The following is a 55,704-nucleotide window of genomic DNA, read 5'->3' as shown; positions in this document are numbered from 1 at the left end:
TCACCGTGAGGCGGTGCCCGTTTGTAGCGTCACGCCCATGCGCGTACTCGTCACAGGCGGAGCCGGTTTCGTCGGCTCGCACATCGTCACATCGCTCCTGCTGTCCGGCCACGAGCCGGTGGTCATGGACGCACTGCTGCCCAGCGCCCACCCCTCCGCTCCGGACCCGCAGGGCGTCGAGTTCCTGCGCGCGGACGTGCGGGAGCCCGCGAGCGTACACGCGACGCTACGCGGGGTCGACGCGGTCTGCCACCAGGCCGCCATGGTCGGCCTGGGAAAGGACTTCGCGGACGCCCCCGCGTACGTCGGCTGCAACGACCTCGGCACCGCCGTCCTGCTGGCCGGGATGGCGGAGGCGGGCGTGCGGCGGCTCCTCCTCGCCGGGTCGATGGTCGTGTACGGGGAGGGGCGGTACGAGTGTCTCCGGCACGGACGCGTCCGGCCGGGCCCGCGCTGCCCCGAGGACCTCGCGGCGGGGCGTTTCGAGCCGCGCTGTCCCGCGTGCGGCTGCGCGCTCGCGCCCGGTCTGGTGGGTGAGGACACGCCTGCCGACCCCCGCAACGTGTACGCGGCGACCAAGCTCGCGCAGGAGCACCTGGCCGCGGCCTGGGCTCGTGCCGTGGGCGGAACGGCGGTCTCGCTGCGCTACCACAACGTGTACGGGCCCGGCATGCCCCGTGACACCCCCTACGCCGGTGTGGCGTCCCTGTTCCGGTCGGCGCTCGCCCGCGGCGAAGCGCCCCGCGTCTTCGAGGACGGCGGGCAGCGGCGGGACTTCGTCCACGTCAGGGACGTGGCGGCGGCCAACGTCCTCGCGCTGGAGGCCTCCGACAGTCGTCCGAGCGGCGCTCTCACCACGTACAACACCGGCAGCGGTGACCCCCACACGGTCGGTGAGATGGCGGCGGCGCTGGCCCGGGCGCACGGCGGGCCCCCGCCGGTGGTGACGGGCGAGTTCCGGCTCGGCGACGTCCGCCACATCACGGCGGACTCGTCCCGACTGCGGCGGGACCTGGGCTGGTGCCCGCGGGTCGGCTTCGCCGAAGGGATGGCGGAGTTCGCTCACGCCGGGCAACGCGCCTCGGCGGCCGTCGGGGGGTGACCCGGCCGACTCTCGACGGCGCCGCACCCTCAGCCGGCGGCTGTCGGCAGGCTGACCTCGAAGCGGCACCCGCCGGGCACGTTCCGCACCTCGGCGCGGCCTGCATGGGCCTCGACGATGCCGCGGACGATGGCGAGGCCGAGCCCGGCACCGGCGGGCGGGGTGCGGGCCTCGGCGCCGCGCCAGCCGGTGTCGAAGACGCGCGGCAGATCCTCCGCCGGGATGCCTCCGCAGCCGTCGGTGACGGACACGACGACGGCCCCTTCGCGGCGTTCGGCCGCGACCGCGACGGTGCCGTCCGCGGGTGTGTGGCGGATGGCGTTGACGAGGAGGTTGGCGAGGACGCGGGTCATCTCCTTGCCGTCGACCTCGACGGGTACGGCCGCGACGTCCTCCCCCACCAGACGGACCCCGTGCTCGCGGGCGAGCGGGTCCGCGCCGCTCAGGGCGTCGCCGACCAGGTCGTACACCGACATCCGGCTGGGGCTGAGGGTCAGTGCACCGGCGTGGATGCGGGAGAGCTCGAAGAGGTCGGTGACCATGCCGGTGAGCCGGTCGACCTCGGTACGGATCTGGCGGTGGTAGCGGCCGGGGTCGGCGGCCATGCCGTCCTCCAGGGCCTCCGCCATCGCACGCAGACCGGCCAGCGGGGTGCGCAGATCGTGCGAGATCCAGGCGACGAGCTCTCGTCGGGACGCTTCCAGGGCGCGCTCCCGGCGCCGGGAGGCATCCAGTCTCGCGCTGGTCGACGCCAGTTCGCGGGTGAGGGCGGCGAGTTCGGCGGTGACGGTGCCCGCGGGGGCGCAGAAACCGCCCCCTTCGCCGAAGTCCCGCGCCGCCCGTGTCAGCGCCCGGCTGCGGGCCACCACCCACCGGCCCAGCACGAGTGCGGTGGCCATGGAGACGAGCGCGGCCATCGCGACGACGACGGTCACCACCCACAGGTCGTGCGCGGACAGGAACATCGCCTGGGCGACCGCGAGCGTCCCGGCGAGCATCGCCGTCACGGTCACGGCCGCGACGACGGCCAGCGAGACCGCGACCGAGCGGTGCCGTACCAGTCGGAGCACGACCGCCCCGGCGAGCCCGGCACCGGCGGCGCCCACGAGCGCGAACACGGCGATGAGCAGGACGTCGTTCATGCGGAGGTGTCCTTCGCGAGGGTCGGTTCGAAGCGGTAGCCGACGCCCCACACCGTCTGGATCAGCGCGGGCGTGGCCGGGTCGTCCTCGATCTTGGCGCGGAGGCGGCGGATGTGCACGGTGACGGTGGACAGGTCGCCGAAGTCCCAACCCCACACGTGCCGCATCAGCTCCTCCCTGCTGTGCGCCGTGCCGGGATGCTCCATGAGATACGCCAGGAGATCGAACTCCCGGAGGGTGAGGGGGAGTTCGTTGTCGGCGCGGTGGGCCCTGCGGGTGGCCGGGTCGACCGTCAGGTCCCCGGCTCGGAGTACGGCCCGAGGGGCGCCGGGGGCCACGGCACGGGAGCGCCGGAGCACGGACCCGACGCGCAGCACGAGTTCGCGCGGGCTGAACGGTTTGGTGACGTAGTCGTCGGCGCCTTCCTCCAGCCCCGTGATCCGGTCCTCCTCGTCACCGCGGGCGGTGAGCATGACGACCGGCACCGGGCCCGCGGCCCGCAGCCGCCTGCAGACCTCGAGTCCGTCCAGGCCCGGCAGCATCAGGTCGAGCACGACGAGGTCGGGCCGGCGTTCGCCCGTCCGCCGCAGGGCGTCGAGGCCGTCGGCCGCGTGTTCCACGTCGAAACCCGCCCGCTCCAGGTAGCCGGTGACGACCTCGGCGACCGTCGGGTCGTCGTCCACCACCAGGATCCGGCCCCGGTGCGCGGGGACGCTGCGCTCGTTCATGCCGCACAGCCTCGCACCCGCTCCCGCACTCCGGCCACGGCCACCCGGGCAGACGTCGCACGGCGTCCGCGTTTCGTAAGGACTTCCGGGCCCCCGGAACGCTCTGTGATTCCTACGGTGAGAGGTGTGACCCCGATGACCGTAGATGTCGTTCTTCCCTGTCTCGACGAGGCCGAGGCCCTGCCCTGGGTCCTGGCCCGCATCCCTCCCGGCTGGCGGGCGATCGTCGTGGACAACGGCTCCACCGACGGTTCCGCCGCGCTCGCGGCCGAACTCGGCGCCACCGTCGTCCACGAGCCCCGACGCGGCTTCGGCGCCGCCTGCCACGCCGGGCTGCTCGCTTCAGAAGCCGAGTTCGTCTGCTTCTGCGACTGCGACGCCTCGCTCGACCCGGGCCTGCTGCCCGGTCTGGTGCGTCGCGTCGCCGACGGCTCCGCCGACCTCGTCCTGGGCCGCCGCCGCCCGACCGGCGCGGGCGCCTGGCCGGCGCACGCACGGGCCGGGAACCTCGCTCTGTCCTGGCTGTTGCGCCGCCGTACCGGACTGCGGCTGCGTGACCTCGGGCCCCTGCGCGCCGCCCGGCGCGAGGAGCTCCTCGCCCTCGGCCTGTCCGACCGGCGCAGCGGCTATCCGCTCCAGATGGTCGTCCGGGCCGCCGACGCGGGCTGGCGCGTCGAGGAGGCCGACGTGCCCTACCGGCCCCGGACGGGCCGGTCCAAGGTCACCGGCACCTGGAAGGGCACGTGGCAGGCCGTGCACGACATGCGCAGAGTGCTCGACGAACCGGCGCCGGTAGGCGGTGGCCGGCCGTGACCACGCTTCTCGTCATCGCCAAGCAGCCGCTGCCGGGCAGGGTGAAGACCCGGCTCACTCCCCCGTTCTCCCCCGGCGAGGCCGCCGCCCTCGCCGGGGCGGCACTCACCGACACCCTCACCGCCGCCGCACTCGTCCCCGCGGACAGACACGTGCTGGTCCTCGACGGAGAGCCGGGCCCCTGGCTCCCGTCGGGCTACGAGGTCGTCCCCCAGGTGACGGGCGGGCTCGACGTCCGGCTCGCGGCCGCGTTCTCCGCCTGCGACGGTCCGGCACTGCTCATCGGCATGGACACCCCGCAGGTGACCCCGGGGCTGCTCACGCCCGCGCTGTGCTGGGACACGTACGACGCCTGGTTCGGAGCGGCCGCGGACGGCGGGTTCTGGGCCCTGGGCCTCGCCGTCCCCGACCCCGTGCTCCTGCTCGGCGTCCCGATGTCGCGACCCGACACCGGTGCCGTTCAGCACGGGCGACTGCGCGCGGCCGGGCTGCGGATCGGCACCCTGCCCGTACTGCGGGACGTGGACGACGCCGACGACGCCCGGCAGGTGGCCCGCCAGGCTCCCGGCACGCGCTTCGCCGCCCTGCACGCCGCTCTCACCGGCACGCCGGCGGGAGCACGCGCATGACCTCGACGACGACCTGGCGCGCCGACCCGTACACCGACGCCCTGCGGACCGGACGAGGACCGCTGTTCCTGCGCCGCGACGATGGCTGGCTCCTGCCGCTGGAGGTCGAGCGCTGGTGCCGGGCACCCGACCTCGCCGACCGCTCCGTCCTGGCGCGGTGCCGGGGCGCGGTCCTGGACGTCGGCTGCGGCCCGGGGCGCCTCGTCGCCGCGCTGGCCGCGGAAGGACACCGGGTGCTGGGCGTCGACATCAGCCCGGAAGCGGTCGTGCACACCGTTCGGCTCGGCGGGTCGGCACTGTGCCGCTCCGTCTTCGAGCCCCTGCCGAGCGAAGGCCGCTGGGGTACGGCCCTGCTGATCGACGGCAACATCGGCATCGGCGGCGACCCCACCGCGCTGCTCCGCAGGCTGCGGCCGGTCGTGTCCCCCGGCGGCCGGGTCATCGTCGAATGCGTGCCTACGGACGTCGACGAGCGGTGCGAGGTGCGGGTCGACGACGGCCGCGGCGGGCAGGGCGAGCTCTTCCCCTGGGCCCGCGTCGGCATGCGTGCGCTGGCCGAGCAGGCGGCTGCGGCCGGCTGGACGCTGTCCGAACGGTGGAGCCTGACAGGTCGCCACTTCGCCGTACTGACCTCTCAGTACGCCGTCCTGACCGGTCAGTCGCAGCCTTGACCTCTCAGTCGCCGTGCTGACCCCTCAGTCGTCGTCCGAGCCCCGCTGAGGGCGGGCCCGCCACCGCCGTACGAGGATCGCCGCCGCCGCCACCGTCGCCACGACAGCGAGGACGATGACGAGGTTCCGTCCGTACGGCAAAGGCAGGGCCGACGGGTTCGGCGGCGCTCCCGGGCGGACCAGCAGCGGCAGCGTGACCAGGGTCAGACTGCCCGCCACGATCAACGCGCCGCGTAGTACGCCCCGTTCGGCCCGCCCGACGAGCAGCAGACCGACGGCGAGGACGAGCGGGGCGATGATCCCGTCGTGCAGGACGACCGCGCCCGCCAGCCACACCACCACGCCCACCGGGTCCGCTTGGACCGCCACTCTCCAGGCCCCGATGCCGATCAGGGCGATTCCCAGCCCGCCGACCCCGTATCGGAGCACGCTCGCGTTCCTCACAGAACCTCCAGTCGGTGCACCCACTTGGTCTGCAGCACCCCGGGCCGGTTCGGAGCGATGATCCGGGCCGGGAATCCGTGGTCGAGTGAGAGGGGCCGGCCGTTGAGGCCGAGCGCGAGAAGGGTGAGCGGGTCCTCCACGTACTCCGCGCCCATGTCCATCACCCGATAGGAGCCGCTCACCTCCAGGGAGGTGACGCGTACGGCGTCCCGTCCCGGCCGTCCGCCCGCCCGCTCCACCAGGTCCCGTACCCGTACGCCTGCCCAGTCCGCGGCGACGCTCCAGCCCTCGACGCAGGCGATCGGCAGGCGCACCGCGCTGCGGGGCATCGCCAGCAGATCGTCGAGGGTGAGAGCGTACGGGCGGGGTCCGGCGACCTCGAGACGCCAGGTCCGGAGTCCCCGCTCCGATACACCGGCCGCGGCGGCGGTCCGGTTCACCGGCAGCCCTTGCGGACCGTGGTCCGGGTGCCGGGGCGCGAGCAGGTCGAACGTCTTCAGCGGCGTGAAGGACTGCCCGACCGTCGTCAGCGTGACCACGCCGACGGCCGCGCCCGTACCGAGGAGGAGGGAGCGCCGGTCGACGGCCGATTCGGCGGGCAGTACGAGCGTCCCCGGCGAGCGCCGCCCCCAATGCGCCGCGATCTCGGGGGCCTTGACCGCGATGTGCAGGAGGATCGAGCCGGCCACGATCCAGGCCACGGCGAAGTGCACCGGCACGAACGAGAACGGCCACGGATACCACTCGACGATGTTGAGCAGCCCGGTCAGCAGCTGGAACACCGCCGAGGCCACCAGGAGCGCGACGGACAGCCGCTCCAGCGCGTGCCGGACGGACCGCACCGGCGGCCACACGAACAACCTCGGGTACACGGCCCACAGCTTGACCAGGAGCAGCACGATCGCCGCGAGCCCCGTGGCGACGTGGAGTCCCTGCGTCAGCCGGTAGCCCCACGAGGGCCGGGCGGGCAGGTGGTCGGCGAGCCAGTCGGGCGGGTGCTGGAGGTAGTGGCTGACGAGTCCGGTCGCGAAGCAGACCGCGAAGGCCACGCCGAGCCAGCGCCCGACGGCCGTCGCCGTTCGCGCGTCGTGCAGACCCACGGTGAAGGTGGGCGGCCGGATGCCGGACCGGGCGGGACGCGGGTGCCTGGGAAGGCGAAAGGTCATGACGTCCATGACACCGCCGCGGGTGGCGGTACGGACGGTTCGACACCTTACGAAACCCGAACGCCTCGACGGGTCGCCCGTCGCACGGACGCGAGCGCTGCCAGGCTGCGCCCATGTCTCGCGCCCGTCCGCTCGCCGTCACCGTGCTCCTGCTCGCGGCCCTCACCGTCGCCCTGGCCCTGCTGCTGCGCGGCGACGCGCTCGGGGTGGGCCTCCTGGCGGGGTACGCGGGATGCTGGGCGCTGTTCGCCGCAGCCGCGGTGTCCCTGCGCCGGGTCCCGGCGCGCGCAGTGGTCCCCCTGATTCTGGCGGGGGCGGTGGCGGTGACCGCCACCGGACTCGTGGCGGCGCCCCGTACGAGTACGGACTCCTACCGGTACGCGTGGGACGGCCGGGTGCAGGCGGCCGGCATCTCCCCGTACGACCACGCACCCGCCGATGCGGCCCTGGCCCAGCTTCGCGACGAGTGGCTCTTCCCGGACCCCGTCGCCTGCGCGCACGGCCGCGACCTCTTCCCCCTGGCCCACGACGCCTGCACCCGCATCAACCGGCCGACCGTGCACACGATCTACCCGCCCGTCGCCGAGGGCTGGTTCCTCCTGGTCCACGCGGTCGGGCCGGCCGACGCCCGCCACAAGGCACTCCAGACCGGCGCCGCGGCCCTCTCCCTCGCGGTGACCTGCCTGCTCGTCGCCTTCCTGCGCCGACGGGGCGATCCGCGGCGCGCCGCCCTCTGGGCCTGGTGCCCGGCCGTTCCCGTCGAAGCCGTCAACAACGCCCACGCCGACGTCCTCGCCGTCCTGTTCTCGGTCGCCGCCCTCGCCGTCGCCTCGCGTCGGCGCGTCACCGGGGGCGTCCTGCTCGGGCTCGCGATCGCCACGAAGCTGCTGCCCGCCGTCCTGCTCCCGGGCGCGCTCTCCGGAGCGCGCCGGCCAGGGACGATTCTGGCGGTCGTGGGTCCGGCACTGGCGGTCGTCGGGGTGCTCTACCTCCCGTACGTCCTGCTCTCCGACGGCTCCGTCCTCGGCTACCTGGGCGGCTACGCGCAGGAGGAGGGGTACGACGACGCGGGGGCCGGCGGCCGGTACGCCCTGCTGCGCCTCGTGCTGCCCGACGCGTGGGCCCTCCCCGCCGTCCTGCTCGTCATGACGGCGGTGTCGCTGGCGGTCTGGTGGCACGGTGACGCCGAACGCCCGTGGCGGGGAGCCCTGTTCACCACCGGGACGGCCTTCCTCCTCATGACTCCCGGCTACTCCTGGTACGCACTCCTGCTGGTCGCCCTCGTCGCGCTGGACGGCCGGTGGGAATGGCTGGGGATCGCCCTGGCCGGGGCGGTCGCCTATGTCGCGGGACCGGTGATCGGCGCCGGGTGGGTGACCGGAGCGTACGGAGCCTCAGCTCTGGCGGCGGGCGCGGGGTGGTGGGCACGACGGAGAGGGGGCCGGCCGGCGGTCGAGTGGGACGACGGCGGAGACGATCGCCCGCTCAGCACCTCACGCCGGGCAGTCGACCCCGAAGGATCCCTCCGTCACGGGTCTTAATCGAACGCGCTGTGAGGACAACGCCACTAGGGTGCTGCGGAGTTGACCAACGGAGGAGATCACTGTGCGAGCGACGCACCGGCACGTCACGCAGCTGGCTCTCGTGGCCGTGCTGACCGGATTGGCGGGCTGTTCCGGTAGCGCGTCGGGGTCGGACACGGACGCCGGGGCCCCGGGTGCGGCCTCCGGCGCCAAGGCTCCGGCCGCGGCGAAGCCGAAGGCGTTCGATCCTCCGGCGACGTTCGGCAAGGAGATCGCGCTGCCCGTGGACGAGGACGTCAAGGACTGGGGGTTCGCCCTGCGCGGACCCAGGCTGTACCACCGGACCTCCGAGGCCCTCGACGCCTACGACACCCACTCCGGACAGAAGCTCTGGTCGTCCCCCCTCGGCTGTAAGAACTGGTACACCGGCAAGGAGGGCCAGCCGAGCGACGACCAGAGCATCCCACCGGTCTTCGCCCAGCAGGACGGCCACACGGGCGTCCTGTTCGCGTACGCCGACTACACGAAGGGCTCGGGCACCGAGCGCGACCGGACCGACGTCTACCTGCGTTCCGTCGACGCGGACAGCGGCAAGGTGTCCTGGACGGTCCGGCTGCCCGCGCCGAAGGGGGCGACCGTCGGCGACCTGGAGCCGGCGGTGATCGGCGCCGAGGACGGAACGGCGGCGGTCAGGGTCCTCACCAGCACGGACGATTCCGATTCCGGCAGTGACGGCGGCCAGAGTGCCACCACCTATGCCGTCGACCTGACGAGCCACCAGGTGACGTGGCAGAAGGACGGCTTCGCGGGCGGCGTGCTGGACGGCGGCGTCGTCATCGGCGCCCGGCTCGGCGAGGAAGCGACCTTCCAGGCGATCGACGGCTGGCACTCCCCGTCGGAGGACCTCGCCCTCACGGGCCTCGCCCTCACGGACGGCTCCCCGCGCTGGGAGCAGGGCGGCCGCACCGGCGTGGAGGTCGAGCAGGTGGGAGGCGGCTTCTTCGTCGCGGGCTCGCTGCGCGACAGCCGTACGGGCGAGCCCGTCGCCGGCTCTCCGAACGGCAGCTTCAGCCACTGCTTCCACGACCGGCGGTCCGTGGTCGTCTGCGACACCAAGGAGACCGCACGGGGCATCGACGCGCAGAGCCGCAAGGTGCTCTGGACGATCTCCGAGGACGACCCCGCGCGGAAGAAGCCCGAGGTCCACAACGCCTTCCACGGTGCCGTCTACGCCACCGCCGACGCCGACGGCGTCATCCTCGACGCCCGCACGGGCAAGGACCGCGGCCTCTACGACGGCGCGAGCACGTACGCGATCAACGAGTACGCCGCGGTGGGCATCGACATGAACGTGTACCCCGCGACCGGGTGACGTGCGGCCGCGGTCGAACTGCGGCCACGGTCGCCCGTCGAGCTGTGGCCACGGTCGAACGGCGGCCACGTCGAACTGCGGCCGACGCGCCCATCTGTCTCATTTTCGCGTCCGTATGGTGGACAGCGGCTCGCGGTCGGGCAATCCGGCACCCTAGTCTGGCCGCGCAGCTGGTTCGCCCCGTCCGCCAGGCGGGATGCGTCGTAAGAGGGAACCCGGTGGGAATCCGGGACTGCCCCGCAGCGGTGAGCGGGAACGACCGCCGTCATACGCACTGGGACCGGACAACGGTCCTGGGAAGCGACGGCCAGTAGGTGCCCTCCGGTCATGCCCGGAGAGCGTGCCCGCGAGTCCGAAGACCTGCCCGTTGCCCGCACGCGGACGATTCCGCGCGCGGACATTCCGGTGACCTCGTGGGCGGGTCGGCGTACACAGCGAGCGGCATGCGCGGAGTTCTCCCGTCACATGATCCGCGCGTTCTGTCGTTCCCTTCGCGTCCGCGTCCCGTCGTCCGGGATGTTTCTGGACACATCTCGCGAAGGAGAGTTCCGTGACAGCGAAGCCCGCGGCCGCGGCAGCACGAGCCACCGTGTACGGCTACCCCCGACAGGGTCGGAACCGCGAACTGAAGAAGGCCGTCGAGGGCTACTGGAAGGGCCGTGTCACCGCCGACGCCCTCCGGAGCACCGCCGCCGACCTGCGTCGTGCGAACTGGCGGCAGCTGGCCGACGCCGGCATCGACGAGGTGCCGACGGGTGACTTCTCGTACTACGACCACGTCCTGGACACCAGTGTCATGGTCGGCGCGGTCCCCGCGCGCCACCGCGCCGCCGTCGAGGCGGACGCGCTCGACGGGTACTTCGCGATGGCCCGCGGCACTCAGGACGTCGCACCGCTCGAGATGACCAAGTGGTTCGACACCAACTACCACTACCTGGTGCCCGAACTGGGACCCGACACCGTCTTCGGCGCCGACTCCGCCAAGCAGGTCGCCGAGCTGAGGGAAGCCCTCGCCCTGGGTCTGACCGCCCGCCCGGTCCTCGTCGGCCCCGTCACCTACCTCCTCCTCGCCAAGCCCGCCCCCGGCGTGGCCGCCGACTTCGACCCGCTGACCCTCCTCGACCGGCTGCTCCCGGTCTACGCCGAGGTCCTCGCCGACCTGCGCGCGGCGGGCGCCGAGTGGGTCCAGCTGGACGAGCCCGCCCTCGTCCAGGACCGCACCCCGGCCGACCTGAACGCCGCCGCCCGCGCCTACCGCGATCTCGGAGCGCTCTCCGACCGGCCCAGGCTGCTCGTCGCCTCCTACTTCGACCGGCTCGGCGACGCCCTCCAGGTGCTCGCCTCGGCCCCCGTGGACGGCCTCGCCCTCGACTTCACCGAGCGCGCCGCCGCCAACCTCGACGACCTCGCCGCGGTCGGCGGACTGCCCGGCAAGCGCCTGGTCGCGGGCGTCGTCAACGGCCGCAACATCTGGATCAACGACTACCAGAAGTCCCTGGCCACCCTCGCCACCCTGCTCGGTCTCGCCGACCGGGTCGACGTGGCCGCGTCCTGCTCGCTCCTGCACGTCCCGCTGGACGCGGCCGCCGAGGGCGACATCGACCCGCAGGTCCGGCGCTGGCTCGCCTTCGCGCGGCAGAAGACCGCCGAGGTCGTCACCCTCGCCAAGGGTCTGGCGAACGGCACCGACGCGATCAGCGCCGAACTGGCCGCCAACCGGGCCGACCTCGCCTCCCGCGCGAGCTCCGCCCTCACCCGCGACCCGGCCGTACGCGCCCGCACCGCCGCGATCACCGACGCTGACGGCCGCCGCTCCCAGCCGTACCCCGAGCGGGCCGCCGCCCAGCGCGCGCACCTCGGTCTGCCGCTGCTGCCGACGACCACGATCGGCTCGTTCCCGCAGACCGACGAACTCCGGGTGGCCCGCGCCGATCTGCGCGCCGGCCGCATCGACACGGCCGGCTACGAGGAGCGGATCAGGGACGAGATCCGCGAGGTCCTCTCCTTCCAGGAGCAGACCGGCGTCGACGTGCTCGTGCACGGCGAACCCGAACGCAACGACATGGTGCAGTACTTCGCCGAGCAGCTCACGGGCTACGTCGCCACGCAGCACGGCTGGGTCCAGTCGTACGGAACGCGCTACGTCCGGCCCCCGGTCCTGGCCGGGGACATCTCGCGCCCCGAACCGATGACGGTGCGCTGGACCACGTACGCGCAGGCGCAGACCAGCAAGCCGGTCAAGGGCATGCTCACCGGTCCGGTCACCATGCTCGCGTGGTCGTTCGTCCGCGACGACCAGCCGCTCGGCGACACGGCCCGCCAGGTGGCGCTGGCTCTGCGCGACGAGGTGAACGACCTGGAGGCGGCGGGCACCTCGGTCATCCAGGTCGACGAGCCCGCGCTCCGGGAGACCCTCCCGCTGCGCGCCGCGGACCACGCCGCCTACCTCGACTGGGCGACGGAGTCCTTCCGGCTCTCCACCAGCGGCGTCCGGCCCGACACCCAGATCCACACGCACATGTGCTACGCCGAGTTCGGCGACATCGTCCAGGCCATCGACGACCTCGACGCCGACGTCATCAGCCTGGAAGCCGCCCGTTCCCACATGCAGGTCGCCGGTGAACTCGCCGAGCACGGCTACCCGCGCGAGGCCGGTCCGGGTGTCTGGGACATCCACTCCCCCCGCGTCCCCAGCACGCAGGAGGCCGCCGCGCTGCTGCGCAAGGGCCTGGAGGCCATCCCCGCCGAGCGGCTCTGGGTCAACCCCGACTGCGGCCTCAAGACCCGCGGCTGGACCGAGACCCGGGCCTCCCTGGAGAACCTCGTCTCCGCCGCGCGCGAGGTCAGGGCGGGACTGACCGCCGACAACGGCTGACGCCCGCGGGCCCGGGCCGGACGCCTCGCCGTCCGGCCCGGGCGACCACGACCGGACAGCGGCATGGCCCGTTCCGGACACCTACCGCCACCATCTGATCTGCCAGGGGGAGAACTCGGGGTGAATCCGTTTCAGGCCCGTACGGGAGGACCACGGCCGTACGTCGACGAGGGCGTGGGCATCGTCGCCGGACTGCCCCACTGGGATCGGTGCGCGGTCATGGGGGTGGTGAACGTGACCCCCGACTCCTTCTCCGACGGCGGCCGCTGGTTCGATCCGACAGCGGCGGTGAAGCACGGTCTGGATCTCGTCGCGGAGGGCGCCGACCTGGTCGACGTCGGTGGCGAGTCGACCCGGCCCGGCGCCTCCCGGGTCGACGAGGACGAGGAACTGCGGCGCGTCATACCCGTCGTGCGCGCGCTCACGGCCGAAGGGGCGCTCGTGTCCGTCGACACCATGCGCGCATCGGTCGCCGCACGGGCGATCGACGCCGACGCGGTCCTCGTCAACGACGTCAGCGGGGGTCTGGCAGACCCCGGAATGGTCCCCGCCGTCGCGGCCGGCGGCGTCCCCTTCGTCGTCATGCACTGGCGCGGCTTCAGCCACGACATGAACCGACGAGCGGTGTACGGGGACGTGGTGCGCGAGGTCGTCGGGGAGATCGCCGCCCGGGTGGAGGCCGTGGTGGCCGCGGGCGTTCCCCGGGAGCGGCTCGTGGTGGACCCGGGGCTGGGATTCGCCAAGCGGCCGGAGCACGATCTCCGGCTGGTCGCCGGACTGGCCGAGCTGCGCGCGCTGGGCCGCCCCGTCCTGGTCGGCGGCTCGCGCAAGAGGTTCCTGGGCCACGTCCTGGCCGACGCGGACGGCACACCCCCCGACGCCACCGGCCGGGACGCCGCGACGGCCGCCCTCTCCGCGATCGTCGCCCACCGGGGCGCGTGGGCCGTCCGGGTCCATGACGTGCGCGCCACGGCGGACGCGGTCAGGGTCGCGCACGCCCTCGCGTCCGCTTCCTGACGGGCGGCCACGTCCGCCCGGGGGGCCGCTTCCTCTCCGCGCCGCGAGGAAGCTGAAGCCCCGCACCCTGGACGACGTCCTTGACTGCCTGGTCACGGTCGGCGGGCTCCTGGGCGTACGGGAGCGGGCCGAGCGGCGGCGCGAGGAGCTGCGCGACCGGCTGACCACGGTACGCGGGCTCACGGCGGGCCGCGCCCGGCCCCCGGATGGTGGCCGTCGAGTGGCTCGATCCGCTGTGGCCCGCGGGGCACCGGGTGCCCGAACAGATCACCTGCGCCGGCGGCGAACCGCTCCTCGCCGCTCCCGGTGAGCACACGAAGCCGATGTCGTGGGAGGCCGTCCGGGCCGCCCGCCCCGACGTCCTCCTGGTCCTGCCGTGCGGCTTCCCGCCCGAACGGACCGTGCGCGAGCGCGAGGTGCTCACCTCCCTCCCCGGTTGGGACGAGCTGCCGGCGGTACGGTCGGGCGCGGTGTGGGTGCTGGACGGGCCCTCGTACTTCAACCGGCCGTGCCCCCGGGTGGTGCGCGGCGCGGAGGTTCTGGCGCACGTCCTCCACGGGGTCGAGGCCGGAGAACCCGTGTCGACGGCCGAGGCCTTCCTGTTGCGCTGATCGTCGGGTCGGGCCGAAGGGTGGGCGACGGGTACGGGTACGGGACGAAAGCTCCGGGGACCAAGATCGGCCTGTGGTAGTTTGCCCGGGCCAGTCGCACCTCTGTACGTATCCATACGGTATGTGCACGGGTCAGGGAATCCGGTGGGAATCCGGAGCTGACGCGCAGCGGTGAGGGTGACGGGCGGAGCAACGACCACTGGGCCTCAAAGGGCCTGGGAAGGCGCGCCGTCCGGACGACCCCGAGTCCGAAGACCTGCTGGCAGCCCGGACGGCGACTGCCGACGTCCGGGACGCACCGTACGACAGGCTCCGCGCATGAGCCGTGACGCAGAGGACTCCTCACCGTGCCCTTCGCACATCCCGTCCGTTCCGCCGTGCTGCTCGTGGCCGGTTCCCTTCTCCTGGCCGGCTGCGGCGACGGCGGCCCGGCGGCCCCACCCGCGGCCAAGGGGTCCGGACCGGGCTTCCCGGTCGCCCTCGACAACTGCGGGCAGCGCGTCGAGGTCGACCACGCACCCCGCAGGGCCGTCGCCCTCGACCAGGGATCCGCCGAGATCCTGCTCTCGCTCGGGCTGGCGGACCGGATGGTGGGCACCGCCACCTGGACGGATCCGGTCCTGAAGGGACTCGAGAAGGCCAACGCGAAGGTCCCGCGGCTCGCGGACCGCTACCCGTCCTTCGAGAAGGTCCTCGACACCGAGCCCGACTTCGTCACCGCCTCCTTCCTGTACACCCTGGGCAAGGGCGGCGTGGCCCCACGGGAGCAGTTCGCCAAGCTCGGCGTCCCGGCCTACCTCTCCCCCACGGACTGCGTCGGCAAGGACAACAGCGGCGACGGCGACGGCGTACGGACCCGGCCGCTGACCATGGACACGGTGTACGGCGAGATCCGCGACCTGGCGAGGGTCTTCGACGTCCCGGAGAAGGGCGAGAAGCTCGTCGGAGAGCTCCGCGCCCGGGTGGAGAAGGCCAAGGCCGGCGCCGACTTCGGCGACGCGTCCGTCCTCTACTGGTTCTCCGACTCCCAGGGGCCGTACATGGCCGGCTGCTGCGGCGCGCCCGGCATCGTCAGCGGGACGCTCGGCGTGAAGAACGTCTTCGACGACACCAAGGAGGAGTGGCCGCAGATCAACTGGGAGACCGTCGCCGACCGCGACCCCGACGTGCTCGTGATCGCCGATCTGACCCGCAAGGCCCAGTCGGCCGAGAGCGCCGCGAAGAAGATCGAGTTCCTGGAATCCCATCCGGTCACCCGGAACATGACGGCCGTGCGGAAGCAGCGCTACGTGATCCTCAGCGGCCAGGCCATGAACCCCACGATCCGCACCGTCGAGGGCATCGAGAAGGTGGCCGCCGCCCTGCGGACGTACGGACTCGCGAAGTGACGCGGTCGGGTAAGGAAAGCGGGACGGCGGAGAGCACGAGCGGGACGGGTGGGACGAGCGGGGCGAGTGGGGCGGGCAGGACGAGTGGGCCTCTCCCCGGGCGGCACCTCCCCACCCCCTCCCGGATCCTCTCCCCCGTCGCCGGAGCAGCCGGTGTCCTCCTCCTCTGCGCCTCGATCGCCCTCGCGCTCACCCTCGGCCCGGCCGACATCCGCGTCGCGGACGCCTGGGCGGTGGTCGCCTCCCACCTCGGGGGAAGCCCGTCCGGCCTGAGCGCGATCCGGGACGGCATCGTCTGGGATCTGCGGCTGCCCCGTACCCTCCTCGCGGCCGTGTGCGGAGCCGGACTCGCCGTCTGCGGCGCGGTGATGCAGTCACTGCTGCGCAATCCGCTCGCCGACCCCTTCGTCCTCGGCGTCTCCTCCGGCGCCTCGACCGGGGCGGTCGCGGTCGTCGTCCTCGGAGCGGGCGGGGGCCTCGTGTCCCTCACCGGAGGCGCCTTTCTGGGCGCGCTCTGCTCCTTCGCCCTGGTCCTGCTGCTGAGCCACACGCTGGGCGGGTCGACCGACAAGGTCGTCCTGGCCGGAGTGGCGGCGATGCAGCTGTTCTCCGCGCTGACCTCGTTCGTCGTGATGACCGCCGCCGACGCCGAGACCACCCGGGGCGTCCTCTTCTGGCTGCTCGGCTCGCTCAGCGGCGCGGGCTGGTCGGACGTCGGCTGGTGCGCGGCCGTCCTCGCCGTCGCACTGCTGGTCTGCGGCGGACACGCCCGCACCCTCGACGCCTTCGCGTTCGGCGAGGAGGCGGCGGCGACGCTCGGCGTGGCCGTGGGCCGGACGCGGCTGGTCCTCCTCACGGTCACCGCCCTGCTCACGGCCGTCCTGGTCTCCTCGGCGGGCGCGATCGGCTTCGTCGGCCTGGTCCTGCCGCACGCGGTCCGCGCGCTCGCCGGCCCCGGCCACGCCCGGCTGCTGCCCCTTTCCGCGCTGGCCGGGGCGATCTTCCTCGTGTGGGCCGACACGCTCGCCCGTACCGTCCTCGACCCGCAGGAGGTTCCGGTCGGGGTGGTGACGTCGCTGATCGGCGTCCCCGCGTTCGTCCTCGTCCTGTACCGCACCAGGAGCACGCGATGACCGACATCTCGACCGGCGTCTCGACCGACGCATCGGCCGACGTCACGGGGCTCCGGGCCGACGGCGTGTCCCGTACGGCCGGCGGGGCGCTCGTCCTGGACGACGTGACGCTCGCACCGCGCCCCGGCACACTCACCGGACTTCTGGGCCCGAACGGTTCGGGGAAATCGACCCTGCTGCGTGTCCTGGCCGGAGTCCTCGCGCCGGACAGCGGAGTGGTGACGCTGGACGGCGACCGGCTGAGCACGGTCCCCCGCCGCACGGTCGCCGGACGGGTCGCCGTCGTCGAGCAGCACGCGGACACCCAGGTGGACCTGACGGTGGCCGACGCGGTACGGCTCGGCCGCGTCCCGCACCGCCGGGCCTGGTCCCCGTCGACGGCGGCGGACGAGGAGGCGGTACGGTCCGCGCTCGCCCGCACCGGGCTGACCGACCTCGCCGCACGCTCGTGGCGCACGTTGTCCGGCGGGGAGCGTCAGCGCGTCCAGATCGCCCGCGCCCTCGCCCAGGAACCGCGCGAGCTGCTGCTGGACGAGCCGACGAACCACCTCGACATCCAGCATCAACTGGACCTCATGGCCTTGGTCGCGGGGTTGCGCCTCACCTGTGTCATTGCCCTGCACGACCTCAACCTGGCGGCCATGTTCTGCGACCACGTGGTGGTGCTGCACGAGGGCAGGACGATGGCGGCCGGCCCCGTGGAAGAGGTCCTCACGGAGCGGCTGATCGCCGATGTCTACCGCGTCCGCGCCTCCGTGACCCGAGAAGGCCCGGACGGCCGCCCCCACATCCGCTTCCTCGGCCCGGCACAGGCACCGGCACCGGCACCGGCACCCGGCGGCTGAACGGACCCGCCAGAGGTCTAGCCGCGCGCCGTGGCCTGTGTCGAGCTGACGCACAGCTCGAACAGAGCCCAGTGGGCCTGAGCCTCGTGCAGGTATCGGTTGCCCGACAGCACGTCGCCGGCGGCGAAGGCCTGCGCCGCACGGGAGGCGTAGAACGAGGCGGCTCGCGCGTACTGCAGGCAGCGATCGTCGCGTTCGAGCTCTGACGGCAGTCCGCCCGGGCGGGCCGGCAGGCCCCTCTCCGTGGCGAGCTCCTGGAGTTCGTTCAGGCGGCCCGGCAGATCGGTGAGTGCCAGAGGGGAGTCAGTGACGTCGTCGCCCGGGGTCGCCCCGGCGACCGTCGGGTCCCGAGCCTCGACGGTGGAGCACAGGAGCGCCAACCGTCGAAAGCCGTCACCGACCGATATGTAGAAGTCCCCTGCCTTGTCATCGCCCGCCGTGTAGGCCACTTGCGCCTGCTCGTAGAAGGCCTGGGCGGCTTCCCAGTACGCCGTGCAGTCGACGGCGATGTCCGCCGTCTCCGGCTGTGGCGCATCGGGTGGCCGCTGCAGCAGCGCGGCGGCCCTTGCTGCCCGCGCGGTGCTCTCACCTGAGGACTCTCGGCCGGTCGTCATCGCTGCTTCTTCAGTGGTCGTAGTAGGAGTTGAAACCGGGTATCGCGAGAAACGGGAACACCTCGGTGGTGTCCACTTGCGCCGCGAACTTCTCCACGAAGTTGGTGCTTCGGTGGGTGTAGGTGAACACGGTGGTGATCACGGTTCGCACACTTGAGAGTGGCGAGGGAAAGGCTTCCACATTCGTCAGCGAAGAGTTTCGGGCATGTTGTCTGGCCGTCTCCGCGTAAATCTCCGGGTAGCGCATGGTCAGGTAGTTGAGGGCGCGGTGCTCGTCAGAGTTTCCGGCATTGTCCGCCAGCTGGGTGACCCTGGCGAACAGCTCACCCGCAATCTCCTGGAACGCGCCCGCGTCGACTCCGTCGGGAGAAGGGATCTGAGCGATGAAGGACTCCGTGTCGAAGGAGTAGATCTGGTCGAAGACGACCATGGGGACGACGAGACCGCCGCACTTCTCGGACGGCGCCAAGGGGCCGAGTGTGCCGATCGCCACGTCGGTGTCCGACCGGGAGGGTGAAGGACGAAGGGCCCCCAGGAGCAGATCGAGGTCCGTCTCGTCATGGGGGACGAGCAGATAGGTGTCCATGCCCTCTATCGTGAGCACCCAGCAGATCCTGCGGGCGAGGTAGCGGTTCGCCGGATCCGACAGCACGCTCTGGGCGGCCTGACTGTTGGTCAGGCTCGCGGTCTCCGCGCGGCCGGTGGCCTGGGAGAACTCCTTCTCGATGCTCAGGCTGGGAAAGCGCGCGTCGATCCGCCCGATCGCGTACACGAACTGCCGGGCCCTCTCCGGCGGTGCCGCCGTGTCGAGCGGCACATGCGGGGCTGACACCTCGGTCGGCTCGGCGGTCGTCATGCTGAGCGGACTGTCCTCCGCCGCCGCAGGTGTGACCGTCGGCTCGTGGGAAGCGGCGCCTGTGTCGAGGTCCATCAGTTCTCCCATAGGGGTGATGAGGGGGGATTGACTAGCGAGACGTGAAGCGCACCCAGCGATTGAGAGCGGCCGCCCTTTCGCGGCAGCTGCCACAAGGTGTGATCCCTGCCGACGCCGTCGCCCTCTTGATGGCGTCGCCGAGGCCGACGTCCTCCTCGATGACGAAGCCCGGTAGGCGCACCCGGAAGCGGGGGCCCCGCGCCTCGGCATCGGATGTCGAGGGAGAGGCCTGAGGCTCGCGCCCTGCCGGCTTCGGCGATCCGTCTGCGTTCATGGCAACGGCTCCGGAACTGTCGACGACGCGGCCCGGACAAGGGTGACCGCGTTCAGCAACGGCGGGACGATCCGCCGTCTGGCGGACGGGGGACCTGACAATGCCCGCAGGAGGAGGGCGGCCGGCGCCGCGGGGGCGGCCGACCACGCCAGAGCCAGCGCGCCGGTCACGAGCACGGTCGACAGGCTGGTACCGCTCAGCCGCAGCACGCCGCCCCCCGGCGCGAGTGTCTCCACCGCCACTCCCGGGGCACGTACTCCACGGCGCCCGGCGGAGGCGCACAAGTTGCCGTTCGGGAGCGGCCTCCCTGCTCCGTCGCATGAGGTGACCGGAACGACGTGGGGGTGGGAGACGAGGGACGAGCCACTGACCCGGCCCTGGTTCCCAGCCGCCACGACCACGATGACTCCCCGCTGCGCGGCGAGGTCGAGGGCGTGCCCGAGGACCTCGACGGGGAAGCCACCATGCTCGAATCCGGCACTGATGTTGATGATCCGCGCGCCTGCCGCCACGCACTCCTCGACGCCGTCAGCCAGGTCACGCGGTCGGGAGGTGGCCGGTCCGTACTGCTCGAAGATCGGTCGGACGAAGACCCGGCAGTCAGGGCAGATACCCGGCGCGTCGCCGTTCCTCCTGGCAGCGAGGACCCCGGCCACCGCCGTCCCGTGCCTGGCTGACCGGCTGTCGGGCGGTGGTGACTGCGGAGGCGCCAGGGCTCCCTCGGCGAAGCCTGGATGACGGGCGTCGACGGGGCCGTCCAGAAGCCCGATGATGACGGAGGGGTCTCCCGCGGAGGAGGACATGACCCGGTCCAGGCCCGTTGTGCGTGACCAGCTGGATCCGACCACGGAAAATCACCTCCGGCTGGTTCGGAGCCGTCGACCCGTGGATATCCGGCCTACCCGCTCACGTGGCACGGCGGATGCGGGGAGTGGAGGCACTGCGCAGTGATCTGAGCGCAATGGCAGTAGCAGTTCGCGGCGTCCGGAGAGGAGGCGCAGAAGCCGGCGCACATCTGCCCGATCGAGGCGCAGTCCTCGTAATGCCCTCCCATGGGGATGATGTCCCGCCCGCTGGAAATCCCCTGATGGTGGACGGGATACGTGTGAGAGCCTCGATAAGAAGAGAATTCGGCGGTCAGCAGAGGAAACACGAGTTCCACCTCGCTCGCAGCATCCGGGGAACCGGGTCGGCGTGAGCCGTGCGCAACCGAGGTCGGGGAGGCCGTGCCCTCGGTTGTCAGTCCATACATGTCAAGCCTAAGGGGACCAGGGCTCGCTGTCATTCTTTCGGTTGTTGAACCGGCGTCCGGATGACTGCCGTTGCGGGGCCCCGGATATCGGCTTCGTACGGGAACCGCATGTCCACGAAGGCGCGGTCCGAACTCCGCGTCGAGGTGCCCGCCGACTGGCCCTTCGCCCAGCGGTGGCTGGACGGCCGTTCGTACCGGCACCGGAACCCATCGCCGTAGGGCCGTCGTAGTGCCGGGCGCGGCCGGGCAGGCAACTGGGCAGGGGCCCCGCGCTACGGCCGGACGGCTCGACGGCCGACCCGCCGGGATCCGGCGCGTCCTCCGGTGATGAGATGCGGACGCTGTCCCCTCCGGGCAGAGTGGGAGGGACCTGTCCGTACCGAGGTGGTCTCCTGTGGTCCCGCGGGCTGGAGACCGGGACGAAGTGAAGCGAGGATTGTCGTGACGTCGGAGTGATCGATGTTCCGCAGACGGCCGGCCGACAACAGCGAGGACCTTCTGGTCCGGCTCGGGTCGCTGACCGCCAGGGCGCGGGACCTGGCCGAGACGCAGCGTTCTCGTGTCGAGCTCGCCGTGGCCCTGCAGCGCGGCATGCTGCCCTCCGACCTGCCCAGCTTTCCGGGCGCCCGGCTGGCCGTCCGCTATGAGCCCGCCAACCACGGGCTCAACGTCGGCGGTGACTGGTACGACGCCTTCTCCCTGCCCGGCGGGCGGATCGGCATGTCGATCGGTGACGTGCAGGGACACAACATCGAAGCCGCCGCCTTCATGGGACAGGTCCGCGTGGCACTGCGCGCGCTGGCCTCCGTCTCCGCGGACCCGGGAGAGCTGCTCGGTCGCACCAACGACCTGCTCGTCTCTCTGGGCGCCGACCTCTTCGCCACCTGCACCTTCCTGCGGCTCGACCCCGCTGCCGGCACCCTGGAGTGCGCCCGTGCGGGGCACATCCCGCACATCTGGGCCACCGCCGACGGCCGCTCCGGCATCGACGACAGCGAGGGCGGGCCTCCGCTCGGTGTGCTGCGCGGCGTCGACTACCCGGCCACGCGCCGCCGGCTCACCGCCGACGGCGTCTTCGTCCTCCTGACCGACGGGGTGGTGGAGGGGCCCTCGCTCCACGTCGACGAGGGTCTGGACCGGGTGACGAGGCTCGCCGGGATCTCCGCCGCCGCCGGGCTGGACGTCGACGGGCTCGCCACCGCCGTCATGAAGCTGGCGGCCACGGTGGGGCACGAGGACGACGCGGCCGTCCTGGTCGTCGGCCACGACGGCGGTCCGGCCCGGCCGGCGGCCACGGAGTGAGGGGAGGCGACTCGCCTCGGGCTCGGGTCGGCGCTCGGGCCTGGGGCGGTCCTCGGGCCCAGGTCGGTCCTCGGACCCGGGTCGATCCTCGGATCCAGGTCGTTCCTCGGACCCGGGTCGATCCTCGGACCCTGGTCAGTCCTCGGACCGTCTAGGGCCCGTGACGGACGGCGGCGCCCGACACGCAGGGGCCTTGCCCGGTCGTGGCGGCCCGGCCGGTGTCTGATGGCTGACGTGTTGGATATTCGGCAGTTCCGGTCCTCTACGCAGGCGGCTCTGATGTCGCTGGCCGTCGCGGTGTGCTACTACGCGGCCGGACGACTCGGCCTGTTGGGACGCCTCGTCGTGGAAGGCGTGGTGGTCACCCCCATCTGGCCTCCCACCGGCGTCGCCGTCGCCGCCCTGCTGCTGCTCGGCGTGCGGGTCTGGCCCGGGATCGCCCTCGGCTCCTTCCTCGTCATCGCCTCCCTCACCACTCCCGGGCCCACCACCGTGGTCACCGTGGTCAGCAACACCGTCGCGCCGCTCTGCGCCTTCCTGCTGCTGAGCCGGGCCGGCTTCCGGCTCGACATGGCGCGCCTGCGGGACGGACTCGCCCTGGTCTTCCTCGGCGGGTTCGGCGCGATGCTGATCAGCGCGACCGCGGGGGTCGGGCTGCAGGTGGCGAAGAGCTCCCTGGACGAAAGCGAGTTCTGGCCCGTCTGGCTGGCCTGGTGGGTGGGCGACACGATGGGGGTGCTGCTCGTCGCGCCGCTCCTGCTCGTCCTCGCGGGGCCGGCCGGACGGTTCCGGGCACGGCGCTGGAGGGAGGCGGCCTTTCTGGGGCTGGCGACCCTGATCCTCATGCCCATGGCCGTGCTCAGCCCGATGAGCATGCTCTTCCTCGTCTTCCCCCTGCTGATCTGGGCAGCGCTCCGCTTCCAGCTCGTCGGGAGCATGCTGTGCGCGCTCTTCGCCTCCGTGCTCGCCACCTTCGAGGCGAACTCCGGACGGGGCGCGTTCCTCCACCTCTCGGACGTCGAGATCATGGCCAAGCTCCAGGCGTTCAACGGTTCCGCGGCCCTGACCGCCCTGCTGCTCGCCGCCGTCATCACCGAGCAGCGTGCGACCCGCCGCTCGGTGCGCCGCGCCTGCCAGGAACTGGCGGAGGTCCTGGAGCACCTCGCGGCGGGCGAGCCCTCACCGGAGCCACCCGGCCCCGCCGAGAGCCGGGCAGCCCCACCCGGCGGGCACCGGAGTCCGTGACCCCCGCGCCGGAGCCGGCGCAGGGATCAGCAGCCGTACGACAACTGCGAGGCATGGGAACCAAAGGGGCCGGCGCGACACGTCGAGCTGAGCCGTGACCTGAAGCTGACGAACCTCCCGGGCGGCAACTGCAGTGCAGGCTCGATAGCCTGGGCGGCATGAGTGACGGCATCGCGTGGATCGGCGCACACCACCACACTCCTGCAACTGCCCAGCCGGGGATGCTCGGTGGCATCTCGCTGACCCTGGCGAGAGGTGTGGCGACCGACGAGTTCCTCATCAATCTGGGGGCCGACCTCGACGAGTTGAGCGCGCGTACCCCGTGCCGGGAGCTTCGCGTGACGGATGGGGGGTCCGGCCGTTCCTCCTCTCGAGCCAACCGCGCCATGTACGGCGTCTGCGGTGAGTGGACGTACGTGGTGGAGGACTGGGGCATGGCCACGTGGGCGACCGGCTACCAGGGCAAGGTCGAGTCGATGCTGCCCTGCAAGGGCGAGGAGATTCTCTGCCTGACCGCCAACCGCTTCAGCCCTCCGGCCTTGGTCATCCATGCCCCCGGGGAGTGGGCGTTCCGGGCCGACTTCGGCACCGACACCGGGCAGGGCTCGGACCTGGACGCCGCCCTCAGCGCCGCGGGCGCGGTGTTCCCGTCGATGCCGGAGGCCGGCGAGGCCGAGGTGGTCGAGTACTTCGAGGAGCATGGTGAACGTCTGCCGGAGCTGGTGTTCGCCGCTGTCGGCGCCTACACGGGCGTGACCATCGACGAGGATGCCGTGCGGGCCGGTGACCTGCCCGGTGTCCTGCTTCTTCCGGCCTGATCGTCGGGCATCGTCGGGCATCGTCGGGCATCAAGGGAAGCGGCCCCCGCCCTGTTGTCAGGGTGGGGGCCGTTGTCGTTTGCGCCGGTGTCGTTACGCCGCGGTCAGCTTGCAGATGACCGGTTGGCCGCCGCCGGTGCCGTAGGCGCAGGTGCCGCCGTCATTCATCCGGGTGTCCAGCCAGTACGCGTCCTTGTCCATGATCCTCATGTCCCGCATGAAGGTCGCGAAGTGGTTGCCCATCGATTCCTGGTTGTGCATGCCGGAGATGGCCGACCGGCCGCACACCTCGGTGAAGGTGGGGTCGGTGCCGTTCAGGGAGAACAGGTGGACCAGGGTGCCGTGCTTCTTGGCGTAGGTGCCGATGCACGCCGCGCCCGTCGGAGTGGTCCCGCCCGGGAGCAGCGCGGGGTTCATGCCGCCTTCCGCGGACGACATGCCACCGCTGTTGTACGAGGAGGCGAAGGCGAACTCGTCGCAGTTCAGTGCGTCGGCCGCGTCCACCAGTGCGGAGGCGTCCCCGTTCGTCGCGGCCCACCCGGTGGGGCAGATCCGGTTGCGGCTGCGGGAGTTCTGCGCGCTGTCGCCCATGTAGTACAGGGGCTTCCGGTCGGCCATGGATCCCGGATGGTGGGGGGTGGTCTTCTGGATCAGCCACGCGTGGGCCGCAGCCTGAGGGAAGGCCTTGGCGTTGAGGAGGTACGTGGGTGCGTGGTTGACGAAGACGCAGCCCGTGCCCGGTCCGGCGTTGGTGGTGTCGCATCGGATCCGGTCGAGGTCCTCCGTACCGCCGTCGTAGTCCAGGGACCACTGGTATCCGGTCATGAACGGGCGGATCTTGCCGTCCGAGGGCAGGATGTTCGCGTCGATCTTCACATCCGGCTTGTACAGGTACGCGTTCCCGGCGGCCGTGGCGTCCCAGGTGTACGAGGTGGTCAGCGACGCGGAGTGCATCTCGCCCGGTACCCACCACGTCTTGCCCTGCCACGCGCTGTGGTCGGGCTCGTGCGGCGTGCACGACCCCTGGCACAGGTGGTTCACACCCACGAAGTTGATCTCACGGAACGCGGTGGGGATCTGCTGCGCGGGCTCGATCGTCAGGTGCTCGGTGAAGCTGTTCTGTCCGTCGAGCTCGAGCATCCGCAGGAACATGAAGCGAGCGGTGGCCTGGATCACGCCGTCCATGCGGATGTAGACCGGGACCGACCTGACATCGCACTCGGTGAACCGGGTGGCGAGGATGTTCTCGAAGTCGGTGTTGCACCACTCCACCCCGGCCGCGGCGCCTGCGGTCCTGGCGCCACTCCTGGGCGACGAGCCCTTGGCCGCGGGCGTCGACGTGCCGAAGCACACCTGCCGCCCGTCCGCGTCCGCCTCGCCTCACTGCTCCACCGCCGGCCTCGACCGCGCGGACAGCGGCGTACCGGCCGAGTCCTTCGGCTTGGTCTGGTAGTAGTTCGGCGGCGTGTTCAGCGACGTCGGGTCGGGCGCGCTGTAGTCGGGTGTCGGCAGCGTCAGATCGACCGGCAGCTCGACACGGAACTTCGCCCACGGCGACCACGAGGTCTCGTACAGGGAACCGTCGAACGCCGAGGTGTGGAACACGTAGTTCGTGTTCAGCGCCAACTTGCCCACCGGCACGTCCACCGTGACCGTCGTCCCCGTCGCCACGTAGGGGGAGACGATGACGCCGTACTCGTTGTCGGCGATGGGCACCTTCTTCAGCGGCTTGCCCGCCGCGTCCGCGGTCCACACCTCGAACGTGAGCGTCGACTTGTCCCCGTCGGCGTCCGTCACCTTGTTCTTGAGCTGGACCTTGTGAGAGGTCACCCGCTGAAACCCGCCGGGCGCGGCGTTCCGCGACAACGGGGCAGCCGTCGGGCTCGTCCCCGAGACCGGCCTTGCCCCCGCGGCAGCCACGCGGGAGAGGTTCTCCGGCCCGGCAGCGGGCCGGGTCGAGGGGGCGGCGTTCGGGTCGGGCCGAGCGGCCGGAGCCGTCCCTGCCGCACCGGCCACCCCGCCGGCACTGAACAGCACCATGGCCGCCGTACCGACGGCTATCCGTGAGAGTGCGTGCTTCCTTCTGGTCCCTAACTTTCCAAACAACACATGTCCCTTCGGCCCCGCCCCTCGAAATCCGGGACAGGACGTTTCTGGTCTGTGTCGCGCCACCCCCTTCCTACGCGGCTCGCCGATCGCCGTGCAACGCACCCAATGCAGGGTGAACCACCCTCTATTCGGAGGTAGCGAAAGTGATCTGACGCACGGTTGTACGAGCTGCCGTGGGGACCTTGTAAAGGTGCCCACACATCCGTCGGCTGCCGTGGCGTCCACCTCCCGGGGCAGCGGCACGTGGCGGTGGCCGACCGGCTACGGGCGTTCGTCACGGGCTACGGAGACGGCTACGGAAGCGGTTTCGGAGGCGGCTACCGAAACGGTTACGGAGGCGGCTACGGAGAGGCAGCGGTCGGGTTCTCGGAGTCCTCTCCCCGCTGGGAGCGCTTTGCCCTGAGGACGCGGAGACGCCGACGGGTGACCGGGGCGGTCCGTTCCGTGACCGGGCCGCCCGCTCGCCCGCCGTTCGGGCCGGTGCTAGACATGGACTATGGCCGGATTCCTCGGCCGCCTGCGCTCCGCGTTGAGCGTCCGCACCGTCGCCCGCCAGGTCTTCTCCCTACATGCGGCGATCGTGGTGCTCCTCGTCGTGGCCGCCGTGGTCGCCCTCGTCCTGCAGTCTCGGGCGGACAGCGAGCGGGAAGCGCGCAACCGGTCCCTCGCCGTGGCCGAGACCTTCGCCAACGCGCCGGGAATCGAGGAGGCCCTCGCCGGTCCCGACCCGACCGCCGTGCTCCAGCCGCGCGCCGAGGAAGCGCGAAAGGCGTCGGGCGTCGACTTCCTCGTGGCGATGACCACGGACGGGATCCGCCTCACCCACCCCGATCCGGCATAGATCGGAAAGCCGTACATCGGCACGATCGGCCCCGCCGCGGCGGGCGGGACCGTCAGGGAGACCGTGACCGGCACCCTCGGCCCGTCCACCCGCGCCGTCGTCCCCGTGACCGACGCCGAGGGCAAGGTCATCGCGCTGGTCTCCGCAGGGGTCACGCTCGACGCCGTGAGCGGAGTCGTCGACCATCAGCTGCCGCTGCTGTTCGGCGCCGCGGCGGCCGCGCTGGCGGTCGCCACCTTCGGTACCGCTCTGGTCGGCAGGCGACTGCGCCGCCAGACCCGCGGCCTGGGTCCCGCCGAGATGACCCGCATGTACGAGCACCACGACGCGGTGCTGCACGCCGTGCGCGAGGGCGTTCTGATCCTCGACGGCGACGGTCGGCTGCTCCTGGCCAACGACGAGGCACGCAGGCTGCTCGGCCTGAGCCCGGACGCGGAGGGCCGGCTCGTCCGCGAACTGAGCCTCGCCCCGGACATAGCCGGGCTGTTGGCGTTCGGGCGTACGGCCACCGACGAGGTGCACCTGACCGGCGACCGGCTGCTCGCCGTCAACCAGCGGCCGACCGACCCCGGAGGCGGACCGTCCGGCTGTGTCGCGACGCTGCGGGACACCACCGAGCTGCAGACCGTCACCGGCAGGGCCGATGTGGCGCAGGAACGCCTGAAGCTGCTGTTCGACGCCGGACTGGAGATCGGCACCAGCCTCGACGTCGAGCGGACCTCCCAGGAGCTGGCGGACTTCGCCGTACCCCGGTTCGCCGACTTCGTCGCCGTCGACCTGGCCGACCCCGTGCTGCGGGGCGAGGAGCCGTCGGGGAGCGGTGCGGCGATGCGCCGTGTCGCGTTCCGGGGCGTCCGGGACGACACACCGCTCCACCCTCCCGGCAAACTGATCCGCTTCGTCCCGTCCACCCCGCAGGGCCTCGGTTTCGGCTCGGGTGAGACGGTCCTGGAGGCGGACATGACGGCCTTCGCCGGCTGGCAGGCCCAAGACCCCGAACGGGCCCGGAGACTGGTCGAGGCCGGCGTCCATTCGATGATCGCGGCTCCGCTGCGCGCCCGCGGCGTCATCCTGGGTGTCGTCACGTTCTGGCGGTCGCGCACCGAGCCGTTCGAGCACGACGACGCGACACTCGCCGAGCAGCTGGGCGCCCGTGCGGCGGTCACCATCGACAACGCCCGCCGTTTCACGCGCGAGCACACCCTGGCGGTCGCCCTGCAGCGCAGCCTGCTCCCCCGCGCGCTGCCGGAGCAGAACGCGCTCGACGTGGCCCACCGCTACCTGCCCGCGCACGCGGGCAGCGGCGGTGTCGGCGGGGACTGGTTCGACGTCATCCCGCTCCCCGGCGCCCGCGTCGCCCTCGTCGTGGGCGACGTCGTCGGGCACGGGCTGCACGCCGCCGCCACCATGGGCCGGCTTCGCACAGCGGTCCACAACTTCTCCTCCCTGGACCTGGCACCCGACGAACTCCTGTGGCACCTCGACGAACTGGTCACCCGGATCGACCAGGACGAGAGCGGCGACGGTCCTCCGGTCACGGGCGCCACCTGTCTGTACGCGCTCTACGACCCGGGCACCCAGGTGTGCGCGATGGCCCGCGCCGGGCACTTCGAACCCGTCGTCGTGCGCCCCGACGGCAGCGCGGCGTTCGCCGCCGTACCGGGCGGCCCGCCCCTCGGGCTCTCCGGGCTCCCGTTCGAGACCGCTGAGATTCGGCTCCCCGAGGGCAGCGGCCTCGTTCTCTACACCGACGGTCTCGTGGAGGACCGCACCCGCGACATCGACGAGGGGCTGGAACTGCTGCGGCGTACCCTGGCCCGTCCCGGCCGCACGCCCGAGCAGACCTGCAGCGCGGTTCTGGACGCGATGCTGCCCGAGCAGCCCTCGGACGACATCGCGCTGGTGGTCGCCCGCACGCGTGCGCTCGGCAGCACCCGTACCGCGGCCTGGGACGTCGCACCCGATCCGTCGGCCGTCGGCCAGGTGCGAGCCGCCGTCGCCCGCACGATGGCCGAGTGGGGTCTGGAGGAGGAGTCGTTCACCACCGAGCTGATCCTCAGCGAGCTCGTCACCAACGCCATCCGCTACGCCGCCGAACCCGTCCGCGTACGGCTGATCCGTGATCGCGCCCTGATCTGCGAGGTCTCGGACGGCAGCAGCACCGCTCCGCACCTGCGGCGCGCGGCGACCACCGACGAGGGCGGACGGGGCCTGTTCCTGGTGGCCCAGTTCGCCGACCGCTGGGGCACCCGCTACACGGCGGAGGGCAAGGTCATCTGGACCGAACAGCCGCTTCCCGCCATCGCGTCGGACGGCGGGCGGTGACGACCGGTGGCGCCTAAAGGCGGTGGGACTTACGGCCGGAGCGGCCTACGCCCGGTGGCGCCTACGGCCGGTGGCGCCCACGGCCGGTGGCGCCTGAGCCCGGTGGTGCCTACGCCCGGTGGCACCTACGGCTGGTGGTGGCTACGCCGGGTGGCGCCCACGACCGGTGGTGCCTGCGCCCGGTGGCGCCCACGGCCGGTGGCGCCCACGGTCGTAGGCCGCTCCGGATCCGACCCTGCGGAGGGCTGTCCGGATGGCGGACAGCCGGTTGTAGGGTGTCCGCCATGCCCTGCGTACTCGTGGTCGAAGACGACCCCAGCATCCGTGCCTCGCTGATGGAGATCCTCGCGGAGCACGGCCACGCGGTGCGCAGCACGGGCGACGGGTTCGGCGCGCTGCGCGAGGTCGCGCAGGGCTCGCTGGACGCGGTGGTGCTGGACCTGGGCCTGCCCGACCTCGACGGCGGCGACGCGCTCCGCATGATCCGCGGGATATCGAACGTGCCCGTGGTGGTCGCGACCGCCCGCGACGACGAGAGCGAGATCGTCAAGCTCCTGAACGCGGGCGCCGACGACTACCTCGTCAAGCCGTTCTCCGGAGCACAGCTCCTGGCCCGGCTCTCGGCGGTGCTGCGGCGCACCGCGGTCCCCGCCACGGTCGCCGGACAGGCCGCGGCCGCCGATCCGTCGAGTCTGGTGACGGTCGGCGAGCTGACCGTGGATCCGCCGGCGCGTTCGGCCTATCTGGCGGGGCGCGAACTGGTCCTCACGCGGCGGGAGTTCGACCTGTTGGCCTTTCTCGCCCGGCACGCCGGCACGGTGGTGTCCCGGCACCGGCTGCTCGCGGAGGTGTGGCAGGAGGCGTACATCGAGGACCAGACCATCGACGTGCACGTGTCGGCGCTGCGCCGCAAGCTCGGCGAGCGGGCCTCGGCACCACGCTATCTGCGCACCGTGCGCGGGGTGGGCATCAAGCTGGTGGCGCCGCGCTGAGGAGGGTCAAGGGGGGCTCAGGGGGCACTGGAGGCTCAAGAGGGAGTGCCGGAAGTCCTGTGTCCACCAGGGGACTCCGTCGGTGCTGACGCCGACGCCGATCTCGGTGAAGCCGCAGTTGAGGATATCGGCCCGGTGGCCGGGGCTGTGCATCCAGGCATCCATGACGGCGGCCGCGTCGGCCTGTCCCTCGGCTATGTGCTCGCCGGAGCGTGACCAGGCGTATCCGGCCGCCTCGATGCGGTCCTGCGGCTGGGAGCCGTCGGTTCCCGTGTGGGAGAGGTTGCCGGTGGCGGCCATGCCGTGGGTGTAGTCCTGGGCCGCCTCTGTGAGGTCCGCGTCAACCGGCAGGGCCTTGCAGCCCGCGGCGGCGCGTTCGACGTTCACGAGGCGTACAACCTCCTCGGCCTCACTGTCGCCTGCCGGGCGGGCAGCCCTGTCGGGCTCGGTGGCCGACGGCTTCACGAGGGGGGATAGGCGGCGCGGACCTGGGCTTCTGCCCGCCCGGGGACGCGGAACGTCCAGGCGCCCTGGCGGTGGCCGAGGAGGGCGGGGAGGCCGGGGGCGCGGTCGGCGCGGTGGAGAGGGTCGTCACGTCTGTGGGGCGACCGACGGGGACGACGGTGCGGTGGTCGGCAGCCCGGTGGTCGCCGCTTCGGTGGTCGGCGCTCCCGTGGCCGGCGTCGGACCCGGCGGGCCGCTGCCCAAGGCAACCGATGCGGCCGTGAAGAAACGGCTTGTCCCGGTCTCCCGCTGGCCCATCACCGCTCTGTTCGGACGGCATCTCGCCTCCTGCAATGTCGTCACCGGCCGGACCAGCGTTCACGGTGACCTCGTGCGTGCAAGCACGCCGTATCGATACGGAGTGCACTCACCTAGGGAGTGTCTTACGGATCTTGCCGTCAGCATGTCAGGGCGGTGGTCCCGCCTTCCTGTGCTGCAAGAGCCCCACGCGCTGTCCGCGCTCCTTTGGCCTCAGCTCGCCGGCCCGAGCCCCTCCGGGAGGGCGGTCACCACGAAGGCGACGGCTTCCTCCGGCGTCTCGGTGCGCGCGACCAGCCTGCCTTCGTTCCCCACCTCGTACAGCCCCTCGTGGTGCGGACAGATGACGTACCCGATCCGCCGCTTCCAGATCTCCTCGACACTGGTGGAGAACCAGAGGTTGAAGTGGCTGTTGACCGGCATCAGCTGGCGGAGCACCGGCTGGGCGTACGCCGCAGCCAGCAGTGCGTTGGCGCGCGGGTGGTCGTACGGCGGCATGTGGATGAGGTCGAGCTTGACGCGCCACGTCAACTCGACGACACCGAACGGCTCCCGCTCGTGGTCGAGGGCCCAGGGCCTGAACTGGATGAACGAGGCGTGAGCCTTGGTCTCCTCAAGGCCCGCGCCGCCCGTCCACGCTGCCGTCGCCCTGACCACTTGGTCCAGGTCTGCGGTCCACCCCCAGGCCAAGGGTGTGCCGTTTTCCTTGAGGGTTACCTGAAATGTCCGATGCCTCTCGCCGGGTGGACACACCATCACGCGCCGGCCGCTTCTCGCCTCGACGTACTCTGCGAGGCGTCCACGCTCCCGGTCCGACTCGGGCAGGACAAGCCCGAGCCCCTCGGCCGTACGCCCCAGCGCAGCCCGGAGGGCGCCGTCATCGTTCCAGACATTCTCGCCAAGCCGCGCCCCGAAGTTCATCGCACCAGTGTGACCGAACACTCCGGCCTGACGACTGCCGCTTTCCGATCATCGGATCGTTGACTGACCCGCAGCGCGCGCATAGAGCCGATGTTTCCGGATCGGACGCCGAAGCGGGGCGGACGCTGGCGTGATCACCGGCAGGTGATCGACGCGATCGCGTTCAAGTACCGCACCGGCACACCGTGGATGGACCTGCCCGAGCACTTCGGGTCGTGGAAGGGCGTCCACAGCCGCCTACGGAAATGGGCCGCCGACGGCACCTGGGAGAAGGCCTTCGCCACGCTCCTCGCCCAGGCCGACGCCGAAGGCGACCTCGACTGGGTCGTCGCAGTCGACTCCACCATCGTCCGCGCCCACCAGCACGCCGCCTGGGCACGTCAAAAGGGGCTCCGGCTGGCGAGCCGCAAGATCATGCCCTCGGACGGTCCCGCGGCGGACTGACCACCAAGGTCCACCTCGCCGCAGACGGCAACTGCCGCCCGCTCGCGTTCATCCTCATGCCCGGCCAGGCCGGTGACGCGCCCGCGTTTCCCGAGGTCATGGCCCACTTAGGGGTGCCCCGGCCAATCGGCCGGCCCCGGATCGCACCGGACTCGATCGTCGCCGACAAGGCTCATTCCTCCCGCGCGATCCGGACCCACCTCCGCCGACGCGGGATCCGGGCCGTGATCCCGCAGCCCTCCGACCAGGCCGCCAACCGCAATCGCCGCGGCAGCCAAGACGGCCGCCCGCCGGCCTTCGACCGCGAGGCCTACAAGCAGCGCAACACCGTCGGGCGGTGCATCAACAAGCTCAAACAGTGGCGCGGCCTGGCCATCCGCTACGACAGGACCGCCACCACCTACCTCTCAGGACTCCACATCGCCGCCATCTTCATCTGGTCAGCGAGATGATCCAAAGAAACGCCCTGGTCGAATCAACCCACACAGACTGGCTCTGTTCACGTCGTGGAGCAGCGTTTCGACAGCAGTTCGGTAGGCCCCCCGCGCCCGATGTTCACGAGAACAGGTTCTGGCTCAACTCTCGTGGAGGGTTCGCTCCTGCGTGGAGGAGGCATCCGCCGATGTGAGAGGTTGGCTGATGTGGGGAACTTCAATGCGGAGTGGGCAGCAGCACCCGAGGCGGTGAGACGCTGCTTGGCGTTGGCGTACGAGGCGCTGGCGGCCGGGGGTCTGGCGGTGGGATCAGTGCTCACTGATCCCACCGGCGTGGTGAGGGCCGAAGGGCGGAACCATGCCTATGACGACGGCCCCGGAGGGGGTCCCCTGCGCGGTTCGCCGCTTGCGCACGCCGAGATGAACGCTCTGGGCGCGGCACGAACCGATTGGGACCTCAGCGTCCTGACCCTGTGGAGCACGCAGGAGCCCTGCCATATGTGCACGGCTGCGGCTGCCTTCACGGGCGTAGGGGAGGTGCGGTACCTGGCCCCGGATCCATGGGCACTGGCCAGCGGGAACGATGGTTCCTCGGGTGTGGCGGGAATGGATCAGCAACCTTGGTTGGTGGTGGCCAACGTCATGTTTCTGCGCAGTGTTTCGGTAGCCGCACAAGGAACAGAGGAACCGGCGACGCTAGTTCGCTGCCGAGAGCTGGAGCCGGAGACGGCCGGCCTGCATGACGCCTTGCCGCCTGGTCTGCCTGTGGCGAGGAGTGTCGAAGAATGGCTGGCAAGCCAGTGGCACGCCATCGGTGACGCCGCGACCGCCCGCCGGCTGAGAGTGGAACGCTGAGGTAGCCCTACAACGTGCATCTGGCGACGCGACCAGCCGGTCAGTGAGATCTCCGTGCTGTGGGTACGAGTGGGGGTGCCGCACCACCACAGAAGTTGAGCCAGAACCCGTGAACGGACAGCACCGCAGCGGTGGCCGGCGGCTGGCCGTCGACCGTGCCGCGACGGTCCGAGCAAAAGCGCTGGCTACGGGCGGAGGCCGCAGCGGCCGGAGCTCCGTTGCCGACCGGGGCAGGTGCCTCCCGTTCTCGTGGACATCGCCTCCCGGGCTTGCCAAGCGCGCCTCCCGGAGCTGTGAACAAATGCTGCTCGAAGTCGGGCTCTGTCACAGTTTCTGTGACAGAGCACTCTGAGCAACGGCCGAGATGTCTTCCAGACGTCGAAGCAGGCTTCTGGAGAAGAGGCAGGACGGGGCTGGCCGGATTCGAACCGGCGTCCTCCCACATGCGGTGAAGGCGCGACAACCCCTGCGCTACGAGCCCCGTCCTGGCAGGGATCATACGAGCCTCTGCGCTCCGCTGCCTCGAATATCCCCGGCCCCACAGACCACTCGCCGTGACGGCTTCACAGAAGTTGTGCCAGAACCCGAAGTCGTGAACAAAGCCATCTCGCACAGCTCGGCAAGGAGAACCTCGTGCAGGTGCGGACCCTGTACCGGACTCGGTCAGGTACCCCCGGCCCCGCCAGGACGTTTTGCTTTCTCCGATCTCCGATCGGCGACCGGCTCGGAGCGGTCGCCAGGTCGGGCCGCTGGTGGGGCCTCGGCCCGTACGGCACGAGTGCGCCGCTCCATATCTGCGCCGTCGGCCCGTACGGGACGAGTGCGAGGGCGGGGTGGGTGGTGCGGTTGCCGTCGGCCACACTGATGCGGTGCCACGCCTCCTGCGCTATCTCCTCATATGGCTGTCGTGCACCGCGGCGAGCGTCACCGCGGTGATGCTCACGGTGTACTTCGTCATCGGCCTGACCCGACCGACCCCGCCGGCCGCGCGTTCGGTCCAGGCGGTGTACCCCTCCCCGTCCGTCCTCGTCGGGGTCCCTGCCTCGTCCGTCGCGACCCCACCGAAGGCGCCCACCACCCCGCCCTCGTCCCCCTCGTCACCGCCGCCGACCACCCGGACGCCCTCGCCGTCACCCACGGCCACGCGGGCGCCCGTCCCGCCCACGCCCCGGCCGTCGGCCCCGAAGTGCAGCGGCGGCCCCGGGCTGCACACGGTTCCCTCCGAGGGGGGCAAGGTCACCGTCCAGTACGGCCGCGACAGCGTGTGCTTCGTCTCGGCCGTTCCCGATCCGGGCTTCCGCACGAGCACCGGTCAGAGCGATCCCGGCACGTTGGTGGTCGTCTTCACCAGCGACGACCATCGTTCGCAGATCACGGCGACCGTCGTGCCGAAGGCGCAGGCCAGCGTGCGCGAGACCCGGTTGTGAGTCCTCTGGCAGGCGCCCAGGGACAAGGGGAGAACCCCTGGTGAGGGGCGTGCGGTCACGAACCTGAGCAGTTCCTTAAGCGTGCCTGATGGGTGGCATCAGGACGGTCCGGGGCGCGTTCCCGGCGCCTAGGCTCACGGTCGGTCAGGACGATCGCTCCGGCCCCGGCGGGCAGCACGCCGGGCCGCGTCCTGCGCCCGCTCCGGTATCGGCCGCCTCCAGGCCCCGGAGAGCTCACCGACACAAGGGGTTGATCCGTCATGGCCGCACACCGGCGCAAACAACGCACCGTCGGCATCCAGGGCCTCGTCCGCTTCTCGGCCGTCTCCCTCACGGTCGCCTCCGCCGCTGTCGCCACGGCCTGGGGAGTGGGCGGCTCGAAGAACGACGCGGCGCAGAACGTGTCCGTGGCCGCGGTTCCGGACGCGCCCGCCGACTTGGCAAACGCCGATCCTGTGCCCATGGAGGCGGCGACGGCATCCGCCTCCCCCACCGCCGTAGCGACGTCGGTTCCTCCGACGACCCGGCCGAGCCCTTCCACCTCCTCGCCGGTGGCCAAGCGCCCCGCGGCGACGACCAAGGCCGCGCCTCGCCCCGCCAGGACGACAGCCGCGCCCGCCCCGACCAGGCCCACCGCGAAGAAGACCGCCCCCGCCGCGGGCTCCTCGGACTCCTCCGGTTCAGCCGGTCCCTCGGGCTCCTCGGGCTTCACCAGCGGCTACCCGACCGGCGCGGACGCCCGGGGCGCCGTCACGGCGGCGGTCGCCGCAGCCAAGGCCGACGGCAAGAAGGTGCTGATCGACTTCGGGGCCAACTGGTGCGGCAACTGCAAAGCCGCCGACCGGGTGTTCGCCACGAGCGGCGTGGGGGCGCTCCTGGACTCCTCGTACCACGTGGTCAAGGTCGACATCGGCAGCCAGGACTCCTCGGCCTTCGACCTCCTGCGCGACTACTGCTCCGGCGAGGGCGCGTACAAGATGCCCGTCCTGGTCGTCCTCGACGGCAACGGCAAGGTGGTGACCGAGACCCACTCGACCGGCAACCCCGGGCTGACCGAGGCGGGCCTCGGCGCGTTCCTGCGGAAGTGGGCCTGATGACGGCCCGCGGCCACAGACGCGGCGCGGCAGCCACGGTCCTCCTGTTCCTCCTCGCCCTCGCGGCCACCGGCTGCGGCGGGGGCGACGCGACGGGAGCGGACGGCGGCGCGCCGGGAGCGGGCACCATCGGGACCGCGGCGGCGCTGCCGGTCGCCGAACGCCCCTCCGCGCCCGACACCGCCGGCCGGGACCTCACGGGCCGGGACCTGGCTCTGCGCTCGTACCGCGGCAAGGTCGTCGTCCTGAACGTGTGGGGCTCCTGGTGCGCCCCCTGCCGCGCCGAGGCCGCCGACCTGGAGGCGCTGCGCGGTGCGGCGGCGCCCCGCGGGGTGGAGCTCCTTGGCGTCAACGTCCGCGACCGTTCCACCGGGCCGGCCCGGGAGTTCGAGCGGACCTACGGTCTGCGGTACCCGAGCATCCACGATCCCGACGGCATGCTGCTGCTGGACTTCCCGCCCGCGCTGCTCAACCCGCAGGCCATCCCCTCCACTCTGGTCATCGACCGGCAGGGCCGGATCGCCGTCGCCGTCTCCGGCCCGGTCACCCGCGCGCAGCTGGAGCCCCTCGTGGACCGGGTCGCCGGGGAGGACGGGTGACCGGCCCCGCGTGGGCGGCGCTCGCCGCCGGGCCGGCCGCCGGCGCCGTGTCGGGCACCCTGCTCCTCGCCGTGCCGGTGGCCGTGGCCGCGGGTCTGGTGTCCTTCCTCTCCCCGTGCGTCCTGCCGCTCGTGCCGGGCTACCTGAGCTACGTCACCAGCCTGTCTGTGTCCGACCTCGCCGAGGCGGACGGCGGGCGGCGCGGGCGGATGGTCGCCGGAGCGGCGTTGTTCGTCCTGGGTTTCAGCGGCGTCCTGGTGTCCGGGGGCGCCCTGTTCGGCTTCGTCGGGCGCAACCTGCTCGCGTATCAGGACGGCATCACCCTGGTCCTCGGCCTGTTCACCGTCGTCATGGGACTCGCGTTCGCGGGCTGGCTGCCCGGGTTCACCCAGCGCGAGCTGCGCAGCAGCCGCCGGCCCTCCTTCGGGCTGGCCGGCGCACCCCTGCTGGGCGTCGTCTTCGGCGTGGGCTGGACCCCTTGTATCGGGCCGACCCTGGCCGCCGTGCAGGCCCTGGCCTGGAACGAGGCCAGCGCCGGGCGCGGCGCCCTCCTCATGGTCTGCTACTGCGCGGGGCTCGGCGCGCCCTTCCTTCTCACCGCACTCGCCTTCCAACGCGCCCTGCGCGCCTTCCGCTGGGTCAGGAACCACCACGGGACCGTCATGCGGGCCGGCGGCGCACTGCTGGTCCTCGTCGGCCTCCTGCTGGTCAGCGGCCTGTGGACCGACCTGGTGTACGCGTTGCAGGTACGGCTGCAGGGCACGACCTCGTTCCTGTGAACGGCGGTACCCAAGACGGCCGGCCGGTACCCGAGAGGACCGGTACCCGAGAGGGCCGGTCAAGTCCGCGACGGGGCAGCCCGCTCTCCCCGAAACTCCAGAAATGCCCGAAGCACCCGAAGTGAACGAAGTGGCCGAAGTGGCCGAAGCATCCGAAAGACTTGGAACGACGACATGAGACACCCCATGGCCTCCACCCACCCTGCCCCTCACCCGTCCCCCCGCCTCCCCCGCGCCGCGCGCACGCGCTTCGCCTGGGCCGCGGCCGCGCTGCTGGCCACCGCCGCGCTGACCGGCTGCGGCCAGGAGTCCGCGCCGCCGCACGCCGCCACCGCCACCGCCACCGCCACCGCGGAGACGGAGTTCAACGAGAACGGCGTCACCGTCCGGCTGAGCGTGGCCGACTGGAAGTCCGACGCGGGGACCCTGGTCGCCACGTTCACACCCGACGAAGCCGGCTTCCACCTCTACAGCACCGCGCTCCCCGCCGAGGGCGTCGAAGGGGTGGGGCGACCGACCGAGGTCCGTCCCGTCGGTTCGGTCGCCAGCTCCGGTGAGATGACCGTGGACAAGCCGGTCAAGAGCATCACCGTGCCCGGTGTACGCGCCGCCGTACCGGTCTACCCCGACGGCCCCGTCAGGGTGACGCTGCCGATCCGGGCGACCGGTCCTGGCGAGGCGAAGGTGCTGATCGGTTACGCGAGCTGCAGTTCGACCGAGGGGTGTACGATCCCGGTGGCCGACCGGGCGGTGTCCCTGCGCACCGGCGAGCACGGCCTGTCGTTCGGCACCTCCTGACGGTCCGTCGTACCGGATCACGGGGCCGATACGACGGCATATGCCCCTCCCGGAGGACGTCGTACCGGGAGCCCCTCCGGCCGCCCGTCGCCCGGACCCCGGCCCCTGGACCTCGGACCCGAATCCCTCACCGTGGCGCTGCGCACACGGCTACCCGTTGGAGCGCCGCACCCGTGAACCGAGGGTCCCGTAGACGCCGTGCCGAGCCCGGAGCCCCGCGGTGAGGCGCTCCCTGGCGGGGGTGGCCCTGGCCGTCACCTCCATGGTGGCGCTGTCGTTCCTGATCCCGCTCGGTCTGCTCGTGATGTCGCTGGCCCGCGAGCAGAGCATCACGGCGGCCGAACAGAGCGCGGCGGCGATGGCGCCGATCCTGGCCCTCACCACGGACGCGGCCGAGCTGCGTGAGGCGGGGGCGGGGCTCCGCGCGGCCGAGCACATGGTCATCCATCTGCCGGACCACAGCACGGTCGGCGGCGCGGGCCACGCTCCGCCGGAGCTGCTGGGCCGGGCCGAGGAGGAGCGCGAGTCCATCTCCCGGGACGTGCCCGGCGGCTGGATCTATCTGCAGCCGGTGATCCTGCCCCAGGACCGGGTCGCGGTGGTGGAGAACTTCGTCCCCGACGACGACCTGACCCGGGGGGTCGCCCTGTCGTGGAGCGTCATGGCGGGTCTGGCGGTCGTCCTGCTCGGCGGCTCCGTCCTGGTCGCCGACCGCCTCGGCTCCGCCGTCGTCACGGCGGCGAAGCGGCTGGCCGAGGCATCACGCCGGCTCGGCACGGGCAACCTCGACACCCGTGTGCAGCCGAAGGGACCGCCGGAACTGAAGGAAGCGGGAACGGCCTTCAATACCATGGCCGACCGCATGACGGACCTGCTCGCCGTCGAACGGGAGCTGGTCGCGGACCTGTCCCACCGGCTCCGCACGCCCCTGACCGCCCTGCACCTGGCGGTCGAGCGGATCGCGCCGAGCGCCGACACCGGACGCATCCAGACGGCCGTCGCCGAACTGGAGCGGGAGCTCAACGCGATCATCGCCGAGGCGCGCACGCCGCTCGCCGTCGGCCCGATGGGCCGGGCGCTGCGGGGCGAGGAGTCGCCCGACGGGCCGCGGGAGGGCGGGGCCACCTGCGAGGTCGCCGACGTCGTCCGTCGGCGCGCGGCCTTCTGGGCCGTGCTCGCGGGTCAGCAGGACCGTCCCTGCACCCTGCAGATCACGGACGAGACGACCCCCGTCCGCCTGCCCGAAGCGGACATCACGGCCGTCGTGGACGCGCTCGTGGGCAACGTCTTCCGGTACACCGCCCCGGGCACCGCCCTGGAGGTCTCCGTGTGCCGCACCGCCCACACCGTGGAACTGACCGTGCACGACGCCGGCCCCGGCATCGCCGACCCGGACGGTGCGCTCGCCCGCGGCGGGAGTACGGGCTCCACCGGCCTCGGTCTCGACATCGCCCGTCGCGCGGCCCTCGCCGCCCGGGGCGCCGTCCGCATCACGCGCGGCCCTCTGGGCGGTGCCCGTGTGGCGGTCACGTTCCAGTTGTCGACGGGCGCGGCGCCGGGGCGTCCGCGCTCGCGCCGCAGGGGTCGGAAGTCGGCCGCGGCCCGGACGGCGCCGGGCGCGGCGGGCGACTGACCGCCCAGTCCTCCGTGTCGTGGGGTCGGTCCTCCATGTCGTGGGGTCAGTGCTCCAAGTCGTGGGGTCGGTCATCGTCCTGGCTCCTGTCCCCGACGGTCCCCGGGTCCCGGGCCGAGGCCACATGTCCGGCGGCTGCCACCACCGCCTCCACAAGCGGTTCCGCGCGGTTCTCCCTGAGCCAGGCGAGTCCCGCCGTCGACGGGGGCAGGTCCGTGACCTCGACGTAGCGGATGCCGGGGCGCGGGAAGAGGTCGCGCGCGGCGGCCGGCAGGAAGCACATGCCCCTGCCCTGGGCCACGAGGTGCAGCAGGCCCTCCAGGTCCGAGGCGACGGGTCCGTAGCGGACCGGGGTGCCGTCGGGGCGCGGGTCGGCGGCCCAGAAGTCCCACCAGAGCCGCGGCACCTGCGGCGGGACGTCGATCACCGGGTGGCGCGCCAGCTCGGCGAGGGTGATCCGGTCGCGGTCCGCGAGCGGGTCGCTCTCGGAGAGGCAGGCCAACCGCGGTTCCGTGGCCAGGTGCTGCACCTCGACGCCGGGCGGGACCGGTGGGCGGAGAAAGGCAACATCGACGTCATGGCGGAACAGGGCGTCGAAGTGGTCGGCGAAATGGAGGCTGCGCACGTCGACCTCGACCAACGGATGCCGTTCGTGGAGCAGACGCAGCACCGCCTGCGTATAGGGCATCGCCGCCTCCGCGCCGATGGTGCCGACGACGAGCCGTCCGGAGAGGCGGCGCGCCTGCGTCGAAGCGCTGCGGCTCAGCCGGTCCATGGCCGCCACGACTCCGCGCGCGTCCGCCAGCAGCACCCGGCCCTGCGGGGTGAGCGTCACGGCCCGGCTCGAACGGTCGAACAGCCGTACCCCGAGGCGTTTCTCCAGGTCTCTGATCTGCTGGCTCAGCGCCGACTGCGTCATGAACAGCCGGGCGGCGGCTCGTGAGAAGTGGAGTTCCTCCGCGAGGGCGACGAAGAGCCGGAGCTGATGCGCGCTCGGCGTCTTCGGGTCGGGCGTCGGCGCGGCGCCTCCAGCGGCCGTTTCGCCAGTAACCATGATGAATCCCTTATTGATCCTCTTTCATGTCGCATGGCCACAAGCGGTGACATGAACAGAGTGCGAGTGGAAGGCTCGGCTCTCAAGCGACGCCCCGTGAAACCTCCTCGGTTCCACAGGGCGTTCCGACCATTGCTTTCTCGACAACGGGGGCCGAAACATGTCTGTGAGACGAGCGGTGGCGATGCTCGCCGCCCTCCTGGCCGTGCTGTTCAGCGCCGGCGCCGTTCAGGCGTCGTCGCCGCAGGCCGGCACGACCACCCGCGCGGTGCAAAGCGCGCCGTCCACGGCCGAGGCCGCGCCCCTCGCGGCCCAGGCGTCGTGCACCGCCCGCAACGTCAGCCACTACGACGCGTACACGGGGCGCACCTGGACGCGCGACTGGGTGTGCGGCAACCGGGCCGGCGCGCCGCTGTACGGCTGCGCCAGCTTCATCTCCGTCTGCTCGGCGATCGGCTGGATCGACACGTCGACGAGCTGGTTCGTGTGCTGGGGCAGGGGCGCCGCGCACAGCGGCGGCAACAACATCTGGTACTACACCATGGGTGACCGCATGGCTCCCGGTCGCGAGGGCCATCACGGGTGGGGCTTCATCCCCGCCGTCGACGTGTGGACGTCGACCGACCCCTGGCCCGGCATGACGGAGTGCAACATCCCGTAGGGCCGCCGGGAGTCGACCGCCCGGTCCGCTCCCGTGGAGCCCCTCGCGTCCTGCCAGGGGCTCCGCACCGCGGTCCCGGCGCCCTCGTCCGCCGACCCTTGCCGAGACCGGCCGGGCATCCCGCTCCCCCACCAAGCGAGGACCTCTCACACCATGCTCCGCATCGCCAGGCACTCCCCCACCACAGCTCGCCGTACGCCTCGGCGCCTGCTCGTCGCGACCGCGGCCTTCCTCTTCCTCTCCTTCACCGGCGCGGCGCTCCCGCACCCCGTCGCGGCCGCGACGGAGCCGACAGGTGGCTTCGTGTCGGCCGCGCCCGCGAGCCCCCAGGTGCCCGCGGGGGTCACGGCGGGCGTGGCGGTCTTCGACCGGCAGACCGGGACGTTCACCGAACAGCTCGCCCCGGCCGCCACGTTCCGGTCCGCGTCGGTCGTCAAGCTCCTGCTCGCCCTCGACTTCCTCTGGAACCGCAGCCCCGACAGCATCCCGGCCGCCGACCGCACCCGGCTGGACGCCATGCTCCGCAGCAGTCAGGACGCCGCCGCCAACCACTACTGGTCCACCTACGGCGGGCCGGCGATCGTCGAGCGCATGGTCACGCGGCTCGGGCTCGCCGACACCGCTCCCCCACCGGCGGGCTACGAGGGGTACTGGGGCTACACGGCCATGTCGGCCCGCGACACCGTGAAGACCTACCGGCACATCCTGGAGTCCGCTCCCGCGCCGGTCCGCGACTTCGTCATGGAGCGTCTGCGCCAGTCGACCCGGTGCGCGTCGGACTCCTTCGACCAGCACTTCGGCATCGCCGGCGCGTTCGACCGCCCGTGGGCCGTGAAGCAGGGCTGGTCGGGGAAGTACGCGACGGGGAGCTGCGGTTCCGTGAGCGCGACTGCGGCCAGTGGCACCGACGCCTCGGCCCCCGCCTCGGCCCCCGCGTCCGCCCCAGCGTCCGCGCCCTCGGCCTCGTCCGCAGGCGCGGGTGAGGCGAGCGTCGACCTGAGCCGACCGGCGCTGCACACCACCGGCACCGTCGGGGCCGGTGACCGCTCGATCGTGGCCGTCCTCACCCTGCACCCGGACGGCACGTCGTACGGAAAGGCGTACACCGACCTCGGCCGGCTGACCCGCTCTCTGAACGTTCCCGGCGGAACGGCGCCGAAGGGGAAGTGGTACGGGACGTGGGGTCAGGACGTCGCCGTCAGGACGTCGCCGGTTGTCGGGGACAACCTGCTGACCCGGCTCCCGGCCGGCGTGGAGGTGCTGGTGGGCTGCCAGAAGAAGGGGCAGCTCGTCTCCGTCCCGCCGTACACCAACGACTGGTGGGCGTACCTGCCGCAGTACGGGGGCTACGTCACCAACATCTACATCAGCCATCCGGCGAACCAGTTGCCGGACGTGCCGCTGTGCACGGATCCGAAGTGATCCCGGGGATTCCCGGAGAAGGAGTGACGATGTCGCGTACCCGGCGTTCCACCCTCGGTGTGGTGGGTGCCCTCCTGTGGGTGCTGGTTTCCGCCTTCGCGGCGGGTCCGGCCCAGGCTGCGGCCTCGGACGGGCCCCGCGAGAGCGGCGGCCACACCATGGTCATGCCGCCGGCACCCCGGGGCGAGGGGCTGTCCTCGCGTGCCGTGGCGGCCGTGTCCCCGACGGTCTCGCCCTGGGCGGACTACGTGCACACGACGTCGGGCAGCCCCGTCACGTGTGCGTCGGGGAATCTCTGCACCGGGGTCTGGGACCCGGTGGTCGGCAAGTACAAGGTCTTCTTCCTGTACCGGTGCCAGCAGTACTCCCTGTCCCACTGGAACGGTGTGGGCCAGGTGGTGAACAACCAGGTCGGTGCCGCCGCGTTCTTCTACGGCCAGAACGGCAAGGTGCTGGACGTCGTTCTGCCGGATCCCACGCCCTTCACGTACGACTGGACACCTGTGTGGTCCATCCGGAACTGCTGAGCGGCGCGCGTCGGCACCGTCCGGGAAACGGGCGGCTCCGCCCGGTGGTCGCGGTCGCCTCCGGCGGCCCCGGTCACCGGGCGACCTGCGTGACCACCCCGGTACCGGCCTCCACCGGGCTCGCTGCCATCCGTTCGCGGGGGCCGCGCCCGGTCGCGTACGGCCTGCGCATGACGAGGACCACACCGGCCAGACCGGCGTCCGTGGAGGCCGTGTTCCCGGAGCTGGTCCCCTACCGGGCCCGTGCGACCCGGTTGCACCCGAGACCGGGGAGGCCCGGCATGCACGACAGCCACGTCGGCGGGCCGATGCTGTGGCCGGACGACGAACCGTGGCCGCTCTGCCACGAGCCGCACCGGCGCGAGTCCGAGGGGTACGCACCGGAGGAGATCCGCAGCGCCCGGGCCGCCGGCCTCCGGCCGTCGGGCCGGCCGTGGAGTACCGAACAGGACGGTCCGGTGCTGTTCGTGGGGCTGGCCCAGTTCTTCCGGCGTGACATCCCCGGGGGGTGTCGTCGACGAGATCCAGAACGCGGCGAACGGCACGGTCGGCCGCTCGTTCACCTCCGCGGCAGCGCCGGTGCCGTCGGAGCCGGTCCCAGCGTCGTCGTGCCGGGGGCCGACCGGTGCCCCAGCCCCGTGCGGTAGGCGTCCAGGGCTGCCTCAGTACGGCCGCCGCGGCGCAGCAGGTCGCCGAGCAGGCGGCACAGATCGGCGAGGTCGCCGCTCGCGCCGCTGCGCTCCAGCAGTCCCAGGGCCGTGACGTAGTGCTCCTCGGCGGTCTCGCTGTCCCCCCGTTCCTCGGCGATCAGCCCGAGCAGCCGGTGCGCGCCCCCGGCGTGCACCGCGCCGTGTCGGTCGCCCAGTTCGAGAAACGCCGAGAGCAGCTCCGACGCCTCGTCGTGCCGTCCGAGCCGCCGCAGGACATCGGCCAGCTCCACCTCCACCTGCGCGGTGAACAGCGCCGCACGCCTGCTGCTCAGCATCTCGCGGGCGGCTCGCAACTCCGTCTCGGCCGAAGCCAGTTCCCCGCTCTGCGCCAGGACGTAGCCGCGCATCCAGTGGCAGTGCGCGAGGTCGGTACGCAGGCTCAGCTGTTGGTAGATCGCCTGCGCCTTGGCCAGTGAGGCGTCCGCGTCGGCCGTGCGCCCCTCGGCGAGGAAGGTGCGGGCCACCTGCCGGTGCATGCCCGCGAGCAGTGCCGGATCGTCGACCTGCGGAGCCAGCGCGAGGGCGAGTTCGGCGGCGTGGGCGGCGCGGGCGTGGGCGCCCATGTCCATGTACGGACCGATCACGGCGGCGTACAGGACGACCAGCGCTTCGGGGTCGGCGAGGCCGCTCGCGCCGAGCTCGTCGATGGCGGACTCGAGGAGGTAGCAGGCGTAACGCAGCTCGCCGGCAAGGAGGTGCGCGACGGCACGGCCCCGGATCGCGCGGGCGCGGCGCGGCAGCGGCTCCTCGGCGAGGAGCCGCTCGACGGCCTGGAAATGACGGCCCGCGTCGGCCAACTGCCCGCTCTCCAGGGCGCAGTCGCCGAGCCCGAGCAGCGCCTCTGCCTGCTCGGGCTCGAGGCCGAGGTGCTCCGCGTCGGTCAGCAGCCGCCGGTAGCGCACGGCGGCCTCCTCCGCCGTCCCGGTGGCCAGCTGCCGGCGCGCCTCGACGAGAGCGAGCCGCAGTTCCGTGGCGAGGTGTGCGGGCCTGCCGGTGGCCAGCTCCTCGTACGACGTACCGAGCCGCTCGGCGAGGAAGCGCAGCGCGGTCTCCGAGGGCCTGACCCGGCCCGACTCCAGCGTCGACACGTACGCGGGGGTGTAGCGGGGATCAGCCAACTGCTTCTGCGTCAGACCGTGTTGCGTGCGCAGTCGCTGCACTCGGCGGCCGATCGTGGCCGGATCGTCCATGAGGACCCCCTGGTTCGTGAACTGCCCAGTATCCAGACGCGGTAGGCATTGCGCACGCCCTCGCCCTCCCCCTAGGTTAAGCGACCTGTTCAACACATTTACTGCTGCACTTAACTCGCCTGCCAAGGGGCTGATTTCATGCGTTCAGCACGACGGGGAGCCATGGCGGTCGGAGCGGCCGCCGCCCTCGTGGTCGTACTCGCCGCCGCACCCGGCAGCGTCGCCGCGGACACGCCGGCACCGCGCGCGGCCGGAGTCGAGGTCGAGATACCGGGCCCCGAAGAGGGGACGTTCGCCGGCTCGGGCCACACGCACGTGCCGCCGGAGGGCAGGGACCGGGCGGCCGCACGCCTGTCGTCGCCCGAGGTGGCGGCCGACGGCGAGGTGACCAAGACCGTCGACAACGGCCCCAGCGCCGACCGGCTCGACATCGTCGTCGTCGGGGACGGCTACACCCTCGCCGAACTGCCCCGGTTCCACGCCGACGCCCAGAAGAAGTGGGGCGAGCTGACGGCCGTCGAGCCGTACGCCACCTACCGCAACCTCTTCAACGTCTGGACCGTCGACGCCGTCTCCAACCAGTCGGGCGTCTCCGGCGACCCGTCACCCGACACCGTCCGCGACACCGCACTCGGCTCGTACTTCTGGTGCGACGAGATCGAGCGGCTGCTCTGCGTCGACCAGGGCAAGGTCGACGCGTACGTCGCGAAGGCGCCGGAGGCCGACCTGGTCCTCGTCCTCGCCAACAGCACCAAGTACGGCGGCGCCGGCTACAACGAGCGCAGCGAGACCCTCGGCTACGAGGGCATATCGACGGCCTCGGCAGGCAACGAGAAGTCCGGCCAGGTCGCGATCCACGAGACCGGCCATTCCTTGGGCAAGCTCGCCGACGAGTACTTCTACGCCGACTACCCCGGCTACGAGCGGTACGTGGGCCCCGAGCCCGCCGACTCCAACATCACCACCCTCACCGCCGGCGACATGGCCGCCCGGGGCACCAAGTGGCACCGCTGGCTCGGCGAGCCGTCTCCCGACGGCGGAGTCGTCGGCGCGTACGAAGGCGGCGGCTACTACGTCACCGGGCTGCGGCGCCCCACCGAGGACTCCCTGATGCGTTCCCTCGGCAAGCCCTTCAACCTGCCCGGAGTCGAGGCGATGATCGCCGGCTTCTACCGCGAGGCGCGCATCGCCTCCCCCGTCACGGCCACCGGTCGCACCCTCCGCGGGGGCGACACCGCCAAGGCCCTCGTGCCCCGGCTGGCGGGGGCGGACGGCCGTCAGCTCACGATCCGCTGGTATCTGGACGGGCGGGAGGTGAAGGCCCTCGCGGGGCGCAGCCACGTGCGGGTGTCCGACCTGGCCCTGCGGCTGCTCGACCTCCGGAAGCACACGCTGTCCCTCACGGCCGAGGACCGCACGCCGTCGGTGCGGGACCGCGACATCGCCCGGACGATGAGGTCGACGGTCAGCTGGACGGTCCGGCTCTGACGGCTCCGGCGGGCGTACGTCGCGGTGTGCGGCGGACTCGGAACGAGCACCCTCGGTGGTGAGGCGGGACGCGGCCGGCTCGGCGTCGGCCGTGTCCCACGCCCGGGTCGGAGCGTCTACGCGCCGGCTCGGGCCACCAGCAGGGGCTGGAAGAAGCCCGTCTCCTGGGGCATCCGCCACCCAGGGGCCACGAACCCGGCCGCGGCCGCGAGACCGGCCAGCAGGTCGTGGCCGAGTGCCCAGTAGGTCGCCCGGCGGACCTGGACGCGCCGCTCTCCGCCCTCCGGGAGGAGCTGGAAGTGCTCCAGGTCGTACCGCTCCCCGTCCTCGTGCCAGTGCCAGAGCTGGAAGGTGACGGTGCGCCCTCCGCCGTCGGCGAACGGGAGGCGCCGCATGTCGGCCGCGGCCGTGGGCAGGCTGAGGCTCCGGTCTGCGGCCTCCCGGGCGCGCACTCGGCGGCTCGGGTTCAGTTGTCGTGGCCCGCGCGCAGCCAGGCAATGTAGTCGGCGGCCGCGCGTTCGGTGTCGTACGCGGGCCGGTAACCGGTGTCTCGCGTGAGGCGGCTGATGTCGAGCACCAGGTGGGGTGCGTCGACGTGCCCTGGGGCGAGGTCGACCTGGGCGTCGGGGACCACTTTTCTGATGGCGCTGCTGATCTGGGCGTTGGTGGTGGCGCGGCCGGATCCGACGTTGTAGGTCCGGTGGTTCAGCGCCTGCGCGAGCTGCAGGAGGGCGATCGCGCGTCCGGTGTCCTTGACGTAGGTCAGGTCGAGACCGTCGGCGGCGGAAGCCGGATGGACGAGGTGGCCCAGGTCCGCCGCGGTGCCGCGGGCGGCGGCGTGGACCAGGGCGGGGGCGGCGAAGAAGGGGTCGAGGTGCCCGAGCGGGCCCCAGGTGCCGGAGATGCGGTAGTGGACGATGTCAAGGCCGGTGGTGTCGGCGAGGAAGCCGCCGAGCATCTCTCCCACCTTCTTGAAGGTGGGGATGGAGACGGCCGCGGTCATCGACAGCGGGGTGTCCTCGCGCAGCGGTCCGTCGTTCGCGGCGCCGAAGTAGACGCCGATCGTGCTCGCGATGCCGAGGCGCCGCACCCCCCACTGCTGAGCGGCCTCGACGATGTTCAGGAGCCCGTCGAGGGACTTCCGGGTCGCCTCGACGGGCGCTTCGGGGACGGGCGGCCAGGGGTAGGAGCCGGCCAGGTGGACGATGCCGGTGATGTCGTGGCGTCGGCCGACGGCCAGGAGCGCCTCGCGGTCGGTGATGTCCGCCTGCTCGACCCGCACCGGTTCGCCGGCGAGTACGGGCGGGAGCGCGCGGGCGCGGCGCTGGACCACGACGCACTCCTCGCCCAGGTCGAGCAGGGCGCGCACGGTATGGGATCCGATGAAGCCGAGGCCTCCGGTGACGAGGATCATCAGGTGTCCTTATGCGTTTCGGTGGCGGGCGTCGGCCGTGGTGGTGGGGTGGCGGTTCACTTGCTCCTCAGCTCTCCCAGTGGGGCGGGGTCCTCCTCCAGCGCGGTGCGTGCCGCCTTCCAGCCGGCCTCGTCGCCCAGCAGGGCCTTGCGCAGGAACGCCGTGGTGAGGTGCTGGACGAGGGCGACGCGCGCCGGGTTCTCGTCGGTGGTCTCGGCGACCTCGCGTCCGACGATGCCGCCGAGCGAATGCTCCGCGCCGAACAGGGTGAGCAGGCTCTTGTCGGCGGGGCTGTGGGTGTACGGATCGGTGAACCAGTCCGGTCCGCGGGTCGACAGCCGGGACTGGTCCCGGTCGCCGGCGACGATGAGCGCCGGGGTGGCCATCGTGGCGAACGACGGCCTCATGAAGGGGAAGTGCTCGGCGGCGAACGGGGTCAGATCGTCCCCCAGGCCGGTGAGCGCGAGCAGCACTCCCGCCGTCACGCGGGGGTCGGACATGTCCTCGCCGGGCGTGCCGTCGGCGTCGAGGACGCGGGCTCCCAGCAGGGTGCTGACGGTCTGCGCTCCCCAGGAATGGCCCGCGACGGCGACGCGGCTCTGGTCGACCCGTCCGGCGAGGCGGGGGACGGACGCCTCCAGGACGTCGAGTCCGTCCAGTACGGACGTGATGTCCTCGATGCGATGGCGCCAGATCCGCGGGGTACGAGGGTCCTCGGCCGGGATGCCGAGCGTCCGGGAGTCCAGGTGGGACGGCTGGACGACCACGAAGCCGTGCGCGGCCCAGTGGTCGGCCAGCGGGGCGTAGCCGTCCATCGACGAGCCGAAGCCGTGCGAGAGGACCACGACGGGCAGGTCGTTGCCGGTCACGGGTGCGGACACACGCACCTGGAGGTCCGCGCCCCGGCCGCCGGGGGCGGCCAGGACGACCGGCTTCACGGACACCACCGCGGCGGCCGCATCCGCGGGATTCCGGGCGATCAGGGCGTTCGAGTGGGACATGGGAGTGCCTTCCGATCAGGGTCTTCGCCCCTCGGCGGCCCGGCGGCGGACGAAGGGCGGCGCCGTGGGACCTGCCGTGGCGGGAGCGGGGGCGCGGTGTGCGGTACGCGGGTTCTTCCGCCTCCGCAAGGGAGCGCGGACGGCGTGAGCTGGCCACCGGCCTTTTGGTCTGCCATCATTCAATGAAACGGAACCTTGTTCCACTTACGATACGGAACGTCGTTCCGTTTTGCAACACCGTCATGAGAAGGAGCGCCGCGGTGAACGAGAGCAGCCCGCGCCAGGGAAGTTCGGCCGCCTCCCCGCGCAAGGACGCCCGCCGCAATCAGCAGACCCTGCTGGACGCCGCCGCCGCGGTCTTCGTCACGTCGGGCGTGGACGCCCCGGTACGCGAGATCGCCGCCAAGGCCGGCGTCGGACTCGGCACGTTCTACCGCCACTTCCCCAGCCGGGCCGACCTCGTCATCGCCGTCTACCGCCACCAGGTCGACACCTGCGCCGAAGCCGGACCGGCCCTGCTGGCGGCCGGCCCCACGCCCTTCGCCGCGCTCGAAGCCTGGGTCGACCTCTTCGTCGACTTCCTGGTCACCAAACACGGCCTGGCCGCCGCGATGCAGGCCGACAGTGCCGGCTTCGAGACGCTGCACGCCTACTTCCTCGAACGCCTGCTCCCCGTGTGCAGCCTGCTCCTCGAAGCCACGGTCGCCGCCGGCGAAGCCCGCCCCGGGCTCGACGCCTACGACCTCATGCGCGGTATCGGAAACCTCTGCATCGGCACCGAAGCCGACCCCCGTTACGACGCGCGCCGCCTGGTCGCACTCCTGCTCGCGGGGCTGCGGCAGTCCCGCTGACCACGACACCCGCTCATCGGCTCATCGGCTCAATCGTGGTGCGTACGGGGATCAGCGGGTGATCGAGACGGCGAAGGGCGCGAATCCGCCGGCGCGGATCACATGGGGGACGAAGAGGATCGCCGCCTCCGTGGCGCGGGCCGACCTGATGCCGCCGAGGTCGGTGATCCACTCGTCGCGCCAGCCGAGGTCGGCGAGGAGTTCGCGTACGGTCTGCTTGGCACGGGGGTCCTCGCCGGAAAGGAACACGGTGGGCGTCTCGGTGAGCATGGCCGGGGCGGTCATCACCGGGAAGAGCATGGTGTTGAGGGTCTTGACGACGTGCGTCTCGGGGAGCGCTTCCTGGAGTTGCTCGGCCAGGCTCGACCCGGGGTAGAGCAGGTCGGCGGGCAGGCCGTCCGGTCCGTCGGTGGTGGCGTTGGAGACGTCGACCAGGACGGTTCCGCGCAGCGCGTCGCGCAGGTCGGCGAGCCGCTCCAGGGAGCCGGCGCCCGGGGTGGCGTTGATGACGATCCGGGCGCGGCGGGCGGCCTCGGCGGCGGCGCCCGGTGTGCGGTCCGCGACGGTCACCTCGTGCCCCGCGCGGGTGAGGGCGGCGGCCAGGTTGCCGCCGACGCGGCCGTTTCCGAGTACGGCGATCGTGGTCATGAGGGTGGGGTCCCTTGTCGTGAGTTGGGGTGGGGCGATGATCGGGGTGGGGCGGTGCCCAGGTTCGGCGGTGCTCGGTCAGCGCGAGAGGGTGCTGACGGCCTGGGCGTGGACGCCGGGCGCGGCGGCCAGGAAGCCGGCGCTCTGCGGGGTCCAGGGACGGCCCTCGGCGTCGGAGATCCGTCCGCCGGCCTCCGCGACGAGGAGCGCGCCGGGCAGCAGGTCCGCGCGGGCGCCGGCGAACTGCCAGAAGGCGTCGAGCCGGCCGGCGGCCACGTTCACCAGGTGCAGGGTGGCGGGCACGGCGACGCGGACGACGAGTGCGTCGAAGAGCATCGCGGTGATCGAGGAGCCGACGCGCCGGACGACGTCCGCGTCCTCGTCGGGCCGGGCCTGGCTGGTGGCCACGACGCCCAGACCGAGGTCCGCGGTCCGGGAGACGTGCAGGGGGCGGCCGTCGAGGTGGGCGCCCGCGCCGGCGAGCGCGGTGTAGGTCTGGTCGGTCAACGGCAGGTGGACCACGGTGAGGACCGGCTGGTTGTCCCGCACGAGGGTGGCGGTCACCGCCCATTCGGGCAGGGCGTGCAGGTGCTTGACGTTGCCTTCGGCCGGATCCACGACCCACCACTCACCGGACGGCAGCGCGCCGCCGTCCAGCTCGTCCTCCACCCAGCCGGCGTCCGGGCGCAGGCCCGTGAGGCGGGGGCGCAGGATGCCGAGGGCCGTGTCGTCGTTGGCGGCGAGCGCGCTCATCAGCTCTTCGCGGGTGTCGTACGGGACCACCTCGCCGAACCGCTCGCGCAGTGCGGCACCTGCCTCGCGCACGGCGGCCGCGGTCTCGGCGAGCAGGTCGGCGTCGGAGAGGGAGACGGCGGCGATGAACGTGGCTGCGGCAGTGGCTGTGACGTCAGTGGCCTGAAGGGTTTCGGACATGGGGGTACTCCCGTCTGAGCAAAGGGCGTTGAAGAAGGCTTCGGGCCGGTCCGTGCGTTCCGTCCGGCTCCGTGACAACGACGCTACGCACCCACTCCATTAGCATCAAGTGCATGTCAAACACGGCTGGGATGACTCCCATGCAACTGGATCTGAATCTGCTCACCGCGCTCGACGCGCTGCTGGAGGAAGGAAGCGTGGCCGGGGCGGCCGCCCGCCTGCACGTCACCGCTCCCGCGATGAGCCGGAGCCTGGGCCGGATCCGGCGCACGACCGGCGATCAGATCCTGGTGCGCACCGGCCGCGCCATGACCCCGACGCCCTACGCGATCGCCGTCCGGGAGCAGGTGCACGAGCTGCTGCAGCAGGTCCGGGACGTGCTGGCACCGAGCCGCGAACTCGATCCGGCGACGCTGGAACGCACCTTCACCCTGCGCTGGCACGATTCCCTGGTCGCCCTCGGCGGCCCCGCGCTGCTCACGGCCGTACAGGGAGAGGCGCCGGGCGTACGGCTGCGCTTCGTCGCGGAGTCGAGTACCGACACCCCTGAACTACGCCGCGGTGAGGTCGATCTGGAGGCGAACGCCAATCGCCCGGGCGCACCGGACATCCGCGCCGAGCAGGTGGGCGAGACCCGCCTCGTCGCCGTCGTGAGGCAGGAACACCCCCTCACCCGGCTCCGGACCCTCACCGCGCAGGCGTACGCCTCCGCCGACCACGTCACCGTCTCGCGGCGTGGGAACCTCAGCAACGCCGTCGACGACGCCCTCACCCGGCTCGGCCTCACCCGCCGGGTGGTGGCGGCCGCCCCCACGGAGGCGGCCGCGCTGGAGTTCGCACGCGGCACCGACCTCGTGGTCAGCGTCCCCGAGATCACCACCCGCACGACGGCCGCCGGCCTCGGGCTGACCCTGCTCCCCCTGCCGCTCGAACTCCCCTCGGCGCCCGTGTACCTGTCGTGGCACCAGCGCCATGACACCGACCACGCCCACACCTGGCTGCGGGAACTGGCGCGAGCCGCCCTGGCCGGATGACGCCCTTCCGGCCACCGAAGCGGCTTCCCGCGGAGCCCCGAGCCCCTCAGTCGACCACCCGGAGGACGATCTTCCCCTGCAGATGGCCTTGTTCGGCGCGGGCATGGGCCCGAGACGCCTCGCTCAGCGGGAAGACGCCGTCGATGCCGACCCTCAGCCGGCCGGCGTCGATCAGACCCGCCAGCACGGCCAGCTGCTCCCCGCTGGAGCGGACCTGCCATCCGTCCACAGAGATGCCGAGCTCCGCCGCGCGCTCGCGGTGGTACTCCCCCGGGAAGACCGCGGCGAGGGAGCCGCCGCGCCGCATCACCGGCAGGAAGCGATGACCGTCCGGGCCGCCGACGGCGTCGATCAGCACGTCGACGTCCCGTACGACGTCCTCGACCACGACCCGGGTGTAGTCGACGAACCGGTCCGCGCCCAGGCCCTTCAGGAACGCCTCGTGCCGCCCGGAGGCCACGGCGATCACCTGCGAGGCGCCCGCGATCCTGGCCAGCTGCACGCAGAAGTGGCCCACTCCGCCGCCCGCGCCGTTGACCAGGACCGTGCCGCCAGGCCCGAGCCTCAGGTGCTCGACGAGGAACTGGTGGGCGGTGAGGGCCGCCATCGGCACGGCCGCGGCCTCCACATGCCCAAGCGCGGCCGGCTTGCGGGCGAGGTGGGCGGCGGGCGAGGTCGTGAACTCTGCGTACGCCGAGGCCCGGCCGGGGAAGTTCACCAGCCCGAACACCTCGTCGCCGGGCTGCCAGTCGGTGACCCCGTCGCCCACGCCCACGATCACGCCGGAGACGTCGGAGCCCGGGACGAACGGCAGCGGCCACACCGGACGTATCTCTTCCGGGATGTTCGCGAAGCCCCTGCGCGCGTACCAGTCGGGCGGGTTGACACCCGCGGCGTGGACGCGCACCAGCACCTCACCCGGCCCGGGAACGGGCCGCGGCACCTCTTCGTACACCAGCCGCTCCGGGTCGCCGAAGGCGTGCACCCGTACGGCCCGCATCGTCGCTGTCCCCACGTCTTTCCCCCTGACGCCGTATGAAGCGCCCCGGCCGGATACTATCCGGAGCACTGCTCCGGATAGTAAGCGGAGCGGTGCTCCGTTTGTCAACGTCAGGAATCCCCATGCGAGATGAAGCGGCCCGCCCCGGGCAGCGCGCCGACGCGCACCGCAATCGCGAGCGCATCCTCGAAGCAGCGGCCGAGGTCGTCGGCGAGGACGGTACGCAGGCCTCGCTCCGGGACGTCGCCCGCAGGGCGGGGGTAGGACTGGGCACGCTCTACCGACACTTCCCGACCCGCGACGCACTCCTGGAAACCCTGCTGCGCACCGGCTTCGACCAGCTGGCAGAGGAGGCCGCCCGACTGCTCGACGCGGACCTGCCGCGTGACCGCGCACTGGCCGACTGGCTCGGCGCCTTCACCGAACGCGCCGGCACCTTCCAGGGGCTCCCGGCCTCCCTGATGGCCACCCTCGGCGATCCGGACTCCGCCCTGCACGCCTCCTGCCTGGCCATGCGCGAGGCGGGCGGGCGGCTGCTGCGGGCGGCCCAGGAGACCGGCAGGATCCGGCCGGATGTCGACGGCACCGACCTGTTCGCCCTGGCCAACGCCCTCAGCTGGATCGCCGACCAGGCGCCGTCCATCGCCGCACGCCGCGACCGCCTGCTCGCCCTGCTCATGGACGGCCTCGCGCACCCGGATGCCGGCAGGGCCTGACGGGCGGGGCGGAAGGCTTTCCTCACGAGGTGGAAGCGATTGAGGTCCGGGGTGTCCGTCGCCGAAGATGGCCCGATGCATGATCCTTTCGATCCACCCCAAGTCCGTCAGGTCGCGCGAGGCGAGTACCCCTTGTGGGACGAGGCTCTCGCGGTCCTCAACCAGGACCTGGCCGCGACACTTCCCGAGCAGGCGCCTCTGCAACTGCTGGCCCAGCCTTCCTACGAGGACGACGAGCCGGAGCGTGTCTACGTCGCCCTGGCCAACGGCGAGTGGCACGGGCCCTATCTGTACCCGGAGACGCCGGAGGACTCCGCCGATGCCTTGGCGATCGTCGCCGACGCCGCTCAGGACACCGTCTCCGAGTGTCTGTGGCAGGCGTGGCCCCTGTGTGCCGAACACAACCTGGGCATGCACACGCGCGACGTGGAGGGGCTGCTCTCCTGGTGGTGCTCCGGGAAGCGGCCGGGGGGCGGGCCGGACCACATCCGTGCGGCCGTGGGCGCGCTCGACGGTGTCTGAATGGCCTCTGAGGCGGGACCCGGGGGTCACGTGGTGCCCCGCGGGCAGCGTTCCCTGAGACGAGACGCCTGAAGACGGGGTGTCGCCGCTCGTGGGGCGACACCCCGTCAGGAGCGGTGAAGCAACGTCACTTCGCCAGGAAGGCGAGCAGCGCCGCGTTGACCTCCTCCGCGTGGGTCCACAGCAGACCGTGCGGAGCGCCCTCGATCTCGACGTAGTCGGCCGACGGCAGCGCCTTGTGGAAGGGGCGCGCGGTGACCTCGGCCGGCAGGACGCGGTCCGCCGTGCCGTGCAGGATCAGCGCCGGCACGTCGACGGCCGGGATGTCGGCGCGGAAGTCGGTGTACCAGGTGGCGGGGGCGGCGGACGCGGCGAACGAGCCGCCTCGGGCCGCGGTGTTCCAGCTGTTGCGGACGGCCTCCTCGCTGATCCGGCTGCCGAGGTTCTCGTCGAGGTTGTAGAAGTCGTGGAAGAAGTTCGTGTAGTAGGCGTAGCGGTCGGCCTTGACCGTGGCGACGACGCCGTCGAAGAACTCCTTCGGGGCCACGCCGTCGGGGTTGTCGTCGCTCTTGAGCAGGCAGGGCTCCAACGAGGCGAGGAAGGCGGCCTTGGCGACCCGGCC

Annotated in this window: 51 protein-coding genes, 1 tRNA gene, 2 pseudogenes and 2 riboswitches (1 of these 56 only partly in view); of the genes and pseudogenes, 33 read left to right on the top strand and 21 right to left on the bottom strand. The window is 72.2% G+C overall.

Annotation, left to right across the window (positions count from 1 at the left end; translation table 11 throughout):
• Window positions 1–37 precede the first annotated feature (37 nt).
• On the top strand, window positions 38–1,102 hold the full coding sequence (locus AMK27_RS11635; protein ID WP_073905263.1) for an NAD-dependent epimerase/dehydratase family protein: 1,065 nt from the start codon (window positions 38–40) through the stop codon (window positions 1,100–1,102).
• A 29-nt stretch (window positions 1,103–1,131) separates the two neighbouring features.
• On the opposite strand, the gene AMK27_RS11630 is transcribed toward AMK27_RS11635, so the two are convergent.
• Together AMK27_RS11630 and AMK27_RS11625 are read right to left on the bottom strand one after the other, a co-directional pair.
• Window positions 1,132–2,244, bottom strand: coding sequence for a sensor histidine kinase (locus tag AMK27_RS11630; protein ID WP_073905261.1), 1,113 nt, complete (start codon window positions 2,242–2,244; stop codon window positions 1,132–1,134).
• Entirely contained in the window at window positions 2,241–2,972 is a 732-nt protein-coding gene (locus tag AMK27_RS11625; protein WP_073905259.1) for a response regulator transcription factor, read from the bottom strand. Before AMK27_RS11625 ends, AMK27_RS11630 begins: the two co-directional genes overlap by 4 nt.
• A 135-nt stretch (window positions 2,973–3,107) precedes the next feature.
• Here AMK27_RS11625 and AMK27_RS11620 point away from each other — a divergent pair, with 135 nt between their 5' ends.
• Genes AMK27_RS11620 through AMK27_RS11610 form a run of 3 tightly spaced genes read left to right on the top strand, consistent with a single transcriptional unit; the run spans window position 3,108 to window position 5,085 of the window.
• Window positions 3,108–3,785: a glycosyltransferase family 2 protein gene (locus AMK27_RS11620; protein ID WP_073905257.1), complete on the top strand. Its 678-nt coding sequence runs from the start codon at window positions 3,108–3,110 to the stop codon at window positions 3,783–3,785.
• Window positions 3,782–4,414: a TIGR04282 family arsenosugar biosynthesis glycosyltransferase gene (locus AMK27_RS11615; protein ID WP_073905256.1), complete on the top strand. Its 633-nt coding sequence runs from the start codon at window positions 3,782–3,784 to the stop codon at window positions 4,412–4,414. The genes AMK27_RS11620 and AMK27_RS11615 overlap by 4 nt, the downstream gene beginning before the upstream one ends.
• Complete coding sequence (locus tag AMK27_RS11610; protein ID WP_073905255.1) at window positions 4,411–5,085, top strand: class I SAM-dependent methyltransferase; 675 nt, start codon at window positions 4,411–4,413, stop codon at window positions 5,083–5,085. Before AMK27_RS11615 ends, AMK27_RS11610 begins: the two co-directional genes overlap by 4 nt.
• A 24-nt stretch (window positions 5,086–5,109) precedes the next feature.
• On the opposite strand, the gene AMK27_RS11605 is transcribed toward AMK27_RS11610, so the two are convergent.
• Window positions 5,110–5,514, bottom strand: a complete 405-nt coding sequence (locus AMK27_RS11605; protein ID WP_241847429.1) for a hypothetical protein — start codon at window positions 5,512–5,514, stop codon at window positions 5,110–5,112.
• A gap of 11 nt (window positions 5,515–5,525) precedes the next feature.
• Window positions 5,526–6,695: a molybdopterin-dependent oxidoreductase gene (locus AMK27_RS11600; RefSeq protein ID WP_107425553.1), complete on the bottom strand. Its 1,170-nt coding sequence runs from the start codon at window positions 6,693–6,695 to the stop codon at window positions 5,526–5,528.
• A gap of 113 nt (window positions 6,696–6,808) precedes the next feature.
• On the opposite strand from AMK27_RS11600, the gene AMK27_RS11595 reads away from it, so the two are divergent.
• The 8 genes from AMK27_RS11595 to AMK27_RS11560 all read left to right on the top strand — a co-directional run bounded on the left by AMK27_RS11595 (window position 6,809) and on the right by AMK27_RS11560 (window position 17,459).
• Complete coding sequence (locus tag AMK27_RS11595) at window positions 6,809–8,236, top strand: glycosyltransferase family 87 protein (protein ID WP_079188355.1); 1,428 nt, start codon at window positions 6,809–6,811, stop codon at window positions 8,234–8,236.
• Between the two features lie 64 nt (window positions 8,237–8,300).
• Complete coding sequence (locus AMK27_RS11590) at window positions 8,301–9,590, top strand: hypothetical protein (RefSeq protein ID WP_073905252.1); 1,290 nt, start codon at window positions 8,301–8,303, stop codon at window positions 9,588–9,590.
• 154 nt (window positions 9,591–9,744) lie between these two features.
• A riboswitch (cobalamin riboswitch) is annotated at window positions 9,745–9,972 on the top strand.
• Between the two features lie 168 nt (window positions 9,973–10,140).
• Window positions 10,141–12,465, top strand: coding sequence for a 5-methyltetrahydropteroyltriglutamate--homocysteine S-methyltransferase (gene metE / locus AMK27_RS11585; protein ID WP_073905251.1), 2,325 nt, complete (start codon window positions 10,141–10,143; stop codon window positions 12,463–12,465).
• Window positions 12,466–12,684: 219 nt separating this feature from the next.
• The gene (folP, locus tag AMK27_RS11580; RefSeq protein ID WP_241847468.1) at window positions 12,685–13,482 is read left to right on the top strand and encodes a dihydropteroate synthase; all 798 of its coding nucleotides are present in this window, start codon (window positions 12,685–12,687) and stop codon (window positions 13,480–13,482) included.
• 254 nt (window positions 13,483–13,736) lie between these two features.
• A complete protein-coding gene (locus tag AMK27_RS43585) occupies window positions 13,737–14,093 on the top strand; it encodes an ABC transporter substrate-binding protein (protein WP_241847428.1) in 357 nt (118 codons plus the stop codon).
• Between the two features lie 76 nt (window positions 14,094–14,169).
• Window positions 14,170–14,371, top strand: a riboswitch (cobalamin riboswitch).
• A 69-nt stretch (window positions 14,372–14,440) separates the two neighbouring features.
• Window positions 14,441–15,481 carry an ABC transporter substrate-binding protein gene (locus tag AMK27_RS11570; RefSeq protein ID WP_073905249.1) on the top strand — a complete coding sequence of 347 codons (1,041 nt, stop codon included), beginning with the start codon at window positions 14,441–14,443 and terminating at the stop codon, window positions 15,479–15,481.
• Window positions 15,482–15,606: 125 nt separating this feature from the next.
• Window positions 15,607–16,614: a FecCD family ABC transporter permease gene (locus tag AMK27_RS11565; RefSeq protein ID WP_073906046.1), complete on the top strand. Its 1,008-nt coding sequence runs from the start codon at window positions 15,607–15,609 to the stop codon at window positions 16,612–16,614.
• Window positions 16,611–17,459: an ABC transporter ATP-binding protein gene (locus tag AMK27_RS11560; protein ID WP_073905248.1), complete on the top strand. Its 849-nt coding sequence runs from the start codon at window positions 16,611–16,613 to the stop codon at window positions 17,457–17,459. The genes AMK27_RS11565 and AMK27_RS11560 overlap by 4 nt, the downstream gene beginning before the upstream one ends.
• A 17-nt stretch (window positions 17,460–17,476) precedes the next feature.
• Here the strand turns inward: AMK27_RS11560 and AMK27_RS11555 are convergent, their stop codons facing one another.
• The 3 genes from AMK27_RS11555 to AMK27_RS11540 form a co-directional block, all read right to left on the bottom strand.
• Complete coding sequence (locus AMK27_RS11555; protein ID WP_073905247.1) at window positions 17,477–18,073, bottom strand: hypothetical protein; 597 nt, start codon at window positions 18,071–18,073, stop codon at window positions 17,477–17,479.
• Window positions 18,074–18,083: 10 nt separating this feature from the next.
• Window positions 18,084–19,004, bottom strand: coding sequence for a cyanobactin maturation protease PatG family protein (locus tag AMK27_RS11550; RefSeq protein WP_241847427.1), 921 nt, complete (start codon window positions 19,002–19,004; stop codon window positions 18,084–18,086).
• 273 nt (window positions 19,005–19,277) lie between these two features.
• Window positions 19,278–20,084 carry a S8 family serine peptidase gene (locus AMK27_RS11540; protein WP_073905245.1) on the bottom strand — a complete coding sequence of 269 codons (807 nt, stop codon included), beginning with the start codon at window positions 20,082–20,084 and terminating at the stop codon, window positions 19,278–19,280.
• Between the two features lie 908 nt (window positions 20,085–20,992).
• Between AMK27_RS11540 and AMK27_RS11535 the strand changes: the two genes are divergently transcribed.
• From AMK27_RS11535 to AMK27_RS11525, 3 genes are all read left to right on the top strand, one after another.
• Window positions 20,993–21,835 carry a PP2C family protein-serine/threonine phosphatase gene (locus AMK27_RS11535; protein ID WP_073905244.1) on the top strand — a complete coding sequence of 281 codons (843 nt, stop codon included), beginning with the start codon at window positions 20,993–20,995 and terminating at the stop codon, window positions 21,833–21,835.
• Between the two features lie 225 nt (window positions 21,836–22,060).
• On the top strand, window positions 22,061–23,080 hold the full coding sequence (locus AMK27_RS11530; RefSeq protein ID WP_079188353.1) for an MASE1 domain-containing protein: 1,020 nt from the start codon (window positions 22,061–22,063) through the stop codon (window positions 23,078–23,080).
• A 158-nt stretch (window positions 23,081–23,238) separates the two neighbouring features.
• A complete protein-coding gene (locus AMK27_RS11525; RefSeq protein WP_143204846.1) occupies window positions 23,239–23,898 on the top strand; it encodes a hypothetical protein in 660 nt (219 codons plus the stop codon).
• 93 nt (window positions 23,899–23,991) lie between these two features.
• Here AMK27_RS11525 and AMK27_RS11520 read toward each other — a convergent pair whose 3' ends face one another.
• Together AMK27_RS11520 and AMK27_RS11515 are read right to left on the bottom strand one after the other, a co-directional pair.
• Window positions 23,992–25,251 (bottom strand): hypothetical protein, encoded by a 1,260-nt coding sequence (locus AMK27_RS11520; protein ID WP_143204845.1) that lies wholly within the window; start codon window positions 25,249–25,251, stop codon window positions 23,992–23,994.
• 27 nt (window positions 25,252–25,278) lie between these two features.
• Complete coding sequence (locus AMK27_RS11515) at window positions 25,279–25,728, bottom strand: hypothetical protein (RefSeq protein ID WP_073905237.1); 450 nt, start codon at window positions 25,726–25,728, stop codon at window positions 25,279–25,281.
• Window positions 25,729–26,503: 775 nt separating this feature from the next.
• Here AMK27_RS11515 and AMK27_RS11510 point away from each other — a divergent pair.
• Window positions 26,504–29,173 (top strand): annotated as a pseudogene (locus AMK27_RS11510) (SpoIIE family protein phosphatase).
• A 284-nt stretch (window positions 29,174–29,457) separates the two neighbouring features.
• On the top strand, window positions 29,458–30,165 hold the full coding sequence (locus tag AMK27_RS11505; protein ID WP_073906042.1) for a response regulator transcription factor: 708 nt from the start codon (window positions 29,458–29,460) through the stop codon (window positions 30,163–30,165).
• 6 nt (window positions 30,166–30,171) lie between these two features.
• Here the strand turns inward: AMK27_RS11505 and AMK27_RS11500 are convergent, their stop codons facing one another.
• Window positions 30,172–30,552, bottom strand: a complete 381-nt coding sequence (locus AMK27_RS11500) for a CAP domain-containing protein (protein WP_073905236.1) — start codon at window positions 30,550–30,552, stop codon at window positions 30,172–30,174.
• 588 nt (window positions 30,553–31,140) lie between these two features.
• Complete coding sequence (locus AMK27_RS41765; RefSeq protein WP_143204844.1) at window positions 31,141–31,617, bottom strand: DUF6193 family natural product biosynthesis protein; 477 nt, start codon at window positions 31,615–31,617, stop codon at window positions 31,141–31,143.
• A 321-nt stretch (window positions 31,618–31,938) separates the two neighbouring features.
• Here AMK27_RS41765 and AMK27_RS11485 point away from each other — a divergent pair.
• Together AMK27_RS11485 and AMK27_RS11480 are read left to right on the top strand one after the other, a co-directional pair.
• Window positions 31,939–32,744, top strand: a pseudogene (locus AMK27_RS11485) (IS5 family transposase).
• Window positions 32,745–32,843: 99 nt separating this feature from the next.
• Window positions 32,844–33,581, top strand: a complete 738-nt coding sequence (locus AMK27_RS11480) for a nucleoside deaminase (protein WP_079188407.1) — start codon at window positions 32,844–32,846, stop codon at window positions 33,579–33,581.
• Window positions 33,582–33,989: 408 nt separating this feature from the next.
• Here the strand turns inward: AMK27_RS11480 and AMK27_RS11475 are convergent.
• Window positions 33,990–34,063, bottom strand: a tRNA-Ala gene (locus AMK27_RS11475).
• A gap of 387 nt (window positions 34,064–34,450) precedes the next feature.
• On the opposite strand from AMK27_RS11475, the gene AMK27_RS43580 reads away from it, so the two are divergent.
• The 6 genes from AMK27_RS43580 (at window position 34,451) to AMK27_RS11440 (ending at window position 39,911) form a co-directional block, all read left to right on the top strand.
• Window positions 34,451–35,008: a hypothetical protein gene (locus AMK27_RS43580; protein WP_241847426.1), complete on the top strand. Its 558-nt coding sequence runs from the start codon at window positions 34,451–34,453 to the stop codon at window positions 35,006–35,008.
• Window positions 35,009–35,268: 260 nt separating this feature from the next.
• Complete coding sequence (locus AMK27_RS11460; RefSeq protein ID WP_073905228.1) at window positions 35,269–36,102, top strand: thioredoxin family protein; 834 nt, start codon at window positions 35,269–35,271, stop codon at window positions 36,100–36,102.
• Window positions 36,102–36,701: a TlpA family protein disulfide reductase gene (locus tag AMK27_RS11455; protein WP_073906032.1), complete on the top strand. Its 600-nt coding sequence runs from the start codon at window positions 36,102–36,104 to the stop codon at window positions 36,699–36,701. Before AMK27_RS11460 ends, AMK27_RS11455 begins: the two co-directional genes overlap by 1 nt.
• The gene (locus AMK27_RS11450; protein WP_073905226.1) at window positions 36,698–37,480 is read left to right on the top strand and encodes a cytochrome c biogenesis CcdA family protein; all 783 of its coding nucleotides are present in this window, start codon (window positions 36,698–36,700) and stop codon (window positions 37,478–37,480) included. Before AMK27_RS11455 ends, AMK27_RS11450 begins: the two co-directional genes overlap by 4 nt.
• A gap of 186 nt (window positions 37,481–37,666) precedes the next feature.
• On the top strand, window positions 37,667–38,278 hold the full coding sequence (locus AMK27_RS11445) for a protein-disulfide reductase DsbD family protein (protein ID WP_073905224.1): 612 nt from the start codon (window positions 37,667–37,669) through the stop codon (window positions 38,276–38,278).
• 220 nt (window positions 38,279–38,498) lie between these two features.
• Window positions 38,499–39,911: a HAMP domain-containing sensor histidine kinase gene (locus AMK27_RS11440; protein WP_073905222.1), complete on the top strand. Its 1,413-nt coding sequence runs from the start codon at window positions 38,499–38,501 to the stop codon at window positions 39,909–39,911.
• A gap of 46 nt (window positions 39,912–39,957) precedes the next feature.
• Here the strand turns inward: AMK27_RS11440 and AMK27_RS11435 are convergent, their stop codons facing one another.
• Complete coding sequence (locus AMK27_RS11435; RefSeq protein WP_073905220.1) at window positions 39,958–40,965, bottom strand: LysR family transcriptional regulator; 1,008 nt, start codon at window positions 40,963–40,965, stop codon at window positions 39,958–39,960.
• A gap of 160 nt (window positions 40,966–41,125) precedes the next feature.
• Between AMK27_RS11435 and AMK27_RS11430 the strand changes: the two genes are divergently transcribed.
• The 3 genes from AMK27_RS11430 to AMK27_RS11420 all read left to right on the top strand — a co-directional run bounded on the left by AMK27_RS11430 (window position 41,126) and on the right by AMK27_RS11420 (window position 43,575).
• Window positions 41,126–41,626: a hypothetical protein gene (locus tag AMK27_RS11430; RefSeq protein WP_143204843.1), complete on the top strand. Its 501-nt coding sequence runs from the start codon at window positions 41,126–41,128 to the stop codon at window positions 41,624–41,626.
• Between the two features lie 153 nt (window positions 41,627–41,779).
• Window positions 41,780–43,048: a hypothetical protein gene (locus tag AMK27_RS11425; RefSeq protein WP_073905216.1), complete on the top strand. Its 1,269-nt coding sequence runs from the start codon at window positions 41,780–41,782 to the stop codon at window positions 43,046–43,048.
• A gap of 29 nt (window positions 43,049–43,077) precedes the next feature.
• Entirely contained in the window at window positions 43,078–43,575 is a 498-nt protein-coding gene (locus AMK27_RS11420) for a hypothetical protein (RefSeq protein WP_073905214.1), read from the top strand.
• 559 nt (window positions 43,576–44,134) lie between these two features.
• Here AMK27_RS11420 and AMK27_RS11410 read toward each other — a convergent pair.
• Window positions 44,135–45,475 carry a helix-turn-helix domain-containing protein gene (locus tag AMK27_RS11410; RefSeq protein ID WP_073905212.1) on the bottom strand — a complete coding sequence of 447 codons (1,341 nt, stop codon included), beginning with the start codon at window positions 45,473–45,475 and terminating at the stop codon, window positions 44,135–44,137.
• Between the two features lie 138 nt (window positions 45,476–45,613).
• On the opposite strand from AMK27_RS11410, the gene AMK27_RS11405 reads away from it, so the two are divergent.
• Complete coding sequence (locus AMK27_RS11405) at window positions 45,614–46,963, top strand: M64 family metallopeptidase (protein WP_241847425.1); 1,350 nt, start codon at window positions 45,614–45,616, stop codon at window positions 46,961–46,963.
• A gap of 116 nt (window positions 46,964–47,079) precedes the next feature.
• On the opposite strand, the gene AMK27_RS11400 is transcribed toward AMK27_RS11405, so the two are convergent.
• From AMK27_RS11400 to AMK27_RS11390, 3 genes are all read right to left on the bottom strand, one after another.
• Entirely contained in the window at window positions 47,080–47,358 is a 279-nt protein-coding gene (locus tag AMK27_RS11400) for a hypothetical protein (RefSeq protein WP_445194847.1), read from the bottom strand.
• A 71-nt stretch (window positions 47,359–47,429) separates the two neighbouring features.
• Window positions 47,430–48,377 carry an NAD-dependent epimerase/dehydratase family protein gene (locus AMK27_RS11395; protein ID WP_073905208.1) on the bottom strand — a complete coding sequence of 316 codons (948 nt, stop codon included), beginning with the start codon at window positions 48,375–48,377 and terminating at the stop codon, window positions 47,430–47,432.
• Window positions 48,378–48,433: 56 nt separating this feature from the next.
• Window positions 48,434–49,378 carry an alpha/beta hydrolase family protein gene (locus AMK27_RS11390; RefSeq protein WP_073905207.1) on the bottom strand — a complete coding sequence of 315 codons (945 nt, stop codon included), beginning with the start codon at window positions 49,376–49,378 and terminating at the stop codon, window positions 48,434–48,436.
• Window positions 49,379–49,638: 260 nt separating this feature from the next.
• Between AMK27_RS11390 and AMK27_RS11385 the strand changes: the two genes are divergently transcribed.
• The gene (locus AMK27_RS11385) at window positions 49,639–50,229 is read left to right on the top strand and encodes a TetR/AcrR family transcriptional regulator (RefSeq protein WP_073905205.1); all 591 of its coding nucleotides are present in this window, start codon (window positions 49,639–49,641) and stop codon (window positions 50,227–50,229) included.
• 51 nt (window positions 50,230–50,280) lie between these two features.
• Here AMK27_RS11385 and AMK27_RS11380 read toward each other — a convergent pair whose 3' ends face one another.
• On the bottom strand, window positions 50,281–50,877 hold the full coding sequence (locus AMK27_RS11380) for an NADPH-dependent F420 reductase (RefSeq protein WP_073905204.1): 597 nt from the start codon (window positions 50,875–50,877) through the stop codon (window positions 50,281–50,283).
• A 78-nt stretch (window positions 50,878–50,955) separates the two neighbouring features.
• Window positions 50,956–51,810, bottom strand: a complete 855-nt coding sequence (locus AMK27_RS11375) for a 3'(2'),5'-bisphosphate nucleotidase CysQ (RefSeq protein ID WP_073905202.1) — start codon at window positions 51,808–51,810, stop codon at window positions 50,956–50,958.
• A 140-nt stretch (window positions 51,811–51,950) separates the two neighbouring features.
• Here AMK27_RS11375 and AMK27_RS11370 point away from each other — a divergent pair, with 140 nt between their 5' ends.
• Window positions 51,951–52,844, top strand: coding sequence for a LysR family transcriptional regulator (locus tag AMK27_RS11370; RefSeq protein ID WP_073905201.1), 894 nt, complete (start codon window positions 51,951–51,953; stop codon window positions 52,842–52,844).
• Between the two features lie 46 nt (window positions 52,845–52,890).
• On the opposite strand, the gene AMK27_RS11365 is transcribed toward AMK27_RS11370, so the two are convergent.
• Window positions 52,891–53,859, bottom strand: a complete 969-nt coding sequence (locus tag AMK27_RS11365; protein WP_241847424.1) for an NADP-dependent oxidoreductase — start codon at window positions 53,857–53,859, stop codon at window positions 52,891–52,893.
• Between the two features lie 107 nt (window positions 53,860–53,966).
• Here AMK27_RS11365 and AMK27_RS11360 point away from each other — a divergent pair, with 107 nt between their 5' ends.
• Both AMK27_RS11360 and AMK27_RS11355 read left to right on the top strand, forming a co-directional pair.
• Window positions 53,967–54,560: a TetR/AcrR family transcriptional regulator gene (locus tag AMK27_RS11360; RefSeq protein ID WP_073905198.1), complete on the top strand. Its 594-nt coding sequence runs from the start codon at window positions 53,967–53,969 to the stop codon at window positions 54,558–54,560.
• A gap of 132 nt (window positions 54,561–54,692) precedes the next feature.
• The gene (locus AMK27_RS11355; RefSeq protein WP_241847423.1) at window positions 54,693–55,082 is read left to right on the top strand and encodes a hypothetical protein; all 390 of its coding nucleotides are present in this window, start codon (window positions 54,693–54,695) and stop codon (window positions 55,080–55,082) included.
• 127 nt (window positions 55,083–55,209) lie between these two features.
• On the opposite strand, the gene AMK27_RS11350 is transcribed toward AMK27_RS11355, so the two are convergent.
• On the bottom strand, window positions 55,210–55,704 hold the 3' portion of the coding sequence (locus AMK27_RS11350) for an alpha/beta fold hydrolase (RefSeq protein WP_073905196.1). 342 nt of this gene lie beyond the right edge of the window; only the last 495 of its 837 coding nucleotides appear in the window; its start codon lies beyond the right edge, outside the window — the gene reads right to left on this strand; its stop codon occupies window positions 55,210–55,212.

This window comes from Streptomyces sp. CB02009 (genome assembly GCF_001905825.1).
Classification (GTDB): Bacteria; Actinomycetota; Actinomycetes; order Streptomycetales; family Streptomycetaceae; genus Streptomyces.
The sequence above is the reverse complement of the archived record's forward strand: the minus strand, read 5'-3'. Positions and strand labels throughout refer to the sequence as shown.

Bases quoted from the DNA above. Each gene is read 5' to 3' on its own strand.
- AMK27_RS11635 (WP_073905263.1), top strand. From the start codon at position 38: ATGCGCGTACTCGTCACAGGCGGAGCCGGTTTCGTCGGCTCGCACATC.
- AMK27_RS11630 (WP_073905261.1), bottom strand. From the start codon at position 2,244: ATGAACGACGTCCTGCTCATCGCCGTGTTCGCGCTCGTGGGCGCCGCC.
- AMK27_RS11625 (WP_073905259.1), bottom strand. From the start codon at position 2,972: ATGAACGAGCGCAGCGTCCCCGCGCACCGGGGCCGGATCCTGGTGGTG.
- AMK27_RS11620 (WP_073905257.1), top strand. From the start codon at position 3,108: ATGACCGTAGATGTCGTTCTTCCCTGTCTCGACGAGGCCGAGGCCCTG.
- AMK27_RS11610 (WP_073905255.1), top strand. From the start codon at position 4,411: ATGACCTCGACGACGACCTGGCGCGCCGACCCGTACACCGACGCCCTG.
- AMK27_RS11600 (WP_107425553.1), bottom strand. From the start codon at position 6,695: ATGACCTTTCGCCTTCCCAGGCACCCGCGTCCCGCCCGGTCCGGCATC.
- AMK27_RS11595 (WP_079188355.1), top strand. From the start codon at position 6,809: ATGTCTCGCGCCCGTCCGCTCGCCGTCACCGTGCTCCTGCTCGCGGCC.
- folP (WP_241847468.1), top strand. From the start codon at position 12,685: ATGGGGGTGGTGAACGTGACCCCCGACTCCTTCTCCGACGGCGGCCGC.
- AMK27_RS11560 (WP_073905248.1), top strand. From the start codon at position 16,611: ATGACCGACATCTCGACCGGCGTCTCGACCGACGCATCGGCCGACGTC.
- AMK27_RS11555 (WP_073905247.1), bottom strand. From the start codon at position 18,073: ATGACGACCGGCCGAGAGTCCTCAGGTGAGAGCACCGCGCGGGCAGCA.
- AMK27_RS11550 (WP_241847427.1), bottom strand. From the start codon at position 19,004: ATGGACCTCGACACAGGCGCCGCTTCCCACGAGCCGACGGTCACACCT.
- AMK27_RS11540 (WP_073905245.1), bottom strand. From the start codon at position 20,084: ATGTCCTCCTCCGCGGGAGACCCCTCCGTCATCATCGGGCTTCTGGAC.
- AMK27_RS11535 (WP_073905244.1), top strand. From the start codon at position 20,993: ATGTTCCGCAGACGGCCGGCCGACAACAGCGAGGACCTTCTGGTCCGG.
- AMK27_RS11530 (WP_079188353.1), top strand. From the start codon at position 22,061: ATGGCTGACGTGTTGGATATTCGGCAGTTCCGGTCCTCTACGCAGGCG.
- AMK27_RS11525 (WP_143204846.1), top strand. From the start codon at position 23,239: ATGAGTGACGGCATCGCGTGGATCGGCGCACACCACCACACTCCTGCA.
- AMK27_RS11505 (WP_073906042.1), top strand. From the start codon at position 29,458: ATGCCCTGCGTACTCGTGGTCGAAGACGACCCCAGCATCCGTGCCTCG.
- AMK27_RS11480 (WP_079188407.1), top strand. From the start codon at position 32,844: ATGTTCACGAGAACAGGTTCTGGCTCAACTCTCGTGGAGGGTTCGCTC.
- AMK27_RS11460 (WP_073905228.1), top strand. From the start codon at position 35,269: ATGGCCGCACACCGGCGCAAACAACGCACCGTCGGCATCCAGGGCCTC.
- AMK27_RS11455 (WP_073906032.1), top strand. From the start codon at position 36,102: ATGACGGCCCGCGGCCACAGACGCGGCGCGGCAGCCACGGTCCTCCTG.
- AMK27_RS11445 (WP_073905224.1), top strand. From the start codon at position 37,667: ATGGCCTCCACCCACCCTGCCCCTCACCCGTCCCCCCGCCTCCCCCGC.
- AMK27_RS11435 (WP_073905220.1), bottom strand. From the start codon at position 40,965: ATGGTTACTGGCGAAACGGCCGCTGGAGGCGCCGCGCCGACGCCCGAC.
- AMK27_RS11430 (WP_143204843.1), top strand. From the start codon at position 41,126: ATGTCTGTGAGACGAGCGGTGGCGATGCTCGCCGCCCTCCTGGCCGTG.
- AMK27_RS11425 (WP_073905216.1), top strand. From the start codon at position 41,780: ATGCTCCGCATCGCCAGGCACTCCCCCACCACAGCTCGCCGTACGCCT.
- AMK27_RS11420 (WP_073905214.1), top strand. From the start codon at position 43,078: ATGTCGCGTACCCGGCGTTCCACCCTCGGTGTGGTGGGTGCCCTCCTG.
- AMK27_RS11410 (WP_073905212.1), bottom strand. From the start codon at position 45,475: ATGGACGATCCGGCCACGATCGGCCGCCGAGTGCAGCGACTGCGCACG.
- AMK27_RS11405 (WP_241847425.1), top strand. From the start codon at position 45,614: ATGCGTTCAGCACGACGGGGAGCCATGGCGGTCGGAGCGGCCGCCGCC.
- AMK27_RS11400 (WP_445194847.1), bottom strand. From the start codon at position 47,358: ATGCGGCGCCTCCCGTTCGCCGACGGCGGAGGGCGCACCGTCACCTTC.
- AMK27_RS11395 (WP_073905208.1), bottom strand. From the start codon at position 48,377: ATGATCCTCGTCACCGGAGGCCTCGGCTTCATCGGATCCCATACCGTG.
- AMK27_RS11390 (WP_073905207.1), bottom strand. From the start codon at position 49,378: ATGTCCCACTCGAACGCCCTGATCGCCCGGAATCCCGCGGATGCGGCC.
- AMK27_RS11380 (WP_073905204.1), bottom strand. From the start codon at position 50,877: ATGACCACGATCGCCGTACTCGGAAACGGCCGCGTCGGCGGCAACCTG.
- AMK27_RS11375 (WP_073905202.1), bottom strand. From the start codon at position 51,810: ATGTCCGAAACCCTTCAGGCCACTGACGTCACAGCCACTGCCGCAGCC.
- AMK27_RS11370 (WP_073905201.1), top strand. From the start codon at position 51,951: ATGCAACTGGATCTGAATCTGCTCACCGCGCTCGACGCGCTGCTGGAG.
- AMK27_RS11360 (WP_073905198.1), top strand. From the start codon at position 53,967: ATGCGAGATGAAGCGGCCCGCCCCGGGCAGCGCGCCGACGCGCACCGC.